The 57,671-nt window shown below is 70.4% G+C and carries 50 protein-coding genes (1 of these 50 running past the window's edge); 22 read left to right on the forward strand and 28 right to left on the reverse strand.

Annotation, left to right across the window (positions count from 1 at the left end):
• The 3 genes from ACSDR0_RS17585 to ACSDR0_RS17595 form a co-directional block, all read right to left on the reverse strand.
• Nucleotides 1–368: hypothetical protein (locus ACSDR0_RS17585; RefSeq protein WP_435289890.1), on the reverse strand; the 368-nt coding region annotated here is incomplete at its 3' end.
• 258 nt (nt 369–626) lie between these two features.
• Nucleotides 627–845 (reverse strand): hypothetical protein, encoded by a 219-nt coding sequence (locus tag ACSDR0_RS17590; protein WP_435289891.1) that lies wholly within the window; start codon nt 843–845, stop codon nt 627–629.
• A 27-nt stretch (nt 846–872) separates the two neighbouring features.
• Complete coding sequence (locus ACSDR0_RS17595; protein WP_435289892.1) at nt 873–1,553, reverse strand: VOC family protein; 681 nt, start codon at nt 1,551–1,553, stop codon at nt 873–875.
• Between the two features lie 229 nt (nt 1,554–1,782).
• Between ACSDR0_RS17595 and ACSDR0_RS17600 the strand changes: the two genes are divergently transcribed.
• Nucleotides 1,783–2,391 (forward strand): TetR/AcrR family transcriptional regulator, encoded by a 609-nt coding sequence (locus tag ACSDR0_RS17600; RefSeq protein ID WP_435289893.1) that lies wholly within the window; start codon nt 1,783–1,785, stop codon nt 2,389–2,391.
• 65 nt (nt 2,392–2,456) lie between these two features.
• Here the strand turns inward: ACSDR0_RS17600 and ACSDR0_RS17605 are convergent, their stop codons facing one another.
• Together ACSDR0_RS17605 and ACSDR0_RS17610 are read right to left on the reverse strand one after the other, a co-directional pair.
• Nucleotides 2,457–2,816, reverse strand: a complete 360-nt coding sequence (locus tag ACSDR0_RS17605) for a DUF1330 domain-containing protein (RefSeq protein WP_435289894.1) — start codon at nt 2,814–2,816, stop codon at nt 2,457–2,459.
• A gap of 290 nt (nt 2,817–3,106) precedes the next feature.
• Nucleotides 3,107–4,180, reverse strand: a complete 1,074-nt coding sequence (locus ACSDR0_RS17610) for a class I SAM-dependent methyltransferase (RefSeq protein WP_435289895.1) — start codon at nt 4,178–4,180, stop codon at nt 3,107–3,109.
• A gap of 602 nt (nt 4,181–4,782) precedes the next feature.
• On the opposite strand from ACSDR0_RS17610, the gene ACSDR0_RS17615 reads away from it, so the two are divergent.
• The 3 genes from ACSDR0_RS17615 to ACSDR0_RS17625 are packed head-to-tail and all read left to right on the forward strand — an operon-like array spanning nt 4,783 to nt 5,937.
• The gene (locus ACSDR0_RS17615; protein ID WP_435289896.1) at nt 4,783–5,553 is read left to right on the forward strand and encodes a trypsin-like serine protease; all 771 of its coding nucleotides are present in this window, start codon (nt 4,783–4,785) and stop codon (nt 5,551–5,553) included.
• A 4-nt stretch (nt 5,554–5,557) separates the two neighbouring features.
• Nucleotides 5,558–5,728 carry a hypothetical protein gene (locus ACSDR0_RS17620; RefSeq protein ID WP_435289897.1) on the forward strand — a complete coding sequence of 57 codons (171 nt, stop codon included), beginning with the start codon at nt 5,558–5,560 and terminating at the stop codon, nt 5,726–5,728.
• Nucleotides 5,725–5,937, forward strand: coding sequence for a hypothetical protein (locus tag ACSDR0_RS17625; protein WP_435289898.1), 213 nt, complete (start codon nt 5,725–5,727; stop codon nt 5,935–5,937). The genes ACSDR0_RS17620 and ACSDR0_RS17625 overlap by 4 nt, the downstream gene beginning before the upstream one ends.
• Before the next feature lie 39 nt (nt 5,938–5,976).
• Here the strand turns inward: ACSDR0_RS17625 and ACSDR0_RS17630 are convergent, their stop codons facing one another.
• A complete protein-coding gene (locus tag ACSDR0_RS17630) occupies nt 5,977–6,579 on the reverse strand; it encodes a TetR/AcrR family transcriptional regulator (RefSeq protein WP_435289899.1) in 603 nt (200 codons plus the stop codon).
• A gap of 71 nt (nt 6,580–6,650) precedes the next feature.
• On the opposite strand from ACSDR0_RS17630, the gene ACSDR0_RS17635 reads away from it, so the two are divergent.
• Together ACSDR0_RS17635 and ACSDR0_RS17640 are read left to right on the forward strand one after the other, a co-directional pair.
• Nucleotides 6,651–7,496: a class I SAM-dependent methyltransferase gene (locus ACSDR0_RS17635; protein WP_435289900.1), complete on the forward strand. Its 846-nt coding sequence runs from the start codon at nt 6,651–6,653 to the stop codon at nt 7,494–7,496.
• 573 nt (nt 7,497–8,069) lie between these two features.
• Nucleotides 8,070–9,506, forward strand: coding sequence for an MFS transporter (locus ACSDR0_RS17640; protein ID WP_435289901.1), 1,437 nt, complete (start codon nt 8,070–8,072; stop codon nt 9,504–9,506).
• Nucleotides 9,507–9,656: 150 nt separating this feature from the next.
• Here the strand turns inward: ACSDR0_RS17640 and ACSDR0_RS17645 are convergent, their stop codons facing one another.
• The 7 genes from ACSDR0_RS17645 to ACSDR0_RS17675 form a co-directional block, all read right to left on the reverse strand.
• On the reverse strand, nt 9,657–10,274 hold the full coding sequence (locus tag ACSDR0_RS17645) for a sarcosine oxidase subunit gamma (RefSeq protein WP_435289902.1): 618 nt from the start codon (nt 10,272–10,274) through the stop codon (nt 9,657–9,659).
• A 64-nt stretch (nt 10,275–10,338) separates the two neighbouring features.
• Nucleotides 10,339–13,422: a 2Fe-2S iron-sulfur cluster-binding protein gene (locus ACSDR0_RS17650; RefSeq protein WP_435289903.1), complete on the reverse strand. Its 3,084-nt coding sequence runs from the start codon at nt 13,420–13,422 to the stop codon at nt 10,339–10,341.
• A gap of 82 nt (nt 13,423–13,504) precedes the next feature.
• Complete coding sequence (locus ACSDR0_RS17655) at nt 13,505–13,783, reverse strand: sarcosine oxidase subunit delta (protein WP_435289904.1); 279 nt, start codon at nt 13,781–13,783, stop codon at nt 13,505–13,507.
• A gap of 13 nt (nt 13,784–13,796) precedes the next feature.
• Complete coding sequence (locus ACSDR0_RS17660) at nt 13,797–15,017, reverse strand: sarcosine oxidase subunit beta family protein (protein WP_435289905.1); 1,221 nt, start codon at nt 15,015–15,017, stop codon at nt 13,797–13,799.
• Between the two features lie 96 nt (nt 15,018–15,113).
• Nucleotides 15,114–17,540, reverse strand: a complete 2,427-nt coding sequence (locus tag ACSDR0_RS17665; RefSeq protein ID WP_435289906.1) for a GcvT family protein — start codon at nt 17,538–17,540, stop codon at nt 15,114–15,116.
• 189 nt (nt 17,541–17,729) lie between these two features.
• Nucleotides 17,730–18,698, reverse strand: a complete 969-nt coding sequence (locus tag ACSDR0_RS17670; RefSeq protein WP_435289907.1) for an NAD-dependent epimerase/dehydratase family protein — start codon at nt 18,696–18,698, stop codon at nt 17,730–17,732.
• Nucleotides 18,691–19,770 carry a substrate-binding domain-containing protein gene (locus ACSDR0_RS17675; protein ID WP_435289908.1) on the reverse strand — a complete coding sequence of 360 codons (1,080 nt, stop codon included), beginning with the start codon at nt 19,768–19,770 and terminating at the stop codon, nt 18,691–18,693. Before ACSDR0_RS17675 ends, ACSDR0_RS17670 begins: the two co-directional genes overlap by 8 nt.
• Nucleotides 19,771–19,887: 117 nt before the next feature.
• Here ACSDR0_RS17675 and ACSDR0_RS17680 point away from each other — a divergent pair, with 117 nt between their 5' ends.
• From ACSDR0_RS17680 to ACSDR0_RS17690, 3 genes are all read left to right on the forward strand, one after another.
• A complete protein-coding gene (locus ACSDR0_RS17680; RefSeq protein WP_435289909.1) occupies nt 19,888–20,628 on the forward strand; it encodes a sugar phosphate isomerase/epimerase family protein in 741 nt (246 codons plus the stop codon).
• On the forward strand, nt 20,625–21,938 hold the full coding sequence (locus ACSDR0_RS17685; protein ID WP_435289910.1) for a Gfo/Idh/MocA family protein: 1,314 nt from the start codon (nt 20,625–20,627) through the stop codon (nt 21,936–21,938). Before ACSDR0_RS17680 ends, ACSDR0_RS17685 begins: the two co-directional genes overlap by 4 nt.
• A gap of 72 nt (nt 21,939–22,010) precedes the next feature.
• Nucleotides 22,011–24,863: a glycoside hydrolase family 9 protein gene (locus ACSDR0_RS17690; protein ID WP_435289911.1), complete on the forward strand. Its 2,853-nt coding sequence runs from the start codon at nt 22,011–22,013 to the stop codon at nt 24,861–24,863.
• Between the two features lie 34 nt (nt 24,864–24,897).
• On the opposite strand, the gene ACSDR0_RS17695 is transcribed toward ACSDR0_RS17690, so the two are convergent.
• Nucleotides 24,898–25,947, reverse strand: coding sequence for a hydroxyacid dehydrogenase (locus ACSDR0_RS17695; protein ID WP_435289912.1), 1,050 nt, complete (start codon nt 25,945–25,947; stop codon nt 24,898–24,900).
• A gap of 163 nt (nt 25,948–26,110) precedes the next feature.
• Here ACSDR0_RS17695 and ACSDR0_RS17700 point away from each other — a divergent pair, with 163 nt between their 5' ends.
• Genes ACSDR0_RS17700 through ACSDR0_RS17720 form a run of 5 tightly spaced genes read left to right on the forward strand, consistent with a single transcriptional unit; the run spans nt 26,111 to nt 32,519 of the window.
• On the forward strand, nt 26,111–27,478 hold the full coding sequence (locus ACSDR0_RS17700; RefSeq protein ID WP_435289913.1) for an ABC transporter substrate-binding protein: 1,368 nt from the start codon (nt 26,111–26,113) through the stop codon (nt 27,476–27,478).
• Nucleotides 27,478–28,422, forward strand: a complete 945-nt coding sequence (locus tag ACSDR0_RS17705; protein ID WP_435289914.1) for a carbohydrate ABC transporter permease — start codon at nt 27,478–27,480, stop codon at nt 28,420–28,422. Before ACSDR0_RS17700 ends, ACSDR0_RS17705 begins: the two co-directional genes overlap by 1 nt.
• Nucleotides 28,419–29,303, forward strand: a complete 885-nt coding sequence (locus ACSDR0_RS17710; protein WP_435289915.1) for a carbohydrate ABC transporter permease — start codon at nt 28,419–28,421, stop codon at nt 29,301–29,303. The genes ACSDR0_RS17705 and ACSDR0_RS17710 overlap by 4 nt, the downstream gene beginning before the upstream one ends.
• 4 nt (nt 29,304–29,307) lie before the next feature.
• Complete coding sequence (locus tag ACSDR0_RS17715; RefSeq protein ID WP_435289916.1) at nt 29,308–31,203, forward strand: heparinase II/III domain-containing protein; 1,896 nt, start codon at nt 29,308–29,310, stop codon at nt 31,201–31,203.
• Entirely contained in the window at nt 31,200–32,519 is a 1,320-nt protein-coding gene (locus ACSDR0_RS17720; protein WP_435289917.1) for an enolase C-terminal domain-like protein, read from the forward strand. Before ACSDR0_RS17715 ends, ACSDR0_RS17720 begins: the two co-directional genes overlap by 4 nt.
• Before the next feature lie 92 nt (nt 32,520–32,611).
• On the opposite strand, the gene ACSDR0_RS17725 is transcribed toward ACSDR0_RS17720, so the two are convergent.
• Both ACSDR0_RS17725 and ACSDR0_RS17730 read right to left on the reverse strand, forming a co-directional pair.
• Nucleotides 32,612–32,929 carry a hypothetical protein gene (locus ACSDR0_RS17725; RefSeq protein WP_435289918.1) on the reverse strand — a complete coding sequence of 106 codons (318 nt, stop codon included), beginning with the start codon at nt 32,927–32,929 and terminating at the stop codon, nt 32,612–32,614.
• 535 nt (nt 32,930–33,464) lie between these two features.
• Nucleotides 33,465–34,139 carry a trypsin-like serine protease gene (locus ACSDR0_RS17730; RefSeq protein ID WP_435289919.1) on the reverse strand — a complete coding sequence of 225 codons (675 nt, stop codon included), beginning with the start codon at nt 34,137–34,139 and terminating at the stop codon, nt 33,465–33,467.
• A gap of 597 nt (nt 34,140–34,736) precedes the next feature.
• Here ACSDR0_RS17730 and ACSDR0_RS17735 point away from each other — a divergent pair.
• Nucleotides 34,737–34,961, forward strand: a complete 225-nt coding sequence (locus ACSDR0_RS17735; protein WP_435289920.1) for a hypothetical protein — start codon at nt 34,737–34,739, stop codon at nt 34,959–34,961.
• A 97-nt stretch (nt 34,962–35,058) separates the two neighbouring features.
• Here the strand turns inward: ACSDR0_RS17735 and ACSDR0_RS17740 are convergent, their stop codons facing one another.
• The 7 genes from ACSDR0_RS17740 to betA form a co-directional block, all read right to left on the reverse strand.
• The gene (locus ACSDR0_RS17740) at nt 35,059–36,054 is read right to left on the reverse strand and encodes an ABC transporter substrate-binding protein (RefSeq protein ID WP_435289921.1); all 996 of its coding nucleotides are present in this window, start codon (nt 36,052–36,054) and stop codon (nt 35,059–35,061) included.
• Nucleotides 36,055–36,153: 99 nt separating this feature from the next.
• Entirely contained in the window at nt 36,154–38,139 is a 1,986-nt protein-coding gene (locus ACSDR0_RS17745; RefSeq protein ID WP_435289922.1) for an ABC transporter permease, read from the reverse strand.
• Nucleotides 38,139–39,353 (reverse strand): quaternary amine ABC transporter ATP-binding protein, encoded by a 1,215-nt coding sequence (locus ACSDR0_RS17750; RefSeq protein ID WP_435289923.1) that lies wholly within the window; start codon nt 39,351–39,353, stop codon nt 38,139–38,141. The genes ACSDR0_RS17745 and ACSDR0_RS17750 overlap by 1 nt, the downstream gene beginning before the upstream one ends.
• A 45-nt stretch (nt 39,354–39,398) precedes the next feature.
• Entirely contained in the window at nt 39,399–40,856 is a 1,458-nt protein-coding gene (locus ACSDR0_RS17755) for an aldehyde dehydrogenase family protein (protein WP_435289924.1), read from the reverse strand.
• An 86-nt stretch (nt 40,857–40,942) separates the two neighbouring features.
• Nucleotides 40,943–41,746, reverse strand: coding sequence for an IclR family transcriptional regulator (locus ACSDR0_RS17760; RefSeq protein ID WP_435289925.1), 804 nt, complete (start codon nt 41,744–41,746; stop codon nt 40,943–40,945).
• A gap of 137 nt (nt 41,747–41,883) precedes the next feature.
• Nucleotides 41,884–42,351 carry a nuclear transport factor 2 family protein gene (locus ACSDR0_RS17765; protein ID WP_435289926.1) on the reverse strand — a complete coding sequence of 156 codons (468 nt, stop codon included), beginning with the start codon at nt 42,349–42,351 and terminating at the stop codon, nt 41,884–41,886.
• Nucleotides 42,352–42,699: 348 nt separating this feature from the next.
• Nucleotides 42,700–44,340, reverse strand: a complete 1,641-nt coding sequence (gene betA / locus ACSDR0_RS17770) for a choline dehydrogenase (RefSeq protein WP_435289927.1) — start codon at nt 44,338–44,340, stop codon at nt 42,700–42,702.
• Between the two features lie 130 nt (nt 44,341–44,470).
• On the opposite strand from betA, the gene ACSDR0_RS17775 reads away from it, so the two are divergent.
• From ACSDR0_RS17775 to sigJ, 5 genes are all read left to right on the forward strand, one after another.
• Nucleotides 44,471–45,271, forward strand: a complete 801-nt coding sequence (locus ACSDR0_RS17775; protein WP_435289928.1) for an IclR family transcriptional regulator — start codon at nt 44,471–44,473, stop codon at nt 45,269–45,271.
• Between the two features lie 274 nt (nt 45,272–45,545).
• Nucleotides 45,546–46,994 (forward strand): sensor histidine kinase, encoded by a 1,449-nt coding sequence (locus ACSDR0_RS17780; protein WP_435289929.1) that lies wholly within the window; start codon nt 45,546–45,548, stop codon nt 46,992–46,994.
• A gap of 266 nt (nt 46,995–47,260) precedes the next feature.
• Nucleotides 47,261–47,683, forward strand: coding sequence for a hypothetical protein (locus tag ACSDR0_RS17785; protein ID WP_435289930.1), 423 nt, complete (start codon nt 47,261–47,263; stop codon nt 47,681–47,683).
• Between the two features lie 34 nt (nt 47,684–47,717).
• Nucleotides 47,718–48,470 (forward strand): SDR family oxidoreductase, encoded by a 753-nt coding sequence (locus ACSDR0_RS17790; RefSeq protein ID WP_435289931.1) that lies wholly within the window; start codon nt 47,718–47,720, stop codon nt 48,468–48,470.
• A gap of 7 nt (nt 48,471–48,477) precedes the next feature.
• A complete protein-coding gene (sigJ, locus tag ACSDR0_RS17795) occupies nt 48,478–49,407 on the forward strand; it encodes an RNA polymerase sigma factor SigJ (protein WP_435289932.1) in 930 nt (309 codons plus the stop codon).
• A gap of 200 nt (nt 49,408–49,607) precedes the next feature.
• Here the strand turns inward: sigJ and ACSDR0_RS17800 are convergent, their stop codons facing one another.
• The 5 genes from ACSDR0_RS17800 to ACSDR0_RS17820 form a co-directional block, all read right to left on the reverse strand.
• The gene (locus ACSDR0_RS17800) at nt 49,608–51,503 is read right to left on the reverse strand and encodes a ricin-type beta-trefoil lectin domain protein (RefSeq protein WP_435289933.1); all 1,896 of its coding nucleotides are present in this window, start codon (nt 51,501–51,503) and stop codon (nt 49,608–49,610) included.
• 309 nt (nt 51,504–51,812) lie between these two features.
• A complete protein-coding gene (locus ACSDR0_RS17805; RefSeq protein ID WP_435289934.1) occupies nt 51,813–52,859 on the reverse strand; it encodes a LacI family DNA-binding transcriptional regulator in 1,047 nt (348 codons plus the stop codon).
• Between the two features lie 80 nt (nt 52,860–52,939).
• Nucleotides 52,940–53,767, reverse strand: coding sequence for an ATP-binding cassette domain-containing protein (locus ACSDR0_RS17810; RefSeq protein WP_435289935.1), 828 nt, complete (start codon nt 53,765–53,767; stop codon nt 52,940–52,942).
• Nucleotides 53,767–54,765, reverse strand: a complete 999-nt coding sequence (locus ACSDR0_RS17815) for an ABC transporter permease (RefSeq protein ID WP_435289936.1) — start codon at nt 54,763–54,765, stop codon at nt 53,767–53,769. The genes ACSDR0_RS17810 and ACSDR0_RS17815 overlap by 1 nt, the downstream gene beginning before the upstream one ends.
• A gap of 5 nt (nt 54,766–54,770) precedes the next feature.
• Complete coding sequence (locus ACSDR0_RS17820) at nt 54,771–55,787, reverse strand: sugar ABC transporter substrate-binding protein (RefSeq protein WP_435289937.1); 1,017 nt, start codon at nt 55,785–55,787, stop codon at nt 54,771–54,773.
• Nucleotides 55,788–55,957: 170 nt separating this feature from the next.
• Between ACSDR0_RS17820 and ACSDR0_RS17825 the strand changes: the two genes are divergently transcribed.
• Both ACSDR0_RS17825 and ACSDR0_RS17830 read left to right on the forward strand, forming a co-directional pair.
• Complete coding sequence (locus ACSDR0_RS17825; RefSeq protein WP_435289938.1) at nt 55,958–56,908, forward strand: carbohydrate kinase family protein; 951 nt, start codon at nt 55,958–55,960, stop codon at nt 56,906–56,908.
• A gap of 313 nt (nt 56,909–57,221) precedes the next feature.
• Nucleotides 57,222–57,671 carry the 5' portion of a HEAT repeat domain-containing protein gene (locus ACSDR0_RS17830; protein WP_435289939.1) on the forward strand. It continues 219 nt past the right edge of the window, so only the first 450 of its 669 coding nucleotides appear in the window; its start codon is at nt 57,222–57,224; its stop codon lies off the right edge, out of view.

Raw genomic sequence — 57,671 nt, forward strand, 5'->3', positions numbered from 1 at the left:
GGCCGTGCAGGTTGGTGATGAATACGACAAAGCACATCAAAATACCCATCGTAAATCGATGTCAAACGCCCACTCAGCGCCCATCCGGCGGTTCCCACGCCCAGGACCAGCAGCGCCCAGAGCACCCGGCCGATGACCGTCGCGCCGAGGGCCGACGCCCTGCGGGTGGCCGTGATCACCACGATCAGGTAGGCCAGGACGAGCAGTGCGCCCAGGAGGGCGACGAGGACGACCCCGCTTTCTCCACCCCCGAACGCCGCGACCGGTAGGAATCGCCACACCAGTGGCAGCGCGATCGCCCCCACTGCCCAGGTCGCACCGAGTTGGGCCGCGATGATCGCCGGCTTCGACGCCCTCAGTTCAAGCACCGCTCAAGAATGCCGCGGCGGCGTCCAGGGCGAGCTGGACGGCCTCGGCGTAGGCGGTCTGATCGGCGAGGAGGGTGCTGGGGGGGCGTCGGTCATGATCCCATCCTCTCGCCTGGCACCGACAATTTCGGGGCGGGGAATGTGGCCCCGAGCTGGGGCGCCCCTCCCGGGCGCGGCCAGAGGCCGCACCGGTGGTCCGTCGCGTCCGTGCCGGGACGGAAAGCGCCGCCGGCACGGTCAGCGGCGGTGGCCGATCGGTCAGGTCGACAGACCGACGATGCGGTAGCCGCTCTCGGCCAAGGTGCGGGTCATGTGCTCGGCGTACCACTGCGGCCATTCCTCGTCGTGCCGTCCGCCGAGGACTTCCGCCTCATGGACACCGTGGGCGACCGCCGCCCGGCTGAGGATGTCGAGGATGATCTCGGTCGTCGTGGGGTCCGGCACGGGACCCGTGGTCGAGTCCGTCGTGGGTTCCATCGTCTGCTCCTTGTCCGTTCGATCGGTTCAGCGGCCGGGGGCGCGGGTGACGACTTCCTGGAGGATCCACTCGTTGCCGTCGGGGTCCTCGAACGAGGCGAAGGAGCCGTAGTCGGCGCGATCGGGGTGCGGTCCGGCGACGCGGTTCGCCGTGCCGGCGTGGTGGAAGACGCCGTCGGCGTCGTGCCAGACCTCGCTGACCTCAGCGCCGCGGGCGAGCAGTTCGGCGCGGGCGGCTTCGACGTCGGTGACGATCAGATGCAGACCCTGCGCCGATCCGGGGGCGGCCGCGGAGACGCCGGTTCCGAAGATGATCGATGCCTCCGACCCGGGCGGGGTGACCTGTACGACCCGGAAGTCGTCGCCGGCGGGGAAGTCGGCGTCCAGGCGGAAACCGAGTTTCTCGTAGAAGGCTTTGGCGCGGTCGACGTCGGAGACGGGAATGACCAGAACTTCGAGTTTCAAATCCATGATGTTGTTCTCCTTGATGCGGTGATCGGGGATGCGGTGAGTCTTGGTGGAGTTGTCGTCCCGGCCGGCGACGCGAGAGGGGTTCCTCGGTGCCGGCGTCCACTGGAGTCGTAGCCGCCGGGATCGACGTCGGCCGGATCCCTCGTCCGATGTGGGCGACAGGTCCGGCAGCAGGACGTCCGCGACCAGCGGTGAGACGACGACGGAGATGGCACCGGGGATGATTCCGGCCGCCAAGAGCGCGATGTTCACATCTCGGCTGTCTCGGCCATCTCGCCGACGAGGCGAGCAAGCATGTCAGGCCGGTTCGTTCAGCGCGCCGTACGGGCATGCGGAATCGCTGTCGGTGACAGCAGTTGCTTCATCCCCTTTTAGGTGCTGTTCGTAATCTAACGAACGTGCATCGAATACGTTAATTAGATGATAAGCGTCATACCATGGCACCACACGGAAGGCGCGATGACACATGGGCAGGGCCTCGCGGGCGGATGCCGCCAAGCACCGGGAAGAGATAGTGGCGGCGACGGCACGGTTGCTCCGCGAGCGCGGTGTCGGCGGCGTGAGCGTGCAGGACGTCATGTCGGCCGCCGGCCTCACGCACGGCGGCTTCTACAAGCACTTCGGCTCGAAGGACGAGCTGATGGGGATCGCGACGGATTCCGCGTTCGACGAGTTGATCTCCTTGCTGCGACAGCTGCACCAGGACCACCCCGACGGCGCGGAGGCGAGGTCGGCACTGATCTCCAGCTATCTGTCATCGCAGCACCGCGATTCACCCGGGACCGGCTGCGCCAACGCCGGCATCGCCGCCGACGCCGCCCGGGCCGAGAGCGGAAGCCCGCTGCGCGCCTCCTACACGACCGGACTGCGAACCACGATCGAGCTCCTGGCGGAGCTTCAGGACCCCCAGGTCACCGACGACGGCACTGCGCGCGAGCGGGCGATCATGTGCCTCACCACGATGGTCGGCGCGATGACGCTCGCCCGCGCGACATCTGATGATCCCGTGTCGAACGAGATACTTCAGGTCGTCCAGGACGCCCTTCTGCGGCGCGGTGGCACCCACCACCGTTGAGGCATCTCGGCCTTGTTGTGCGACCGGCTCCATGACGAGCGAGGGCGATCCGGATCGCCGCCCGGTCAGCCGCTCGCGGCCGCCGCTATCGCCGCGCGGACCTCGCCGGCGAAGCCGGCGACCGTGAAGCCCTCGGGGAGGCTGTCGACGAAGATGAGGTCGGAGATCGAGTTCTTGGTTCGAAGGGGCAGGATCTCCTGGTAGGCGGGAGAGTTGTACCAATCCGTCGCGGCCGCGCGGTCCGGGAACTCGATGAGCACGACGGAGCCGGGCCAGGCGCCTTCGATCACGTCGGCACTGCCCTGGGCGAGCCACTTGCCGCCGAAAGGTTCCACGGTGGCCTCCACCCGCTCCAGGTACGACAGGCCCTGCTCGTTGGGGATGTCGCCCGGGATCCGGAGGTGATTGATGAGGTAGGTGCTCATAGACGATTTTCCTGTTCGTGTTAGATTTTGAATGTAATCTAAGTTATGCCACGGGATTTGCGAGCAATGTGATTGACGTCACTCACCGATCAGGTGCGGACCATGACCGACCCGTGGCGCGCCTTTCACGGGGCGAACCGTCCGGGAAACCAGGGACGGGCCACCCACGGGAGCACCTCGGCGAGCACGACCGTGCCGAGCGTCACGGTCACACGGATCACGACGTCGTCGATCGTCATCACGCCGGAGCGACCGCGGCCGGGCACTGTTGACCTGTCGTTCGACGATGGTCACCGTTTGACGTCGTAGACGCGGTTGGTGATGGTTTCCATGGCAAGCCTCCACCCGCGCAGGCCCGCTTCACCGGCGATCTTCCTCATGATCTCCTCGCCCGCGTGGTTTCCCAGCGCGTACGGACCCTTCTGTGCCGTCGCCGCCGGCAGACAGAGCGTGGCGGAGGTGGACGCGAAGGACCGGCCGATCGGGTTGATGTTGTCCAGCGGATTGGCCGAGGCGTTCGGCTCGACGACCATGCAGCTGCCTTCAGGGGCCAGCGCCTGGCTGACACGGCGAAAAGCGCCGCCGGGGTCGCCGAGGTCGTGCAGGCAGTCGAAGAAGGTGATCAGGTCGTACGCGCCGCCGGGGAAATCCTGAGCGGTCGCGACCGAGAAGCTCACCCGGTCGCCGAGTCCCTGCTCCGCCGCCGCGCGCCGGGCGGCCTCGATCGACGGGCCGTGGAAGTCGAAACCGTGAAACCTGGACTCCGGGAACGCCTGAGCCATGAGCAGCGTGGTGTGGCCGAAGCCGCACCCGACGTCCGCGACCGACCCGCCCCGCTCCAACGTGTCCACGACACCGTCCAGGGCCGGCAGCCACTCCTGCACCAGCGAGGCCGCGTAGCCGGGGCGGAAGAACGCGGCGACCCCTTCGTACAGCTCCGGCCCATGCTCCTGCCAGCCCACGCCCTCACCCGTGCGGTAAGCGTCCACCAGCGCGTCTTCGGTGGCGTAGAGGGAACCGAGCATCGTGAAGGCGCCGACCGCGTACGTGGGCGCCGCCGGGTCCGCGAGGACGGCGGCATGCTCGTCCGGTAGCAGGTAGGTACTCGTTTCGGGCTCATAGAGCACGTACTCACCGGCTACCTGCGCGGCCAGCCACTCCCTCACATAACGCTCGATCAGCCCGGTGCGCTCGGCCAGTTGCCGCGACGTGAGAGGTCCGGCTCCGGCCATCGCCGCGTACAGACCGAGGCGGGCACCGATCGACGTGGCCAGCCCCGCGAACGCGGCACCGCTGTCGACCATCACGCGTCCCAGAAACTCCATGAGCCGGTCCTGATCAAGCTCTTTCTCTGCGTCCGTCACGGTCTTCACCTGTCCTTGGTCATGTCGGCCCTCGCCATCCATCGGCGAGGAGGCCGTTGTCCTGTGATATTTCCGGTTGTTCATGAAAACGTGCGGCCTGAGGTCGGCGGCATCGAAAAGCACGGCGACCACACCGCGCACGACCTCGTCCCCGACCGCGAACCGCCGTCCCAGGTGGAGCGGAGCAGCACGTCCTTGGTGTCTTGAGCGCCGGATCGGGGGTGTCGGGCTGGGCGTCTCACCGGTTGCAGGCACACCTCTCCCCGGAAAGCTTCTTAGGTGATGACCGTAATCTATCCCGTGGACGCGGCAACGGCAATTTAACTGTCGATCATCATCTAAACGCGAAGCGGTGGCGGGAGCGCCACGCGACCGGGAGAGACTCTGGGCCGGCCGTCGGTTCGCCGCTCCACACCGGCACGAGGAACGGCGGCGTCGGCGCCTACGACTTTGGGGGAGCCGGCGCCGCGCGCAGGCGGTCGGCGGCGCAGGGACGGCTCCGGCGGGCGGCTCGGCAAGCAGCGAGTAGATCTTTCTGCGCCCTGTATCAAATATCCCTCTTAGGCGGTTACAGTTCCCGCGTGCGTTTCATCCCTTTTGTCATGATTTCCATTGCGTTCACCGCAACCGCCATATCCCCCGCCTCCCCCGCGCAGGCGATCACCAATGGTCTGCCGGACCTGACCGTTCATCCCCAGGTGGGAGCCATCATCGGTGACAAGCCGAACGATGACGGCACCTGGTCATACTGCACCGGGACACTCATCTCGCCCACCGTCTTCCTCACCGCCGCCCACTGCGCGGAAGCGGGGCAGAAGACCGCCCAGGTCTCGTTCTCCAGCCGCTACCGGCCCGGGGACAAGGTCTACACCGGCCGCTACGTCCTCGACTCGCGATACAAGGACGAGTCCGAGCTCCACGACATGGCCGTCGTCGTCTTCGGCACGGCCATCCCCGGCATCAAGCCGGCCAGACTGCCCACCGAGGGCCTGCTAGACCGTCTCGAAGCCGACAAGAGCCTGAAGACGATGAGGTTCACCCCCGTCGGGTACGGCGCCATGGTCGCGACGAAGACCAAGGGCAAGCACAGGATCCGGCTGACCTACAGCGACACCCGTCACCAGACGTCCATCTCCTTCGAGGACCTCACCCGCAGGTGGCTCAAACTGTCGCTGGACGCCTCCAAAGGCGACGGCAGCACCTGCTTCGGCGACTCGGGCGGCCCGAACTTCCTGGGAGGCATCACCTCGGACCTGCTCGTGGCCACGACGATCAGCGGAGACGACGACGCGTGCAAGACGACCAACTACGACTACCGCCTGGACACCCCTCAGGCCCGGAAGTTCCTCAAGAAGTTCGTCACGCTCCCCTGAACGGGTGATCGCCGCGGCCGGGAGCGTCGACAGGCTCGACGCCGAAGCCGGTGACACGCCCACCTACCGGGTGAGACCGGACGACGCCGGCACCGGCCCCGCGACGGCGATCAGCCCGACCGGCACCCCTCCCGACGACTCGGACCCGGACGGCGCCCTCACCGGGCCGAGGTGAACACCGCGAACCCGCTCCGGTACGGCGAGGCGGAGACCGTACCGACCGAGATCAACGTGGCCCGCGGGCACCGGGCCGGCGCCGACGTCAACGCGGCGCGGAACATCCGGGACACCGCCGCGGGGCATGCGGTGGCCGCGCGGGGAGGCCTGCCGTCGGGCGGGCCCGCGAACCGCGAACCTCAACGCGACCCCCTCCGCGTGGGGTGAACGCCACTGGAATCCCCCGCTTCCAGACGGGGGAGGATGTCAAAGCAGCCGTCTTTGCACGACATCGGCGATGACCGTGGTCACGACCCTGTCGACGGCTCCGGCCTCCGGCGGGATGCCCTCCCGGCCGGCGAACAGCAGGTGCCCGGCCCCGATCAGTGAGAGCGCGAGCGAGCCGGCGTCGGCGTCGACCGCGATGCGGCCCAGCTCGCACTCGTCGGTGAGGTAGGAGGCGATCATGGCCGTGGCCTCCGTCAGGACCGGGACGCCGTGGGCCGGCCCGTTCCGGCGGAGCCGGGCGCGCAGTTCGTCCCGGAAGATGATGAGACTGACGATCGCCACGGCGACCGGGTCGAACAGGTCCGTCAGCGCGCCGGTGAGGTTGCCGGCGACGGTGCCGGTTCCCGCGGAGTCGCGCAGGGCGGCGGCCTGGGCGCCGATCCGGGCGATGCGGTCCCGCACGAGCTCGGCGAGGAAGTCGTCGAAGTCGGCGAAGTGCCGGTGCAGGACGCCCTTGGCGACGTCCGCCTCGATGGTGACCGCACGGCTGGTCAGCGCGTTGGGCCCGTCTCGGAGCAGGACGCGTTCGGCGGCGTCGAGAAGTTGCCGTCGAGCGTCGCGGATGTGCACCCCGGTCGGCACAGCGCGTTCCCCCGTTCCTCGGCGGTCCTCACCCGATTGACGAGTGGGCACGTGCCCACTACGGTGGGCGCATGCCCACTATACCGCGGGAGCAGTCACACCCCTCCGGGAACGAGCCTCACAGGGCCAGGCGGATGGCCGAGTCGTTCGGGGTGGACGCCGAACGCTACGACCGGGCCCGGCCCCGCTACCCCGACGCCCTGGTGGAGCGGATCGTCGCCGCCGGTCCCGGGCCCGACGTCCTCGACGTCGGGTGCGGCACCGGCATCGCGGCCCGGCAGTTCCAGGCGGCCGGGTGCCGGGTGCTCGGGGTCGAGCCCGACGCGCGGATGGCCGGGTTCGCCCGGCGCACCGGAGTCGAGGTCGAGGTGGCGACGTTCGAGGCCTGGGAAAGCGCCGGCCGGGCGTTCGACGTGGTCGTCGCGGGCCAGGCCTGGCACTGGGTGGACCCGGTCGCCGGCGCGGTCAAGGCGGCACAGGTGCTGCGGCCCGGCGGCCGGCTGGCGGTGTTCGCGCACGCGTTCGAGCTTCCGCCCGTCGTAGCGGAGGCCTTCGCCGCGGTCTATCGGCGGGTGGCGCCCGACTCGCCGCTCAACGTCCGGCCGGCGGGGGACGGCCGGCCACCGGAGCGGGCCCTGACCCTCTACCAGGCGATGTTCGCCACGTTCGCCGACGGGATCCGAGAGGCGGGCGGGTTCGGCGAGCCGGAGCGGTGGCGGTTCGACTGGGAACAGGCCTACACCCGCGACGAGTGGCTGGACCTGGCGCCCACCACCGGCGCCCTCACACAGCTCCCGCCGGACAAGCTGGCCGAGGTGCTCGGGGGCGTCGGGGCCGCCATCGACGCGATCGGGGGCGGCTTCACCATGCCCTACGCCACGCTGGCGATCACCGCCGCACGCATCGGCGCCGCCTGACCCGGCCTGACGGGCCATCCGTCATGGGCGAGGCCACGCCCGCCCGGACCACACCAGAACGCCGGTCACGCCGGTCACGCCGCCCAGAACGCCCGCCCGAGGCGCGGTCGTCGCACGAGACCTTTTTTCGCGGGTCACGCCGACGCGGCGCGAGAGCGTTTCCTCTCGGATCACGCCGATGTGTCGCGAGACCATTTCCTCCCGGATCACGCCGACGACGTGGCGCGCCACCCGCCCGGCAGGCGGTTCATGTCGTGACGTCCGGTTGCTGAATTATTCATCCCGGCCGACGTGAAAAATGCACGCGCTTTTGATGATTGACGCTATGGCCGCACTTGATCCACAACCACATAATTGATTCACAGCAGGAACAATTATGTCGGCGTCGAGGGGAGCGAAATCGTCGGCCCGGCCGTGCTCCGCCTGATGTCAGGCGCGTCCACTCGCTCCGCGCCGTCGAGGCCTGGCTGCTCGAACCAGCCGCTCAGGCCGTCGGTGCCCACGAAATCATCCGGGCCGGAATCGACGCCGACAATAACTTAAGCCGTAGCAGGAAACAGGAGAAAGAAAACCGTGGACTCTCAGCTCGAGAAGCGGCCACCACTGCTTCTATTGTGTCTCGCCCAGTTCATGCTCACGCTCGATTTCGCGATCATGAACGTCGCGCTGCCGTGGATCAAGACAGACCTGTCCTTCACCGCCGGCGCCCTGCCCTGGGTCGTCGGCGCGTACGCGCTGTTCTACGGCGGCTTCCTGCTGCTGGGTGGACGCGTGGGCGACATCATCGGCCGCAAGCGCATGTTCGTGTGGGGCCTCGCGATCTTCACGATCGCCTCGCTGGCGGGTGGCTTCGCGACGACCTCCATCGTGCTGATCATCGCCCGCGCCCTGCAGGGCCTCTCGGCCGCGGCGGTGGCTCCGGCCGTGCTGGCGATGATCGGCGCGGGCTTCCCCGAGGGAGAGGCGCGGGCCAAGGCCATGGGCGTGTTCGGCGCCGTGTCCTCGGTGGGCTTCGCTGGCGGCGTGCTCGCCGGCGGCGTGCTGACCGAGATCTTCGGCTGGCGTGCCGTCATGTTCATCAACGTCCCGGTCGGCATCGCGATGGTCGTGCGCGCCGCGATCCGTCTCGACGACGACAGCGTGTCGACCAGGTCCGCGCGCATCGACGTGCCCGGCGCCATCCTGGTGACCGCGAGCATGTGCTCGATCGCCTACGCCCTGACGATCGCGTCCGACGAGGGCTGGGGCACCGCCGGTGTGCTGACCCCGCTGATCGCGGGTTTCGTGCTGCTGGCCGCGTTCCTGTTCGTGCAGACCCGCGTGTCCGCGCCGCTGGTGCCGCTCTCGATCTTCCGTAACCGCGGGGTGACGGGCGGCAACCTGGTCGCGTTCCTGTCGGGTGGCGTCATGTCCATCTCGACGTTCTTCATCACGCTCTACATGCAGCAGGTCCTGGGCTTCTCGGCCATCCTCACCGGGCTCGCGTTCTTCCCGCAGGCACTCGTGGTCGTGCTGGCGTCGCTGCCGGTGGCGAAGACGACCGCGCGGATCGGGGCTCGTCCGGTGCTGATCACCGGCGCCCTGTTCCTGGTGGCAGGCTCGCTGGTGCTGGCGCTCGCGCCCGCCGACGGTTCGTTCCTGGTGAACGTGCTGCCCGGCGGCATACTGCTCGGCGTCGGCGTGACGGTCATGATGATCAGCACCGCGGTGGCGGCCACGTCCGGTGTGGCCGGTGCCCAGATGGGTCTGGCGTCGGGTCTCTACAACTCGAACCGCCAGCTCGGGGTCGGGCTGTGCCTCGGCGTCGCGGTGGCGGTGGCGTCGCTGGCCGCCGGGTCCGGGCCGGGGATCTCCATCGGCGGGATCCAGACGGCGTTCTGGCTCTCCACCGCGCTCTCCGTGGTGATCGTGATCATCTCCGCGACCGTTCTTCCGGCGGTGCGCAGGCCGGCTCCCGCCGCTCCGGTCGCCTCCGTCCCGAAGACCGAGTCCGCCTCCGTGGCCCGGTAGATCTCCGCACGTTCGAGGGCCGGTCCGGCGCGCGCCGGGACCGGCCCCTTCGCCGTGCCCACCGCGGGTTCACCACCCTCGTCGATGGTGACTTCCCCGGGAAGGACGAAACCCGGCGGCGATGCCGCGACGTGTGGTCCGGAGATCACCTCAACCGCCCAGATACTCCCCCGCCGCGTCGAGGAGCCAGGCCGCGAGGTAATCCGCGAAGGACGAGCGTACGAAGATGTGGAACGCGCCGTCCTCGCCGGCGAAGAGGACGACCTGGGCGCGGGCGAGCGTGGTCTGTGCGCAGCGGCCGGGGCCGAACGCGCGCGGGTGCAGGTCGAGGGGGCAGCCGTGGGAGAGCAGGTCACGGGCCTTGGGGCCGGTCACGAGCAGTACGGTCCGCTGGGCGGAGACGTCGGTGACGGCGGCGTGGCCGACTCCGGCGGCGGCTCGCAGGCGGGCCTCCAGGCCGGTGTCCCCCAAAGGCCCGACGACCAGCCACTCGTCGGGACCGAGCCACAGCACGCGGGTGTCGCTCGCGGAGGTACCGGACGACGGCGCGCCGGCGCCGGTGCTCGCGGAGGTACCGGGTTCGGTGGGGAGCGGGACTCCGAGGGCGAGGGCGATGTCGGCGGCGGTACCGCTCCCGGGCTCCACCCGCAGGTCGACCTGGGTGAGGAACGGCAGCTCCGTGATGCCGAGGTCCGGGCTCGACACCGGTTCCAGCCGGGCGAGAGGGCTCAACCGCCCGGACGGCCCCGTTACCGGCGGCCTCGTCACGGGGAGCTCCGTAACGGGCGGCCCCGCCCCGTAGGGCGGGCTCGGTCGTGGCCCGGTCGGTGGCTCAGCCATCACGGCGCGCTCCCTCGGGGTCGTAGAGGACGTGGTGGGTGACGGTGACGGGCAGCAGTTCCCGCCCGACGGGTACGTACAGCCGCTCGCCGACGCGTTCGCGCCCGCCGCTGACGAGGGCGAGGGCGAAGGTCCTGCCGAGCGCGGCGCTGCGGTAGCTGGAGGTGACGTGGCCGAGCATGGGGACCGGCGGCTCGGGAAGCCGGTCGGTGTCCACCAGGTGGGAGCCCTCGGGCAGCAAAACGTCCGGGTCGAGCGGCAGCAGGCCGACCAGGTGCTTGCGGTCGGGCCTGGCGGTGTCGGCGCGGGCGAAGGAACGCTTCCCGATGAAGTCGGCCTTCTTCTTGGACACCACCCACTCCATGCCGAGGTCGGCGGGGGTGACCGTGCCGTCGGTGTCCTGGCCGACGATGGGGTAACCCTTCTCGGCCCGCAGCACGTGCATGGTCTCGGTCCCGTACGGGGTGACCGCGCCGGTGGCCTGGACGGCCTCCCAGAGGGCGAGCCCGTCCCAGGCGTTGACGTTGATCTCGTACGCCAGCTCACCGGAGAAGCTGATCCGGCACACCCTCGCGTCGAGGCCCGCCACCCGGGTGTCGCGCCACGTCATGAACGGGAAGCTCGCGTTGTCCACGGCCAGGCCGGGGGCGAGCCCCGCCAGCACCTCGCGGGAGCGCGGCCCGGCGAGCGCGACCGTCGCCCAGTGCTCGGTGACGGAGGTGCAGTAGACCCGCAGCGAGGGCCACTCGGTCTGCAGCCACTCCTCCATCCAGTCGAGGACGGCGGCGGCGTTGCCGGTGGTGGTGGTCACCAGGAAACGATCCTCGGCCAGGCGGATCACCGTGCCGTCGTCGAAGACCATCCCGTCGGGGCGGCACATCACGCCGTAGCGGATCGAGCCGACCTTGAGGGTGCTCATCATGTTGGTGTAGAGCCGGTCGAGCAGCTCGGCGGCGTCCGGTCCCCGAATGTCGATCTTGCCGAGCGTGGAGGCGTCCATGGCTCCGGCGGCCTCCCGCACGGCTCGGCACTCGCGCAGGACGGCGGCCTCCATGTCCTCGCCCTCGCGGGGGTAGTACCAGGGCCGCTTCCACTGGCCGACGTTCTCGAACGGCGCTCCATACGCCACGTGCCACTCGTGCAGCGCGGTGACCCGGACGGGGTCGTGCAGCGCTCCCCTGTCGCGCCCGGCGAGGGTCGCGAAGGAGACCGGCACGTAGGGTGCGCGGAAGGTGGTGGTGCCGAGCTCCGAGACGTCCACACCGAGGGCGTGGGCGACGACGCCGCTGGTGAGCACGCCGGAGGTCTTGCCCTGGTCGTGCGCGGTCCCGGCGGTGGTGTAGCGCTTGACGTGCTCGACCGAGCGGAGCCCTGCCCCGGTGGCGCGCATGACGTCGGCGACGGTGACGTCTCGCTGCAGGTCGACGAAGTGGGTCCGGTAGTCGTCCGCGGGGACGAGCCACACGTGCTCGCCGGGGGTGAGCCCGGATGTCTCCGCGGCGCGCGAGATCACCTCCGTGCGCCACGCTTCCCCGGCCGGCGGGACCTCCGCGCCCGGAAGCGCCTCCCCCGTTCCCTGGACGGATGCGCGGGGGGTGGTCGAGGGGGTTCGGAAACCGGTCGCCTCGGCGGCCCGCGCCCCGGCCTCGGCGCCGTCCTCCAGGCAGGCGGCCAGGGTGAGAAGCCCTCGGGCGGCCCCGGCGACCTCGACGGCCTGGCGGGTGGTCCCGGGGACGAAGGAGCCGAGCACCTCGTCGTAGCGGAGCGTTCCCCCCGTCTGGCTGAACAGGTGGACGGCGGGGTTCCAGCCGCCCGAGACGAGCAGCAGGTCGGCCTCGATCTCGCGCCCGCCCGAAGCGTCCGTCTCAGAACCATCCGTCTCAGAGGCGGCCTTCCCGGAAGCGGTCCCTCCGGAAGCGGCCGTCCCGGATACAACCGTCCTAGAAACAGCCATCCCGGAAGCAGCCGCCTCAGACGCGGCCCTCTCGGAGACGGCCCTCCCTGAGACGGCCGCCCCGGAAGGCGTGCCGTCCTCGGCGGGTCTTTCCGAGACGGTCACCGAGGTGACACCGTGCTCGCCGTTCACGCGGGTGACGAAGTGACCGGTGAGCACCTCGACACCGTCCAAGCCGCCCGAACCGTCCAGACCGCCCGGGCCAGGACGGTCCGGGTCGGCGGCGGCACGCGTGTCCACGACGGCGGCGATCTCGACGCCCGCGGCGGCCAGGTCGCGGGCCGCCGCGTAGGCGCTGTCCCCGGTGGTGAACACCACCGCGCGGCGGCCGGGCAGGACCCCGTACCGGTTGGCGTACGCGCGTGCCGAACCGGCGAGCATGACACCCGGCAGGTCGTTGCCCGCGAAGGCGATCGAGCGCTCGTGCGCGCCCGTGGCGAGCACGACACGGCGGGCCCGGACGCGCCAGACGCGCTCGCGGGAGGAGGCGTCCTCTCCCCTGCGCTCCACGGCGACCAGGTAGTTGTCGTCGTAGTAGCCGAACACGCTGGTCCGGGTGAGTACCCGCACCTCCGGGTGGACCTCCAGCGCGGCCAGCGCGGTGGCGGCCCACGCCGTGCCCGGGACGCCGTCGACGGTCTCGCCGGTGTCGGGCAGGCTGCCGCCGGGCGAGGGACGGTCGTCGGCGAGGATCACCCGGGCGCCCGACCCGGCCGCCGCGGTCGCCGCCGCCAGGCCCGCCGGGCCCGCGCCGACCACCAGGACGTCGCAGTGCGCGTACACCCCGTCGTAGCGCGCCGGGTCGGGTTCGGTGGCGAGCCTTCCCCTGCCCAGCAGGCCGGTGGCCACCAGCCCGGCGTACAGCTCGACGACCGTGGCCTGGAGCATCGGCTCGGGGAAGGGGTGCTCGATCTGGACGACGGCGTTGGGCTCCTCGGTCCAGGCGGCGAAGATCCCGCGGGGGCGGCCCAGCGCGACGCTCGTCGCGACCGTACGGACGCCGTTGGCGAGCAGCGCGGAGGCGAGCGTGTCGCCCCGGTATCCCTCGTAGTCGCGGCCGTCGAACCGGAACGGCAGTTTCTCCCCGCGGTGGCCCGCCCGGCGGAACGGCTGTTCGCTCATCGGCACACCATCCTCTCCTCAGTGGCAGGAAGGCCCACGCCGTCCGGAGCCGGGAAATCCGCCTCATCGGTCGCCAGAAGGCTCACGTGCCCACCGGCCTTGGCTCGCCCACGTGGTAGACGGCGTGGAACTCGTTGGTGGCGGTGTCACGGACCGCGTTGAACCAGCGGCGGCATCCGGCCGCGTGGTGCCAGCGCTCGGCGAACGGCCCCCTGGGGTTGTCGCGGAAGAACAGGTACCGGGCCCACTCCTCGTCGGAGAGCGCGGCCGGGTCGCCGGGGTAGGGGACGTTGGCCTGCCCGCCGTAGTGGAACTCGGCCTCGTCCCGTGGCCCGCACCACGGACAGGGGATCAGCAGCATCGGTCGGGCTCCTTCAGTGGGCCACGGCGGCGGCGCCGTGCTCGTCCACGAGCGCGCCGGTGGTGAATCGTTCGAGCGTGAAGGCGGCGTTGAGGGGATGCGGCTCGCCGTGGGCGATCGTGTGCGCGTAGCACCACCCGACGCCCGGGGTGGCCTTGAAGCCACCGGTCCCCCATCCGCAGTTGACGTAGAGGCGGTCGACGGGTGTGAGCCCGACGACGGGCGAGGCGTCCGGGGTGACGTCGACCACCCCGCCCCAGGTACGCAGCACGTGAGCCCGCGCGAAGACGGGGAACAGCTCCAGCGCCGCCGCCATCTGCCGCTCGATGATGTGGAACGCACCGCGCTGCCGGTAGGAGTTGTACGCGTCGATGCCCGCCCCCATGACCAGCTCACCCTTGTGGGCCTGGCTGACGTAGACGTGCACCGCGTTGGACATGACCACCGTCGGGTGTACGGGCTCCAGCAGCTCCGAGACCAGGGCCTGCAGCGGGTGGCTCTGCACCGGCAGTTCCACCCCCGCCATCCGGCCGACGACCGAGGAGTGCCCGGCCGCGCACATCGCGACCCTGCCCGCGGCGATGCGGCCCCTGGTGGTGCGCACGGCCTCCACGCGCCCGTCCACGACGTCGATGCCGGTGACCTCGCAGTGCTCGATCAGGTCGACGCCCATCGCCGCGGCGGCGCGGGCGAATCCCCAGGCCACGTAGTCGTGCTTGGCGATTCCCGCGCGCGGCTGGTAGGTGGCGCCGAGGACCGGGTAGCGCGCGTCGGGCGAGACGTTGACGATCGGGCAGACCTCCTTCACCTCCTCGGGGCCGAGCCATTCGGCGTCGACGCCGTTGAGGCGGTTGGCGTTGACCCGGCGGACGCTCTCCCTGACGTCCTGCAGGCTGTGGGCGAGGTTGAGCACGCCGCGCTGGCTGAACAGGATCGGGTAGCCGAGGTCCTCCTCCAGCCCCTCCCACAGCTTGAGCGAGTGCTCGTAGATGCCCGCGCTCTCGTCCCACAGGTAGTTGGACCGGATGATGGTGGTGTTGCGGGCCATGTTGCCGCCCGCCAGCCAGCCCTTCTCCAGCACGGCCACGTTGGTGATCCCGTGGTTCTTGGCCAGGTAGTAGGCGGTGGCCAGGCCGTGGCCGCCGCCACCGACGATCACCACGTCGTAGGAGGCCTTCGGCTCGGGACTGCTCCACAGCCGGTCGGGGTGCTCGGGCAGCTCCTCGGTGCTCATCGTCGTCCTCTCTCGGTCCCGCCGACGGGTCCCGGGGCCGCAGTGGTCACGGGGGTCGCCGGGCGCGTGGGACCGTCCTTCCGCCCTCGCGGCCCGCTAGCCACGCAGGCGCTCCATCGCCGGGTCGTACAGCGGCTCCTCGGCGACGACGGCGGCCACCCGCCGGTCGAAGTAGCCGATGTGCAGTTCCCGTCCCGGCACGGACAGCTCGGCGGGCAGCCAGGCGTAGGCGATGCCCTTGCCTATCGTGTAGCCGTAGGCGGCGCTGGTGACGTATCCGGCGCGGGACGCGCCGTCGTACACCGGCTCCTTGCCCATGACGACGGCGGCGGGGTCGTCGACGGTGAGGCAGGTCAGCCTGCGCCGGGTGGCCGCGCCGCGCTCGGCCAGGGCCTCGCGGCCGATGAAGTCCCCCCTGTCGGCCTTGCGCACGGCGAAGCCGAGGCCCGCCTCGTACGGGTCGTGCTCGTAGGTCATGTCGGTGCCGAAGGAGCGGTAGCCCTTCTCCAGCCGCAGGCTGTTGAAGGCGCCGCGGCCCCCCGCGATGATCCCGTGGTCCTGGCCCGCCTCCCAGAGGGTGTCCCACAGCTTCGCGCCCATGTCGGCCGTCGTGTAGAGCTCCCAGCCCAGCTCCCCGACGTAGGAGAGCCGCAGCGCGGTGACGGGCACGGTGCCGACGTACGCCCGCGCGGCGCGGAAGTAGCGGAAACCGCCGGGGCCGAAGGCGGGACCGGCGAGCGGGGCCACGACCTCGCGGGCCCGGGGACCCCAGACGCCGACACAGCAGGTTCCCGGCGTGATGTCGGTGACGGTGACCGACCCGTCGGCGGGCAGGTGGCGGTGGAACCAGTCGAGGTCGAGGTTGCCGTTGGCACCGACCTGGAACAGGTCCCGGCCCAGCCTGGCCACGGTGATGTCGCTGCGGATGCCGCCGTCGTGGTCGAGCAGCAGGCAGTACGTGACCGAGCCGGCGGACTTGTCGACGTCGCCCGTGGAGATCCGCTGGAGGAAGGCGGCGGCCCCGCGGCCCGCGACCTCGATCCGCTTGAGCGCGCTCATGTCGTAGAGGGCCACGGTCTCGCGCGAGGCCTGGGCCTCGGCGCCGACGATCGGCGACCAGTGGCGGGCGGCCCAGTCGTTGGGACGGGGGATGTCGCGGCCGTCGAGCAGGGACGCGTTGGCGCCGTACCACTGGGGACGCTCCCAGCCGGCGGCCTCCAGGAAGTACGCGTCCAGCTCGCGCTGGCGGGCGTGGAAGGGGCTGGTGCGCAGCGGGCGCAGGTTCTCGGCCGGTTGGAGCGGGTGGATGATGTCGTAGACCTCGACGAAGTTCTGGCAGTCGCGGGTGCGGACGTACTCGGGGGCCAGCTGGTGGGCCTCGAACCGGTTGACGTCGCACTCGTGCAGGTCGAAGGAGGAGCAGTGGCCGTCGGCCAGCCACTCGGCCATGGCCCGGCCCACCCCCGCCGAGTGGGTGACCCAGACGGCCTCGGCGACCCAGAAGCCCCGCACGTCGCGCGACTGCCCGAGCAGCGGCATGTTGTCGGTGGTGAAGGAGAACAGGCCGTTGATCCCCGTTTCGAGCTTGGCCTCCCCGGTGGCGGGCAGCAGCGCCTTCGTCTCGGCCCAGGCGGGGGCGAAGTCGTCGTCGGTGAACGGCAGCACCGACGGCATGACCTCGGCGTCGGCGATCGGGAGGATCTCCTCGGGGGTGATCGGCATCGGGCGGTGGCCGTAGTAGCCGATGCCGAGCCGCTCGAACCGCTCCCGGTAGTACAGGTCGGCGTCCTGGTGGCGCAGGATCGGCCGGACGGCCTCCTCGGCCTGCCCGGCGAGCGCGGGGACGGGGCCGGTCCAGGCGAGCTGGTGGGCGAGGGGGGTGAGCGGCAGTGTCATGCCGACCATGCCCGCGATCTTGGGGCCCCAGATTCCGGCGCAGCAGACCACGAGGTCGGCGGGGATCTCGCCCCGATCGGTGACGACGGCCGCGACCCGGTCGTCCTCGACGCGGATGTCCAGCACCTCGTGCCGGTCGAGGACGCGGACGCCCCGCTCCCGTGCGCGCGCGAGCTGGACCTCGACGGCGCGCACGGCGTTCGCCAGGCCGTCGGTGGGGACGAACAGTCCCCCGAGGACCCGGTCCCGGTCGAGCAGTGAGTGGCGCTCCACGCACTCGTCGGGGGTGAGCAGGCGCGCCTCGATCCCCCAGGAGGTCGCCCAGCCGTGGCGGCGGTGCAGCTCGGCGAGCCGCTCGGGCGTGGTGGCCACCTCCAGCCCGCCCACCTGGAGGAAGCAGTCGAGGCCGACGAGTTTCTCGACGGTGTAGCGGGCCAGCTCCGTCATGGTCTTGGACGGGTTGGTCTGGAAGACCAGGCCCGGCGCGTGGGAGGACGATCCCCCGGTGGCGGGCACGGCGCCCTGGTCGACGACGGTGATGTCGTCCCGGCCCCTGGCCGAGAGCTCGTCGGCCAGGGCCGCCCCGACGACCCCGGCCCCGATGATGACGACGCGCCGGCCAGCCATACCCACCTCCGTCGTTGCGCAGTCCGAAACGAAGTGCGCTTCCCGCAACAGATTGTCCTCCCGTCGATGACGCTGTCAAGGACGGGAGAACGGCCGCTCGCGGGGGGCGTGGCTGCTGGAGACGGTCGGCACCGCGGGCGGGCGGGCCGGTAGCGGCCCGCCGGAGACGTCGGCGTCCCCGGCCGGCGGTCAGTCCTCGGCGGGTACCGGGTGGATGTGCCGCGCCGTGAAACCGAGCAGGGCCGACGCGGGTTCGAGGTCGATCGGCACGGTACGCCCGGGAAAGCGCCGCCGCCGGGGAACCTCCGGGTGGTAGAGGTCGAGGAGGCGCTCGGTGGGCAGGGAGGTGAGGGTCTCCGGCGCGGCGACGTACAGCACGTGGGAGCCGGGGACGGCGACGGACAGCGACAGGAGGAGGGCTCGGGCGGCGTCGCGGATGTCGAGGTAGCTCCACATGTCGGCCGCGCCCACCTCCGGGGTGCGGGCGTACCTGGCCGCCATCGCCGGCAGCCTGTGCGCCGCGTCGCCGACGTAGGGAAGCCGCAGGGCGACCGTGGTCATCCGGTGGCGCAGGGCCATCATCGCCGCGGTGGCCTCGTCCGCCTGTTTGGACAGCGCGTACGGATCGGTGATCCTCAACGGCGTGGCGACGTCGACCGGGAGGTACGGCGGCGACATCGGCCGCACCGCGAACGGCAGCCCGCCGATCGCGTAACTGCTGGCGATCACCGCGTTGCGCACCCCCCGGCGGCCCGCCTCCTCCAGCACGACGAAGGTCGCCCGCGCGTTGCCGGTGAAGACGTCCTCCGGCGTGCCCAGCCGGGGCGAGGGCAGCGCGGCGAGATGGATGACGCCGTCGGCGCCCTTCATGGCCTCGGCCACCGCGGCCGGGTCGCGGGCGTCACCGACCACGACCCGGTCGGCGGGGAGCTCGTCGATGACGTGATCGTCCGGCGGTGCGCCCCCTGTGCCTCCCGTGCCCCCTGCACCCCCTGACGATCCACCGCCCCGCGCTCCGTCCCCCGGAGATCCGGCGCCCGATGCTCCGCCGGGCGGCAGCACGAGGGCGGTCACGGCCACGTTCTCCCGGGCGAGAAGGTCGAGGACCGCGCGCCCGACGTGGCCCGCCGCGCCGGTGACCAGCACCCGGTCAGGCATTGCGGGCCCGCGCGGTGGTCTGGCGGATGTGGAGCCGGGGCTCGATCTGGATGTGCACGGGCGTCTCGCCCAGCCGCCCCTCGATCAGGTCGGACAGCAGCCGTGTCGCGACGACTCCCACCTGTTCCTTGCCGGGGGCGACCGCCGTCAGCGGGGGATCGGCCAGACTGGCCAGCTCGTCGTCGTAGGCCACCAGCGACAGGTCCCCCGGGATCGAGACGCCGTGGGTGCGCGCGTGCTGCAGCAGGACCAGGGCGTCCTCGTCGCCGTGGCACAGCAGGGCGGTCACCCCCGCGGAGGTCAGCTCCTCCAGCACGGCCGCCGGGCCGCCCGTCTCCCAGGCCGGGCCGGTGCCCAGCCTCTCGCCGGTGATGTTGGGCACGTCGGCGTCCATGCCGTATCTGGCGATGGCGTCGATCCAGCCGCGGCGGACGAAGACGGCGCTCTGGGAGTCGCCCCGGCTGATCAGCGCGACCCGCGTGTGCCCGAGTTCGCGCAGGTGGCGCATGGCGCTGGTGACCCCCCGTTCGTGCGCCGACCGCACCGTGGACAGCCGTCCCAGCTCCTCACCGGGCGCGGCGCGCTCGATGAGCACGACGGGGACGGGCACGTCGTCGAGGTACGCCAGGGCGTCGGGGTCGTCCCCGCCCACCGAAGGGGCCAGCAGGAGCCCGGCGCATCCGGTGGCGACCAGCTCGGCCACCAGCTTCGGCTCCTCGGCCTGGTCGTAGTTCGACAACAGGAGGCGGATGTCACCGCCCGTGCCCGCGGTGACCGACCGGATGCCGTCGACCACGCGGCGGAAGTAGTACGCGGCCGGTATCAGCACGCCCAGCGTGCGGTGGGGTGCCGCCACGCCCGCCCCCTGGCCCGGGGGCGCGGACTCGGCGGCGTGCTTGAGCATCGCCCCGCCGCGAACCTTCTCCAGGACGCCGTCGTAGATCAGGGCCTCCAGGTCGCGCCGGACCGTGACGTGCGAGACGCCCAGCTCGCCGACCAGCTGGGAGACGCGGACGGCTCCCTCACGTTGCGCGGACTCCAGAATCCGCGATCTTCGCTCAGCACTCAGCACCTGTGAACCCCCTGTCGCCGAGGCGTGGAATCACTCATCTTGTTTGAAACTATTGACCACTAACGAAAAGTATTCGTAACATAAATGCGCCAAAATGTAAAGTTATAAGGGGTGTTCGTGCCTGTTCCCGCTCTACAGCTTTACTCCCTCCGCGCCGAGATCGCCACGCGGCCGGACACGACCCTGCGGTCGATCGCCGAGATCGGCTTCCGCGCCGTGGAGCCCACCGCGGGCCTCGTCGGCGACGACCCGCACGCGTTCCGCGACGCGCTGGCCGCCGCCGGGCTCACCGCGTCCTCCCTGCACGGCCCGCTGCTCGACGAGCGCAGGGACGCGGTGGCCGCCGCCGCGGAGGTGATCGGCACGGACACCGTCATCATTCCGGCGATCATGCCGGAGGGGTTCGCCGACCGGGCGAGCGTCAAGGAAAGCGCCCGCCGCGTCAACGAGGCGGCGAGCTGGGCGGCCACCGCGGGGCTGAGACTCGGCTACCACAACCACCACTGGGAGCTCACCCAGGTCGTGGCGGGGCGCCCCGCGTTCGAGCTGTTCACGGACCTGCTGGAGGCAGAGGTGCTGCTGGAGGTCGACGTCTACTGGGCCGCCGTGGGCGGGGCCGACGTGCCGGAGCTGCTCGCACGGCTGGGAAAGCGGGTCTCCCACCTGCACGTCAAGGACGGGCCCGGCACGGTCGACGCGCCCATGACCGCGGTCGGCTCGGGCACCCTGCCGATCCCCGCCATCCTGGCGGCCGCGCCCCCGGGGGCGTGGCGGATCGTGGAGCTCGACCGCTGCGACGGCGACATGCTGGACGCGCTGGCACGGTCGCACCGCTACCTCGCCGGACTCGCGGCATGAGCGGCACGAGCGGCACGAGCGGCACGAGCGGCACGAGCGACGCCGGCGGCGTGAACGGCATGAGCAACACCAGTGACACAGGCGACGTCGACAACGCCGGCGGCACAGGCGACATCAGCGACGCCGGCGACACGAGCAGCAAGGACGGCGTGGGCGGCGTGAACGGCGTGAGCGGCACGCCGGGTGAGGGGCCGGTGGGCGTGGCCGTGGTGGGCTGCGGCGTCATCAGCGGGCAGTACCTGCGCAACCTCGCGACCTTCCCCGCCGTGCGCGTGGTGGCGTGCGCCGACCTCGACCCCGCCAGGGCCGAGGCCGCCGCGGCCGAGTACGGTCTCGCGCACGCCTGCGGCCCGCGGGAGGTGCTGGAACTGCCCGGGGTCGAGCTGGTGGTCAACCTGACGATCCCGGCCGCGCACGCCGAGATCGCCGAGGCCGCGGTCGCCGCGGGCCGGCACGTCTACAACGAGAAGCCGCTCACGCTCGACCGCGAGTCCGCGCGGCGGCTGCTGGCGGCGGCCGATCGGGCGGGCGTACGCGTGGGAAGCGCGCCCGACACCTTCCTGGGCGCGGGCCTGCAGGCGATGCTCCGGCTGCTCGCGGAGGGCGGCGCGGGCCGGCCGCTCTCGGCGGTGGCCCTGATGCAGGGGCCGGGGCCGCAGCGCTGGCACCACGATCCGGAGTTCTTCTTCCGTCCGGGGGGCGGGCCGCTGTTCGACATGGGGCCGTACTATCTGACGGCCCTGGTCGCCGCGCTGGGGCCGGTGGCCCGCGTCACGGCGATGTCGGGCAGGTCGCTCGACCGGCGGGTCATCGGCGCGGGGCCGCGCGCGGGCACGAGTTTCCCCGTGGAGGTCGCCACGCACGTGACCGCCCTGCTGGAGTTCGCCTCCGGCGCGATCGCCACCACGATCTTCAGCTTCGACTCGCCGCTCGGCCGTCAGGACTTCCTGGAGTTCACCTGCGCCGAGGCCACCGTCGCCGGGCCGAACCCGAACGGTTTCGGCGGCCCGCTCCGGCTGCGCGGGGCGGGCGAGACCGAGTGGGACACGCTGCCGGTGCCCGAGACGGTCACCGGGCGCGGCGTCGGCGTCGCCGAGATGGCGGTCGCCATCAGGCGGGGCCGCCCGCACCGGGCGAGCGGCGAGCTGGGGCTGCACGTCCTGGACGTCATGATCTCGATCGGCGAGTCCGCCGAGCGCGGCGAGTTCGTCGACGTCGCCTCCACGTGCCCGCGGCCGGACCTGCTCCCGGAGGGGTGGGATCCGCGGGTCGCGACATCGATGGAACAAAAAGCAAAGATGACTATCTAAATATTTCACACTTCTTGCCATCTGGTTTCGTGTGTATGAACATGAGCCAGATGGAAGGAGCGTGAGCCCAAAATGTCCCTCCCCCCACACGCTCGATCACTCCGGCGCCTGGTGCCGATCGCGGTCATCGCCCTGGTGGCCGCCCTTCTGCCCGCCCTCCCGGCCCAGGCCGCCGGGACGGTCGAACAGGTCGCCGTCAGCCAGGCCGGCTACAGTTCCGGCTCCTACAAGGCCGGTTACGTCGTGGCCACCGACAAGCTCTCACCGTGGACCTGCGAGGTCGTGCGCGACGGCGCCGTGGTCCTGCCGGGCTGCGTCCTGGCCGACCACGGCGTCGTGTGGGGCAGGCGGGTCTACAGCGTGGAGCTGACCGCCCTCACCCAGCTCGGCACCGGTTACACCCTCCGGGTCAACGGCGTCTCGTCGCCGCCGTTCAACGTCGCGGACGACGTCTGGGACGGCTACAAGGACGAGATGACGGCGTTCTACCGGATCCAGCGCGCCTCGGTGGCCACCTCCGCGGTCTACCCTCCCGGCTACAGCAGCGTGGCGCCCTCCCCCAAGGTGTTCCACGGGGCCGGGCACCTCGACGACGCGGCCTCCGAGAACGGCACCGGCCACCACGACCTGACCGGCGGGTGGTACGACGCCGGGGACTACGGCAAGTACGGCGGCAACCAGTGGGTCGGCGGCGAGATCGCCCTGGCCTACCTCCGCAACCAGAGCGCGGCGCCGGTACGGTTCGACAACGACGGCAACGGCGTGCCCGACCTGCTGGACGAGGCCAGGTTCGGCGCGGAGTACCTGGTGAGGATGGCCGCCGTCGCCGACGGCGCGATGTACGACGTGCGGGGCAACGGCACCTTCGACCCCCCGGAGACGCAGACCGACAACATATCCGGCACCTCCGACGACCGCAGGATCAGCGGGCTCGGCGTGGGCGGTTCCGCCAAGGCCGCCGGCGCGCTCGCCGCCACCGCGCGGGCCATCAGGGGCGCCCTGGGGACAGGAACCATCGCCGCGGGCAGGGCCGCGGACTTCCAGGCGTTCGCCCAGCTCTGCGAGGAGACGGCCAGGACCTTCCACGACTACGCCGCCGCCCACCCCGACGCCCCGATCGGCTCCTACTCCACGCGCGGCGGGCTGCCCAACTCGATGCTCTTCGCGGAGGTCGAGCTGTTCCTGCTCACCGGGGAGGCGTCGTACGGCCAGGCCGCCACCGCCAAGATCGGCGCGCTCACCTTCGAGGACCTGGCCTCGACCAACTACTGGGACCTGCGGCCGCTGTCGATGGCCGAGTTCCACCCGGTGGCGGACGCGGCGACCAAGCAGAAGATCAAGGATTTGCTGACGAGGCAGGTCGAGTTCTTCCTGTCGATGGCCGACGACACGCCGTACGGCGTGCTCAACCAGTTCAAGAACTTCGGCGTGAACGAGCCGCACGTCTCCTACCTCGGCGACATGATGCGCTACTACGAGCTGTTCGGGGACCAGCGGGTGCTGCGGGCGGTGCTCAAGGGCACGTACTGGGTGTTCGGCGCCAACCCGTGGAACACCAGCTGGGTGTCCGGCGTCGGGGCCAGGCACGTGAAGTTCCTGCACACCAGGCTGGACGCCGAGGCCGACGACCAGACCGGCACCGGCGTGGTGGTCCCGGGGGCGATGGTGAGCGGGCCCAACGCCAGGGATCCGCAGGACCCGAAAAGCGCGAGCCCGTGGTACGAGGACCGGCCGATGTGGCAGGACAGCGCGCAGCAGTGGCGCTACAACGAGTACAGCATCAGCATCCAGGCCGGGCTGCTGTACACGATCATGGGTTTGATCAGGTCGAACGGCGACCCGAGCACCGCCGCGCGGGCCCCCGTCAGGCTGCCCGTCACCTCCCCGGTCATCGGCGACCTCGTCACCGGCGACGTCACGGTTTTCGCCCAGCCGGCCGCCGCGCTGAGCGGCGCGGACCTCGGGCCCGAGCACACGCCCATGCCCCTGGTGAACGGCGTCCACACCGGCACGGTCAACGTCGACGGCGTCACGCCGTACACCAGCCGGCGGGTCGACGTGCGCGGGGTGCAGACGAACGGCTCGCACACCTACTCCTCCACCCACCTCACGGTGGCGCCCCCGCCGCCGACCCCGCAGACGCCGCTGCTCTACGACGACTTCGGCGGCGGAGGGGTCTTCGGCTCGCAGAACATGGCGTGGGTCAACTGGTGGAACAACCAGGCGGGCATCGGGATCTACACCCGGCAGACCATCGACGGGCGCACCGCAGGGCGGTTCTTCCAGAACCCGGCCTCGGCCTCCTCGCAGGCGAAGTTCCAGCCCTGGCACCACAGCGTGGACGCCTCCGGCTACCGCTATCTCACCGTCGTGATGAAGAGCCCGTCGCCGGGGGCGCGGATGTGGGTCGCGCTCAACGACGGCACGAGGGGCTACCGGGTCTCGGGCGCGGCGGCGCTGACCGTGCCGAGCACCTGGACGACCTACGACTTCGACCTGAACGCGTTCCCGCTGCTGGACAAGTCCAAGGTCAAGATGGAGATCTGGCTGCAGCAGACCGCCGACGCCGACGGAGAGGTGCACGTCGACGGCGTCTCCTTCACCGGCAAGCCCGAGGGCACCGCGCCGGTCCTGAGCGGCGTGGCCCTCAGCCCCGCGACGGGCACGGCCACGACGGCGTTCACCTTCACCGCCACCTACACCGACGCCGACGGCAGGCCGCCGTTCTCCGTCGACCTGGTCCTCGACGGCGTCGTCCGCAGGATGACCGAGATCACCCCGTCCGACACCACCTACACCGACGGCAAGGCCTATCGCCTGAAGGTCTGGCTGCCCAAGGGGGCGCACTCCCACCACGTCCGGACCACCGACACGACCTCGCCGCTGGTGAGGACGGCCACGCAGGCCGGCCCCACCGTGAACTGACCCGCCGCCCGGCGGGTCACCGCCCGCCGGGCGCTCAGGCGATCTTCGGCAGGTCGGCGCCGTCCACCGCGTGCAGCGGCGCCCTGCCCTCCGCGAAGCACGCCAGCTCGTCCAGCGCCGCGTCGGCCAGCCGGTACGTCTCAGAGCCCAGCGCCCCGGCGATGTGCGGGGTGAGCACGACGTTGGGCAGCGTGTAGAGCGGCGAGCCCGCGGGAAGCGGCTCGGGGTCGGTGACGTCCAGGACGGCGTCCAGCCGCCCCGCGGCGCACTCCTCGGTGAGGGCCGCGGTGTCCACCAGACCGCCCCTGGCGGTGTTGATCACGACGGCGCCGTCGCGCAGCAGGGCGAGCCGCCGCCGGTCCAGCAGGTGCCGCGTCTCCGGGAGCTGCGGCGCGTGCAGGGTCACCGTGTCGCTGCGGCGGAGCAGGGTGTCGAGGTCCACCAGCGACACGCCGAGCGCGGCGGCGCCGGCGGCGGAGGCGTGCGGATCGGCCCCGAGCACGGTGACGTCGAAGGGGCGCAGCAGCGCGGCCACCCTGCGGCCCACGTTGGACAGGCCGACGACGCCGACCGTACGCCGGTAGTTGGAGGGATCGGGCACGGCGTCGCGCCAGGGCTCCCAGGTCCCCGGGCTGCGGCGGTAGGCGGCCGCGAACCGGTGCGCCCGCTTGCCTGCCATCAGGATCGCGGCCAGCGTGTACTCCGCGACGGGGATCGCGTTGGCCCTGGCCGCCGACGTCACGACGAGCCCGCGCTCCCAGCAGGCGCCGGTGATGTGCTCCTTCACGGTGCCGGCCGCGTGGAAGACCGCTCTCAGCCGCGGAGCGCCGGCCAGCACCTCGGCCGTCAGCGGGGGGCACCCCCATCCGGTGATGAGAACCTCCACCTCGGCCAGCCGCTCCCGCACGGCCGCCGACCTCAGCTCCGTCGCCCACAGCGGCGTGCCCGCCCTGGCCAGGCGCGCGAGGCGCTCGCGGCGCGCGTCGTCGAACAACTGCCGATAGGTCTCCGGCGCCATGACGATGAGCGCTTCGGGCCGCTGGGTCACTGCGATGGGCTCCTGCCAGGTCAAGGAACTGAGCACTTGCGACACAAAATATACAACTTAGAAACTTATGTTTCATAGGTCTTGTCTTTTGTGTGATGCGCGACCAATATTGCCAGGACGTAACCGGATGGGCACCCCGGCGTCACACCGATGTCATCGTCGGTCCCGGGCGGCGCGCTTCCGCTCATGGAGGTACAGGATGAAATCCCAGTTCCGCAGGTTGAACGCCGGCGCTCTCCTACTCGCTCTCGCGGTGAGCACGGCGGGCTGCGCCCAGGACGACGCCCCCCAGGCGGGCGGCGCGACCGCCATCACCGTCATGGGGATGCCGGCCGCGACCAACGCCAAGGCGCTCAAGCTCTTCAAGGACCAGGTGGCGGCCTTCGAGAAGGCCAACCCGGACATCAAGATCACGGGCTCCGACCTGCCCTGGGACGTCAAGACGTTCGCCCCCATGCTCGCCGCGGGGAGCGCGCCGACCGTGCTGCGCGTCCCGCTCACCGAGCCGGCCGGGCTGATCGAGCGACGGCAGGTCGCCGACATCACGAAGGAGGCCACGGCCCTCGCCGAGTTCGGCGCGCTGAATCCCGACATCATGTCCTACCTGACCAGGGACGGCGTCACGTACGGCCTGCCGGAGAAGGCGTACGCCCTCGGCCTGGCCTACAACCGCTCCCTGTTCACCAAGGCCGGGCTGGACCCGGACAAGCCCCCGGCGACCTGGGACGAGGTGCGCGCGTACGCCAAGCAGATCTCCCAGAAGACGGGTGCGGTGGGCTTCGGGGAGATCACCACCAACAACAGCGGCGGGTGGCACCTGACGGCCTACACCTACAGCGAGGGCGGATCGATGATCAAGGAGGCGCAGCCAGGGAAGTGGGCGGCCTCCTTCAACGACACCGCGGCCCGCCAGGTCCTCGACCGCTGGCGGGCGATGCGCTGGGAGGACGACTCGATGGGCGGCAACGTGCTGGGCAAGCAGGAGGACCTGATCGCCCAGTTCTCGGCGGGCAAGGTGGGGATGTGGGTCACCTCCCCCTCCGACATCTATCCCACCTACGTCACCAACGGCGGCAGGCCCGAGGACTTCGGCGGCGGTCCCATGCCCCAGGGCGCGGGGTCGGCCACGCTGGTGGGCGGCACGATCCACCTGGTCAACGCCAAGGCCACGCCCGAGCAGCGGGCCGCGGCCGTCAAGTGGATCCGGTTCCGCTACCTGCGGCCGAACTTCGACACCGAGGCCGCGGTCACCAACGCCAAGGCCGCCGCCGCCGACGGCACCCCGGTCGGCGTCCCGGTCCTGCCGATCTTCGACCAGGCCACCGCGGACAAGGTCAGGGAGGCGATCACCCCGCACGCCAACGTGCCGGCGGAGAACTTCGCCGGTTACGTCAAGTCGCTGAGCGCCTTCACGTTCACCCCCGAGCCGCAGGTCGCCAGCCAGGAGATATACGCGGCCCTCGACCCGGTCGCCCAGGCGGTCCTCACCCGCCAGGACGCCGACCCGGCCAAGCTCCTGGCCGACGCCGAGGCGCGGGTGAACGCCATCCTCCAGAAGCAGCAGTGATGCCCGTCCTCACCACCGCGTCGCCCCCCGCCGGCGCCGTGCCCGCCGAGGCGACCGGCGGCCGGGCCGGCCGCTCCGACCGCAACCGGCGCGCCCTGGCCGGGCTGGTGTTCCTGCTCCCCGGGCTGCTGTGCTTCGCCTTCTTCGCCTGGTGGCCGATCGGCCGCAGCGTGGTGCTCTCCCTGCAGCAGACCAACCTGGTCGACCCGCCGGTCTGGGTGGGATTGCACAACTTCGAGGTCCTGTTCGCCGACCCGTTGCTGCCGACCGCGCTGCTGAACACCCTGTGGTTCACGGTGCTGTCGCTGCTGATCGGGCTGCCCGCGCCGCTGGTGCTGGCCGTGCTCATCTCCGAGCTGCGGCGCTTCGGGGCACTGGCGCGGGTCCTGGTCTACCTGCCGGTCATCGTGCCGCCCGTGGTGTCGGTCCTGCTGTGGAAGCTGTTCTACGATCCGGACTCCGGCCTGGTCAACGGCGTCCTGGGACTGGTCGGCCTCGGCCCCTACCCGTGGCTGCAGTCGTCCGACTGGGCGATGCCGAGCCTGGTGATCGAGGCGACCTGGGCGGGCGCGGGCGGGGCCGTGCTGATCTACCTGGCCGCGCTGGCCGGGGTTCCCCGGGAGCTGTACGAGGCCGCCGAGACCGATGGCGCCTCGGTCGCCCGGCGCGTCGTGCACATCACGCTGCCGCAGCTTCGCGGCGTGATCCTGGTACTGCTCCTGCTGCAGATCATCGGCTGCCTGCAGGTCTTCACCGAGCCGTACGTCATGACGGACGGCGGGCCGGAGAACGCGACCGTCACCGTGCTGCTGATGATCTACCGTTACGCGTTCCTGTTCGGCGACTACGGCACCGCGACCGCGCTGAGCGTCCTGCTCGCCTGCGTGCTCGCCGGCGTCTCGGCGATCTATCTGCGACTGACGAGAGGATGGGGTTCCCGATGACACCCTCCCCCGGCCGCGGCCTGCTCTCACAGGCCGACTGGCGCAAGCCGGCCACCGGGACGGGATGGCGGGCCACCCACGTGCTGCTCCTGGCGGTCCTGCTGCTCGGCGGCCTCGGCCCCCTGCTGTGGACCTTCAAGGCGGCCGTGTCCTCGACCGCCGACCTCCTGGGCGACCCCCTGACCCTGTGGCCGTCCCAGGCCCGGTGGGAGAACTTCACCGAGGCCTGGACCACCCTGGAGATCAGGCACTACCTGTTCAACACGGTCGTGCTGGTGGCGGGGTCGTGGCTGACCCAGCTCGTCGTCGCCACCACCGCCGGATACGCGCTGTCGGTGGTACGGCCGTGGTACGGCAGGTTCGTCTACGGCGCGTTCCTCGTCACGCTGTTCGTGCCCGCCACGGTCACGCTCGTCGCGCTCTATCTGACCATCCTCGACCTGCCCGGCCTGAACGTGTCCATCGCCAACACCCCGCTCGCGGTGTGGCTTCCCGCCGGGGCGCACGCCTTCAACATCCTGCTCGCCAAGCAGTTCTTCGACGCGATCCCGCGCGAGCTCTTCGAGGCCGCCCGGGTGGACGGGGCCGGCTCCTGGACGGTCTTCCGCAGGATCGTGCTGCCCATGTCCGCGCCGATCCTGGCCGTCATCTCGCTGTTCGCCGTGATGAACGCCTGGAAGGACTTCCTGTGGCCGCTGATCGCGATCACGGATCCGCGGGCCCAGCCCATCGCGGTGGCACTGCCCCGCCTGGCACAGGCCGCGGACCCGGCCCTGCTCGTGGCGGGACTCCTCATCGCGACGGTCCCGCCGCTCCTGATCTTCCTGATCTTCCAGAGGCACATCGTGCGCGGGATCGGCTTCACCGGGCTGAAGGGGTGATCGCGTGGCTTTCACCGAAGCCGGCCGCCCGCTGGCAACAGTCCTGTCGCCCCAGAGGCTGGCCGCCCACCTGCCGGACCCCGGTACGTGGCGTCCCGTCCCCTCCCTGGGAGACCCCGCCTGGGGGAACGTCGAGCCGGCCGTCCGGCGGAGCCTGACCGAGCAGGCCCGGCGCGCGGCCGCCGTCCCCTGGCCCACCCTGCCCGCGAGCCTGTTCGCCGGCTACGCCAGGACGGGTGACCGCCTCGGCTTCGAGCGGCCCTACTTCGAACGCCGGCGCAGGCTCGCGACCGCGGTGCTGGCCGCCGGGGTGACAGGGGACGAGCGGTGGGTTGACGAGGTGCGGGACGGCATCTGGCTGCTGTGCGAGGAGAGCACCTGGTGCCTGCCCGCGCACGAGGAGTTCGCCCGCGAGGACGGGGGCGAGCTGCCCGACCCGCGCCGGCCCTTCGTCGACCTGTTCGCCGCCGAGAGCGCGACCCTGCTCGCCTGGGCCGACCTGGTGGCGGGCGCCGCGCTGGACGGGCCCTCCGCCGCGGTGCGCCGGCGGCTTCGCGAGGAGGTGCGCCACCGGCTCCTGACCCCCTACCTCGCCCGTCACTGGCACTGGTACGACGACGAGATCAGGCCGGTCAACAACTGGAACCCGTGGATCCACTCCAACATCCTCATCTGCGCGCTCCTCCTCTCCGAGAGCCGGTCGGCGATGCTGGAGGCGGTCGTCAAGGCGGTCCGCGGGCTGGACGTCTTCGTCGCCGCGTACGGACCCGACGGCGGCTGCGAGGAGGGCGTGGCGTACTGGTGGCGTGCCGGTGCGTGCCTGGCCGAGAGCCTGGAGACCCTGCGCTCGGCGAGCGGCGGCCTGCTCGACGCGTTCGCCGTCCCCGTCGTCCGCGAGATCGTCGCCTACCTGCACCGGATGCACATCGGCGACGACTGGTACGTCAACTTCGCCGACGGCGGGGCGCACCTGCCCGGCCGGACGGCGCTGGACATCCCGCACCGCGCCGGCCTGCTGACCGGCGACGGCGACACCGTCGCGCACGCCCGCGCGAGGCGCGGGACCGGGCCGCCGGTCGTCCACCAGGAGGTCGGCCTCGGCCGGACGCTGGCCGGCCTGTTCGACGCCGGGTGGCGTGACGCGGCCCCGGCCGCGGCGCCCCACGTCGAGCACGCCTGGCTGCCGTCGGTGCAGGTGATGGTCGCGAGGGAGCGGCGGGGATCACCCGGCGGGTTGTTCCTCGCCGCCAAGGGCGGCCACAACGCGGAAAGCCACAACCACAACGACGTCGGGTCGTTCATCGTCGCGCTGGACGGCCGGCCGGTGCTGGTCGACGTGGGGGTGGGCGAGTACACCGCGCGGACCTTCGGTCCCGACCGGTACGACATCTGGACCATGCAGAGCTCCTACCACAACCTCCCCGAGATCGACGGCGTCATGCAGGCGGCGGGCCCGCGGCACCGCGCCCGCGACGTCTCCTGCGCGCTGACCGGCGACCAGGCCGGGCTGTCCCTCGACCTGGCCCCCGCCTGGCCCGAGCATGCCGGCGTCCGCGAGTGGCGCCGCACGCTGCGGCTCCGGCGGGGCGACGACCCGGCGGTGATCGTCGAGGACCGCTGGGAGCTGCGCGGGCCCCCGTCGAGACTGGCGCTGTGCCTCATGGCACACGGTGAGGTCGGCACCTCGCCCGGCCTGCTGTCCGTCGCGGGACGGCTGCGCCCGCTGCTCGTCCGCTACGACCCGGCCGCGTTCACCGCCGACGTCGAGCGCCTGCCGCTCGACGACTCCGAACTGTCCGGCGTGTGGGGCGATCATCTGCACCGGATCGTCCTGCGCGCCACGACGCCCCGCGCGTCGGGAACCGCCCGCCTGGTCATGAAACCCGGAGCCGCCCCGTGACCTCCGTCCCGAACACCCCGAGCCTCCCGAACAGCCCGAACACCCCGAACACCCCGAGCGTCCCGATGCCCGAGACGCAGAGTCCCTGGCCCGCCCGCGACGGCCTGCGCATCACCGCGGTGCGGCCCGTCGTCACCGCCCCCGGCGGCGTGCCGCTCGTGGTGGTGCGCGTGGACACCTCGGAACCGGGGCTGTCCGGGCTGGGCTGCGCGACGTTCACCCAGCGTTTCCACGCGGTGGCGAGCACCGTCGAACACCACCTCGCTCCCCTGCTGATCGGGCGGCATCCGGCGGATATCACCGACATCTTTCGCATGCTGCACTTCTCCTCGTACTGGCGGGACGGGCCGGTCGGCAACAACGCCATCTCCGGCGTGGACATGGCGCTGTGGGACATCGCGGGCAAGCGCGCGGGCATGCCGGTGTACGAGCTGCTCGGGGGGCGGGTCCGCACGGCCGCCCCGGTGTACCTGCACGCGGGGGGCGCCACGATCCCGGAGACCCTCGACCAGGCCCGGGCCATCATGGAGACGGGTGTCACGCATGTGCGGCTACAGACGGCACAGCCCGGGTTCGGCTCCTACGGCACGCCCCGCGCGGGGGGCGGGTACCCCGCCGCGCCCCATCCCGACGGGTGGGACGTCCAGCACTACCTGCGCACCACCCCGGAGCTGTTCCGCCGGGCCAGGCAGGAGCTGGGCGAGGAGGTGGAGCTGCTGCACGACGCCCACTCCCGGCTCACGCCCAAGCAGGCCGTGACGCTGGCGCGGGCGCTGGAGCCGTACCGGCTGTTCTTCCTGGAGGACGTCGTCGCGCCCGAGTTCTTCGACCGGCTGCCGGAGATCCGCGCCGCGTCCCCGGTGCCCATCGCGGCCGGCGAACTGCTGACCTCGGCCACCGAGGCCGCGCGGCTGATCCTCGGCGGCGGGGTGGACCTGCTGCGGCTGCACCTGTCGGCGATCGGCGGGCTCACCCCGGCGAGCAGGCTGGTGGCCCTGTGCGAGTTCGCCGCGGTGCGCACCGCCTGGCACTCCCCCGCCGACGTCTCCCCCGTCGGCATGGCGGCCAACATCGCGCTCGACGTGACCACCCCGGCCTTCGGGATCCAGGAGGGCCACGTGTACGGCGACGCCGTCCACGAGGTGTTCCCCGGAACACCCGTGATCCGGCGGGGCCACCTCTATCCCGCGGACGCGCCGGGATGGGGGATCGAGCTCGACGAGGTCCAGGCCGCGAGATATCCGCCCTCGACGCACATGCACGAGCGGTGGTCCGCCCGGGTGCGCAGGCCCGACGGGGGACTCGAAGCCCCCTGACCCGCCGTATGGCGGCTGTGACATAGGGCTTGATTCGCGCGACGACGGGAGTTCGTGATACTCATCAACGCAAATCAAACCCATTTAGATAGTCATCCAGAATTAGCGCTCTCCACGGGCTTGTGCGGCTCTTCCGCCCAGACGTCTCGCCCATTGCTCCACAGCTCTGAAGCGTGGTAGCCGAACCGGTCGAACAGCTCGTCATCCTGGTAACGGCGCAGGTGCATCATGGGTGAGTCGTGGCCGACGAGCTTGGCCAGGTGCGGCGTCACGAGCATCTCGGAGTCGAAGCGGAAGACGCTCATCGCGATGTGCTCGTCTCCGAACCTCGCCTCGATGCCGGGTACGTTCCGAACCTGCTCGATCTCCGAGAGGGTGATCCGGTGTTCTTGATCGGCTGGCTTCGACAACCGTCGATCATCAGGGGTCGCGTTTGTCATCTCTCCATCGGGGTGTCCTCACCTGTCCACCCGGCCCAGGGGCGTGACCGTCTCACCAACCGAGAACGCATCAGCCTTGCACGCCGACTGCCCCGGCCCGGGGCGCGTCACTGGACACGCGGTTAGGCACGTCCCCGAACCACTACTGCCTGGACCCGGTGAAGTACGGGCATGTGTTCGCCAAGACCGGTGCCATCAGCCCTCCCGAACCGGTCGTTTTCGCCTCCCGCTGCGCAACAGGTCAAGTCGAATGCGGACTGCAAGATCGCGGTTGAGGGGAAAGACGGGGTCGCCGCTGGCACGGTTTGGCGGCAGGAGCTGCGGCATTCGGTCACCGCCCCCCACCTTTCTTCACCGGCCGCTCGTGAAAAACATGTTGCTGAACACTCCGCCGAGCCGCGCGAAGCTCGCCACATCGACCGCGCAAGAGCGACCCGAAACCGGATGGGGCCCGGTCGGCCGAGGCCGGCCAGGCTCCAAGGCTTGAGGGAAAGGCCTTTGGGCCTCAGGAGGGACTGATACCGGTGGTGGACTGGATCCAGGGGGCGATATTGTGGGTCAGCACCCCAGTTCCTGTGGATATTCCATCGCCGGTGCAGTGGACCGCGAATATGCGACCGGCGATGTAAACTCCGCCGCCCGAGTCTCCTGCGGCGGTTACTCCGGATCCGTTATAAACATAGCTAATGGCAGTATTTCCCGATCCTATGATCGGATCGTGGTACCAGAACCGGTTGACTCGCATGCTGGCGATCTGAAGCTCAAGCGCCGAATCCTCGGACCCCAAAGTGGTCACCCCCCAGCCGCTGATCGCCACGTTGACAGTCAGTCCCGGAGATCCCAGGCCGTAACCGACGACAACGTTCTCGTAGTTGGGGACGTTCTGCCACAGGTTCAGCAGGGCAGCGTCCTGGGTGGCATGTTTGTAGATGCCGGCGATGGTCATTCGATGGCCCTCGCCCAAGTGGCGGCTTCCCGCATAGATCGAGCTGTTGTGGATAGTGGCTCCATATTTGGTGATGCAATGTTTGGCGGTGAGGACCCAGTTGCCGCCAATCAGAGTGCCACTGCACATCTGCTCTCCGTCGATCCAGAACTGCACCTGGCCCCTGAGGTGACTGGCAGTCGAGCCGCCGATGATGGCGTTCGCATTCGGGGCTGTCGTAGTGCTGCTGACCATGAGTGCCGTGAGCAGGCACGTTAGTACTTTCAAGCGACGTAACATTATTGTCCTCTTGGACACGGGGATGGGGTGTTGATCCGGCGCGATCGGGCGGAGTCGGTGAGCCGTTACCGGACAGCCAGGTAGACCCAGGCGGGCCATCACGCAGCTGCGGCGGGCCGCGGTGGCAATCAAGGCAGGACGTGACCACGAACGCATCTGGGAGACCTTCCTGGTCTTGCATGGAGTGCCTCAACCAGCAGGGGACGGCTCAGTCGCGCCTCCCGCTTTCAGGCGTTCTGATCAAAGATCAGCGAGGTGTCCACTTCCTAGGCCACGTTCTGTCCAGGTTGATCTCAGGGCTGTGACTTCTGGGGGGGGCGAACACTCGATAGCGTCATGCTGGGGCGGGGATGAGGCCGGCGCCTGTGCGGCAGCCTGCGATCATGTCACTGCGGTATGAGGTCAAGGCTGATGCGTTCTCGGTTGGTGAGACGGTCACGCCCCTGGGCCGGGTGGACAGGTGAGGACACCCCGATGGAGAGATGACAAACGCGACCCCTGATGATCGACGGTTGTCGAAGCCAGCCGATCAAGAACAGGTGTCGCGTTCGCGTGCCATCATCCCCTGTCGACGTGCTCACCCACCACCGGGAGCACGCCACCTTCACCGACCTCATCATCTGCACGGCCCGTCCCGACTCGGGCGTCCCGATCGAGGACATCTCACGACTCGTCAGCCATCGGAACACGGTGGTCACCGAGACGGTCTATCGGAAGCAGATCCGGCCGGTGCTCATACAGGGCGCAAAGGCCATGGACGACATCTTCGGGAGTTAGTCACTCACGCCCCGTCCTGAAGATCAGGAACGGGGCGTTTTGGGTGGTGGGCACTACTGGGTTCGAACCAGTGACATCTGGCTTGTGAGGCGGGCGCTCAGGAGGTGGGAAGCCAGGCCTTCACCTTGTCGGGGTTGTCGCCGACCCACTTCTCCGCGGCCTCCTCGGCCGTCATCTTGTCCTCGGAGATGTACTTGGCCACGAGGTTCTGGTCCTCGTTCGTCCAGGTGAAGTTCTTGACCAGGTCGTACGCCGGGCTGCCCGAGTCGGCGAACTTCTTGCTCACGATCTTGTCGAGGTCGTAGAGGGGGTAGTCGCAGGCCACCTTCTCGGCGTCGGCGTCGCAGCCCTCGGTGTACTCGGGCAGGTTGACCTTGACGAGCTTGACCTCCGACAGGAACCACTGCGGCTCGTAGAAGTAGCCGAGCATCGGGGTCTTCTGCTTCTCGGCCTGCCTGAACCCGGTGATGAGCGCCGCCTCGCTGCCCGCGTAGACGACCTTGTAGTCCAGCTTCAGGTTCTTCACCAGGGCTGCGTCGTTGGTCACGAAGGAGGGGTCGCCGTCGAGCAGCTGGCCCTTGCCCCCCGACTCGGAGGTCTTGAACAGGTCGGCGTACTTGTTGAGGTTCTTCCAGTCGGTGATGTCGGGGTACTTCTCGGCCATCCACGGCGGTACGTACCAGCCGATGACGCCCTTGTTGCCCGTCGGGCCCGCCAGGACGGCGACCTTCTGGTCCTCGATGTACTTCTTCTTCAGGTCGTCGTGGGCCCAGTTCTCCACGATCGCGTCGACCTCGCCGGTGGCGAAGCCCTGCCAGGCGACCTCCTCCTTGAGGTCCTTCTTGGTGACCGAGCAGCCGAGCTCCTTCTCCGCCACGTGGGCGATGACCGCCGCGGTCGCCTCGTACCCGACCCACGGGTTGATGGCGATGTTGACCGCGCCGCAGGCCTTCTTGCCGTCCGCGCCGGAGGACGCCGGGGCGGCCCCGCTGTCACTCTCGCCGACCTTCGCCCCGCCGCACGCGGAGACGAGGAGGCCGGTCGCGACCAGGAGCGCCACCGCCCGTGGTCGCCCGATCCTCGAAACTGTCACCAGGTCCTCCTCCATACGAGTCCATATGAGTCCATACGAGGCCGCCGGTGGCGGCCGTCTGCCCGTCGCCGGCGGTGACGGGATCTCTGTCCGTCGTGTTCAGTCGTGCCCGGACTCCGCCCGCCGTGCCGCCGTCCTGGTGATGCGCTCCAGCATGATCCCGAGCACGACGATCGCCACGCCCGCGGTGAGCCCCTTACCCCGCAGTTGCAGCTGGGAGAAGCCCGCCACCACGTCGTAGCCGAGCGCGCCCGCGCCGACCAGGCCGCCGACGACGACCATGGCGAGCACGTAGATGAGTCCCTGGCTCGCGGCGAGGGTCAGCGCGCCGCGCGCCATCGGCAGCTGCACCTTGGTGATGAGCTGCCAGGTGCTGGAACCCGCGGCCGTGGCGGCCTCCACCGCGCTCGGGGCCACGCCGCGGATGCCGTCCGCGGTGAGCTTGACCGCCACCGGGGCGGCGTAGACGACCGCGGCGATGATCGCGGTGATCCGGGTGGCGCCGAACAGTCCGAGGATCGGCACCAGGTAGACGAACGGCGGCATGGTCTGCCCGGCGTCGAGAACGGGCCGCACCAGCTGGTCGACACGGTCGCTGCGCCCCATCCAGACCCCGAGCACCACCCCGAGGATCATCACCAGGACGGTGGCCACGAGCGTCGAGGCCAGCGTCACCATGCTGTCCTGCCACAGGCCGAGCGCGACGAGCAGCGCGACGCAGACCGCGGTGACGAGCACGACCCTGGCATTCGCCAGGATCGCGGCGAACGCGATCAGCACGGCGCCGACCAGCCACCACGGCGAGTCGGTGAGCAGCGCCTCGAACGGGTTGAGCAGGCCGTAGGAGACGGCGTTCCTGAACGCGCCGGTGTAGACCGCGAGGTTGTCCTGCACCCACAGGGTCGCCGCGTCGACCCCCTGGCGGACGTACCGCCCCAGGTTCGCCTCGCTCGGGAACTCCGCGGCCCACACGTAGACGTGGGAGAGGTAGACCAGTACGCCGGTGACCGCCAGGACCGCGCCGATCTCCGCGCGGCGGCGGCCGGGTCCGCGCGAGAGCCCGGCCCGGTGCCGGGTCTCGACGCGGCGCCCCGCGGCGGAGGTGACCCGGTCGAGCACGATGGCCATGACGACGATGGCCAGGCCCGCGTTGAAGGCGTTGCCGACGTCGAGGGTCTCCAGCGCCTTGACGACGGTCTTACCCAGGCCGGGGGCGTCGATCAGCGCGGCGATGGTGACCATGCACAGCGCGGCCATGATGGTCTGGTTGACGCCGACGACGATGGTCCGCTTGGCCAGCGGGAGCCGTACCTTCCTCAGCGACTGCCAGGCGGTCGCGCCGAGGGAGGTGCTGGCCTCCAGGGTCGCGGGCCGCACCTCGCGTATGCCGTGCGCGGTGATGCGGATCGCGGGCGGGACGGCGTAGATGACGGTCGCCACGGTGGCGCTCGCGGGGCCGATGAGGAAGAACAGGGTGAGCGGCGCGAGGTAGACGAACGTCGGCATCGTCTGCATGAAGTCGAGCAGCGGGGTGACCAGGCGGTTGAACCGGTCGTTCACCCCGGCCCAGACGCCGAGCGGGATGCCGATCAGCAGCGAGAGCACGACGGCGGCCAGGGTGAGGGCGAGGGTGTCCATGCTCTCCTCCCACAGGCCCAGCAGGCCGAAGGAGGCGAAGCCGATCGCGGTCAGCAGGGCGACCCGCAGGTTGCCCCACAGCAGCGCGATCGCCGTGGCGACGGCGACCACGCCCAGCCAGCCGACGACCGGCAGCGGGCGCCCGAAGGACGGCTGGCTGATCAGCGCCTGGACGAACGTGACGGACTCGTCGAGGAAGAGCCGGATGTAGTTGATGAAGTACAGGAAGAACGGGTTGTCGTTCCTGCTGTTGTCGATGACCTCGCCGGCCTCGTTGATCCGTACGTGCAGCGGGGTCAGTTCCGCGCCGCCGAGCTGGAAGGTGTCCCGGCCCTGGACGAACACCCAGATCAGCACCCATGCCGCGACGACGGCGGCCAGCAGGTAGCGGCGGGGCCAGGCCGGCAGGCGCCGCAGGCCACCGGCCGGGGTGGCCTGGGTGGCCATCACCCCTGCTCCCCGGCTCTGACGGGTCCGGCGGGCTCGGCAGAGGATCTGCCCGAAGACGGCCCGGCGGGACCGGCGGAGGGACTGCCCAAAGACGGCTCGGCGGACTTGGCGGACCCGGCGAGCCCGCCGGAGAGGCTGTCCGAAGACGGCTCGGCGAGCACGCCGAGGACCTCCTCGGCGGTGACGACCCCCAGCAGCTCGCCGCCCTCGACGACCTTGACCGGGCGCGTCGCGCGCAGGACCGTGTGCACGACGTCGCGTACGACGACGTCCGGCCCGACCTCCGGGCCGTCCAGCGGTTCGTCCGGCCGGGGCGGGCGCATGATCCAGCGGGTGGTGAGCACGTTCGAGCGGGGCACGTCCTTGACGAACTCGCGCACGTAGTCGTCCACGGGCGCCCCGACGACCTCGTCCGGCGTGCCCATCTGGACGAGCTCGCCGTCGCGCATGATGAGGATGCGGTCGCCGAGCTTGAGCGCCTCGCTCAGGTCGTGCGTGATGAAGATCATCGTCTTGCCGACCTCGCGGTGCAGGCGGATGACCTCGTTCTGCATGTCCCGCCTGATCAGCGGGTCGAGCGCGGAGAACGGCTCGTCGAAGAAGAGCACGTCCGGGTCCACCGCGAGGGCCCTGGCCAGCCCGACGCGCTGCTGCATGCCGCCTGACAGCTGGTCGGGGTAGGAGTCCTCGGAGCCCGACAGGCCGACGAGCTCGACCATCTCCCTGGCCCGCTCGTAGCGGGCCTGCTTGCCCGTGCCGCGGATCTCCAGCCCGTAGGCCACGTTGTCCAGGACCCGCCGGTGCGGCAGCAGGCCGAAGTTCTGGAAGACCATGGCGAAGCGGTGGCGGCGCAGCTCGCGCAGCTGCCTGTCGCCCGCCTTGCGGATGTCCTCGCCGTCGAACAGCACCTCTCCGGCCGTCGGCTCGACGAGCCGCGTCAGGCAGCGTACGAGGGTGGACTTGCCGGAGCCCGACAGGCCCATGACGACGAAGACCTCCTGGGGCCGCACGGTGAAGGAGACGTCGCGGACGGCGGTCACGCAGCCCGTTCTCGCCCTCAGCTCGCTCCGCGAGAGCTCCGCGAGGGGAGTCCCGACGATCCGGTCCGGACGCGGGCCGAAGACCTTCCAGAGACCTCGCACGTCGAGGACGGCCCGGTCCTCGCTCCGCGCGGCGGCTTCCGGCCGCACCTGCTGGGTCGGTGACGTCATGGTCGTGACCACCTCACGGGTCGTCTGGGGACGGGGGTTGGTCCGTCAGCTGCGAAACCACCGCTGCGGGCGGGGGCGGACGTTCTGCCACACGTGCTTGGTCTCTCGGTACTCGGCCAGGCCCGCCGGGCCCAGCTCGCGGCCGATCCCCGACTGCTTGAAACCGCCCCACTCCGCCTGGGGGACGTAGGGGTGGTAGTCGTTGATCCAGACGGTGCCGTGCCGGAGCCTCCCGGCGACCCGCTGGGCCTTTCCCGCGTCCTGCGTCCACACCGCCCCGGCCAGGCCGTAGTCGGTGTCGTTGCCGAGGCGGACCGCCTCGTCCTCGTCGCCGAAGCGCTCGACGGTCAGGACGGGCCCGAAGGACTCCTCGCGGACCACACGCATGCCCCGGTGGCACTCGTCGAGGACGGTCGGCGGGTAGAAGTGGCCCTCGCCAAAAAGCCGCTCCCCTCCGCAGCGCAGCACCGCGCCCTCCGCGACGCCGGACGCGACGTACGCCTCGACCTTGGCCAGGTGCGCGGCGGAGATGAGCGGGCCGGTCTCGGCCTCGGGGTCGAAGGGTCCGCCGAGGCGGATGCGGGAGGCGCGGCGTACGAGTTCGTCGACGAAGGTGTCGTGCAGGGAGTCCTCGACCAGCAGGCGGGCACCGGCCGAGCAGACCTGTCCGGAGTGGAGGAACACCGCGGTGAGGGCGAAGTCGAGGGCGGTCTCGACGTCGGCGTCGGCGAAGACGATGTTGGGGTTCTTGCCGCCGAGCTCCAGCGCGACCCTCTTCACCGTCGCCGCCGCGGACGCCATGATCGTACGGCCGGTCGCCAGGCCGCCGGTGAACGACACCATGTCCACGCCGGGGTGTTCGGCCAGCGGGGCGCCGGCCTCGGCGCCCGCCCCGAGCACGAGGTTGCCGACGCCCGGGGGCAGCCCGGCCTCCTCCAGCAGGCGCATGAACATGATCGCGGTGGACGGGGTGAACTCGCTGGGCTTGAGGACGAAGGTGTTCCCCGCCACCAGCGCGGGGGCGACCTTCCAGGAGGCCTGCAGCAGCGGGTAGTTCCACGGGGTGATGAGGCCGCACACCCCGACCGGTTCGTGGACGACGCGGCTGATCGCGTCGTCACGGCCGGTGTCGATGACGCGGCCCGCGTCGGTTCCGGCGATGCCGCCGAAGTAGCGCAGGCAGGCCACCACGTCGGCGACGTCGTACTCGCTCTCGACGAGCCGCTTGCCGGTGTCGAGCGACTCGGCCCTGGCCACGTTCTTGACGTCGCGTTCGAGCAGGTCGGCCACCCTCAGCAGCAGCGCGCCGCGCTCGCGTTCGGGGGTGGACGCCCAGGTGCCCTCGTCGAAGGCCGCGCGAGCCTCGGCGATCGCGATCTCGGTGTCGGCCCGGGTGGCCTCCGAGACGGTCGCGACGAGGCCGCCGTCGGCCGGTGAGCGGATCTCCCGGTGGCCGCCCGCGACGGGATCCCTCCAGGTGCCACCGAGGTAGAGATCTGCCACGAACGGCCGTCCTTCCGGCTACCGCATGATCCGTTGCGTATGACGCATCGGAATGCTTAACGAGGAACAGAATCGACCCTTTTTGTTCATGTAGTCAAGGCTTTGCGGTCTTCATTACCGTGCCAGCCCAATCGTGAGGAGACCTCACCTGCGGCCGCCATCACCTGCTCGGCCACCCTGGGGAGTCGCTCGGACGGTAGCCGGAAGGTCGGCCCGGACACGCTCATCGAGGCGACGACCACGCCCTCGACGTTGAAGATCGGCGCCGCCACCGCGGTCAGGCCGACCTCCAGCTCGTCGGCGGCGGTGGCGTACCCGCGCGTCCTGACCGCGTCGAGCTCCTCGCGCAACAGCGCGGCGTCGGTGACGGTCAGGCCGGTGAACGGGCGCAGCGGCCCGGCGGCCAGCTGCTCGAACCGCTCCGCCGAGGCGTGGGCGAGCAGCACCTTGCCGTTGGACGTGGCGTGCAGCGCCACCCGCCGCCCCGCCCAGTTGTAGGCCTGCAGGGCCGAGGGGCCCGCCATCTGGTCGACGTACAGGGCCTCGTCGCGATCGAGGATGGCCACGTTGACGGTCTCGCCGACCGCCGCCGCGAGCCGCTCGCCGGTGGCGCGGCTCTCCCGGACGACGTCGAGCCTGACGGTCGCGGCCCCGGCGAGCCGGACGATCCCCACCCCCAGCCGGTACTTCCCCCGGTCGGCGGTCTGCTCGACGAGCTCGTGCAGCTCCAGCGTCACGACGAGGCGGAACGCCGTGGAGCGGTGGACCCCCAGCTCCACGGCGATCTCGCTGACGCCCAGGTCGCCGTGACGGGCGAGCAGCCGCAGGACGGACAGCGCGCGGTCGACGGACTGCACCGCAGCGCCATCTCTCTCCAGCTCGTTGCTCATGGCACAACTTTAAGCGGGTTACGCACGAACCCGGCCGCCAAGGCACCCTCTTACCTGGAACGTCACCGGCCTTGTCCAGATACATCCATTGATGAGTCGCAGCGCCCGTCGCCGCCGTGACCGGTCGCCCTCACCGGTCAGGCGCTCGGCGCGGTCTCCTTCCAGGCGTCGGCCCACCCTCCCTGCACCATGGTCTGGAAGACCCACCGGCCGCCCGACTTCACCAGCAGGTCCGCGTAACGCATGCCGTACGCCTCACCGCCGGCCGTCACCGTCGCGTCGGTGATCACGACGACCAGGTTCGCGGTCAGGAAGTGGGGCGTGCGGACCGACTCCATCGCGAGGTCGCCCGGCTCCCCGCCGCCCATCACCTCGGCCATCGTGCGCGTGAACCGCTCCCTCGTCCACCGGTCGGCCAGGCCGTCGCCGCCGGGACCGTCGGTCACCACGTTGAGCGGGAACATCGCCATGTCCGCCATGCGCTCGACGTCGACCTTCGCGCTGTGGGCGTCGTACTCGGCGAACCACGCCTCGACACTCTCCCGGTCTTCGGCCGTCGGCGTGAAGGCACCGGCACCGAACGGGGATTCCTGGACTTCCGACACTGTTCCGCTCCTTCGTCGACGACGCGTCTCACCGGCCCCTCGCCCGTCACCGTGACGGCACAGGGCGTCGCCCGGCGGCACGCTATGAACCGTACGTGATACCGTACACCGTACGGAACGGCTGTCAAGCGAGGGACGTCACGGGGGGCGTGCGGCGTGCGGAACCGCCGGCGAGTGATGCGGCATCACGAGGTGGCGTGCCGCGCGCGCCCTCGTCCCGGCGAAGGCGCGACCGCCGCCTCCGGGCAGGCCGTCAGAGTCGCCGGGACGGCCGCTTCCGGGCAGGCCCCGGCGAAGGCGTGACGGACACGTGCCGCGCCTCGCGGGCGGCGAGGGGCGGAGGCCCGGTCAGCGCGGAGAGCCGTCGCGGTGCCGGTAGAAGTCGGCGTGCTCGGCGGCGAGCGGGGTGTTGCCCAGGATCAGGTCGGCCGCCTTCTCCGCCACCATCATGACCGGCGCGTAGATGTTGCCGTTGGTCACGTAGGGCATCACCGAGGCGTCCACCACGCGCAGCCCCTCCAGGCCGTGGACCCGCATGGACAGCGGGTCGACCACGGACATGGGGTCGACGCCCATCCTGGCGGTGCACGAGGGGTGCAGCGCGGTCTCGCCGTCCCTGGCCACCCAGTCGAGGATCTCCTCGTCGGTCTCGACCCCGGGGCCCGGCGACAGCTCCCCCGCGTTGAACGCGTCCATGGCGGGCTGGTTCAGGATGTCGCGGGCGACCCGGACGGCCTCCACCCACTCGCGCCGGTCCTGGTCGGTGGACAGGTAGTTGAAGCGCAGCGCCGGGTGGACCCCGGGATCGGTGCTCTTGATCTTCACCGAGCCGCGCGAGTCGGAGTACATCGGCCCGATGTGCACCTGGTAGCCGTGCCCGCCCGCGGGCGCGGAGCCGTCGTAGCGGACCGCGATGGGCAGGAAGTGGAACATCAGGTTGGGGTAGTCGACGTCGTCGTTGCTCCGGGTGAAGCCGCCCGCCTCGAAGTGGTTGGTCGCGCCGGGGCCGCTGCGCAGGAACAGCCACCGCGCGCCGATCAGCGGCCGGTTGCGCCACTTCATCGCGGGCTGCACCGAGACCGGTTGCTTGCAGCCGTACTGGATGTAGACCTCCAGGTGGTCCTGGAGGTTCTCGCCGACGCCCGGCAGGTCGTGCACGACCTCGACACCGAGTTCGTCCAGCTCGGCGGCGTTGCCCACCCCGGAGAGCTGGAGCAGCTGCGGGGAGTTGATCGCGCCGCCGCAGAGGATCACCTCACCCGCGCGGACCGTCCGGCCGTCGTACGCGACGCCGACGGCCCGCCTGCCCTCGAAGAGGATGGCGGTGACGTGCGCCCGCGTCCTGACCTCCAGGTTGGGGCGGTTCATGACCGGGTGCAGGTAGGCGCGGGCGGCCGACATCCGGCGCCCCCTGCTGATGTTGCGGTCGAAGCGGGCGAAGCCCTCCTGGCGATAGCCGTTGACGTCGTCGGTCAGCGGGTATCCGGCCTGCTGCACCGCCTCGAAGAAGGCGCCGAACAGCGGGTTGCGCACCGGCCCGCGCTCCAGCACCAGGGGGCCGCCCCGCCCGCGCCAGGGATCGGCGGGGTCGGCGGCCAGGCAGTTCTCCATGCGTTTGAAATAGGGCAGGCAGTGGGCGAAGTCCCAGGTCTTCATGCCCTCGTCGGCGCCCCAGCGCTCGTAGTCCATCGGGTTGCCGCGCTGGAAGATCATCCCGTTGATGCTGCTGGAGCCGCCCAGCACCTTGCCCCTGGCGTGGTAGATCCGGCGGCCGTTCATGTGCGGCTCGGGCTCGGACTCGTACTTCCAGTCGTAGAAACGGCTCCCGATGGGGAAGGGCAGCGCCGCGGGCATGTGGATGAAGACGTCCCACGGGTAGTCCGGGCGGCCCGCCTCCAGCACCAGAACCCGGTTGGCGGGATCGGCGGACAGCCGGTTCGCGAGGGCGCTGCCGGCCGAACCGCCCCCGACGATGACGAAGTCGTACATGTCTGCCTCGCCTCGTTCAGCAGGTGGTAATGGCCGAGATTGTAGCGAATAGCGCAATAAGCTGCACCATTCGCAACGATGATTGTTGGCCGCGATGGCATTCGTTGCTCCCAGCGCTTACAGTCCCGCTATGGGCAACGATCCCCTCGGCAGCCGTGCCGCCGACAGCAGTGGCGGAGTCCAGTCCGTCGACCGGGCCATCACCATCCTGGAGATCCTCTCCGAGCGCCGCGAGGCCGGGGTGAGCGAGATAGCCCAGGAGATATCGGTCCACAAGTCGACGGCGTTCCGGCTGCTGGGCGCGCTGGAGTCGCGCGGCCTGGTCGAGCAGGCCGAGGATCGGGGAAAGTACCGCCTCAGCTTCGGGATCATCCGCCTCGCGGGTGGGGTGGCCTCCCGGCTCGACCTCACCCAGCAGAGCCGTCCCGTCTGCCGCCGCCTCGCCGAGGAGATCGGCGAGACGGTCAACATCGCCGTCCTGCGCTCCCACTACGCGGTCAACCTCGACCAGGTACGCGGCCCGGCGGCGGTCACCACCCACAACTGGGTCGGTGAGCTCACCCCGCTGCACGCGACCTCGAGCGGCAAGGTCCTGCTGGCCCACCTCGACGACCTGCACCGGACCCGGCTGGTCACGGCGGGCGGCCTGGAAGCGTACACCCCCAACACGATCACCTCCGCCGACGCGTTGGAGAAGCAGCTCCTGCGGGCCCGCGAGCGGGGCTACGCCGTCACCGTCGAGGAGTACGAGATCGGCCTCAACGCCGTCGCCGCCCCCATCCGCTCCCACGACGGTGAGATCGTCGCCGCCGTCAGCGCCTCCGGCCCGGCCTACCGCTTCAGCGAGGAGCGGCTGCACGAGCTGGCGCCGGTCATGATCGCCGGAGCCCTGGACATCAGCCACCGCCTGGGCCACACCGAACGAACCTGATCCGTCAGGCCGGCCGCCGTTCCCGAGGAAACAACGGCCGCCGTTCCCCAGGAGACACCGGCCACCGTCCCAGAGGACACCACGAACCTGACCGGCGACACGCCGGAACCGCGCCGCCCGCGTGAAGGATCGCGACGAAAAGTGCCGTTTAGCAGTGGTAATGCAATGGTCTGCTTTTAGTACTGATGTGGACTGTTTGTTCCATGGCTGCTCACCCGGCGGCTACCTTCGATGATGACCCGACCTCGGCTTTCACAAGGAAGGGAGGGCCGCCATGGGAGGCACATGCAGATCCTTTCGTCCATACTCGCTTCGCGCACGCACCACGCTGGGTGTCGCCGGCCTGGCTCTGATCTTCCTTACCGCGATCGGCGCCGGCGTCGACTTCCTGGTTCTCAACCGGGTCCAGGCCCAGATCTTCGACGAGGCGGAGCGGGTCGCCGTCAACTGGGGCGGGTCCCTCCAGCCCGGTAGCACGCCGCAACCGGTTCCGAAGACGGGCATCGACCTCCTCCAGCTCGTCGACTCCCACGGCCGGGTCGTGACGGCCAGCGCCGCGGCGGCGGGCAGGCAGGCCCTCAGCACGGCGAGGCCCCCCGCCGACGACCGGATCCAAGATCGCACGGAGTGCTCCGACCGGGGCGAGTGCGTCATGCTGACCGCCTTCAGGGTCCCTCAGCTGGAGACCTCCGAGCTCCGGCCGGTCGAGCCCCGCTTCGTCTACGCCGGGATGGCGCAGCCGCCCATCCTGGCCGGCCACCGCCTGCAGTACCTCACCGCCGCCGGAGTCCTGCTGGGCGTGGCCCTCGCGGCGTGGGTGAACTGGTGGGCGGCGGGCCGGAGCCTGCGCCCGGTGGAGGCGATCCGCAAGCACCTGTCCGACATCACGGTGAGTGACCTGAGCCTTCGCGTGCCTCAGCCGGCCGGTTGCAACGAGCATGCGCGGCTCGTCTGCACCGTCAACCAGACTCTGGCCCGGCTGGAGGAGGCGGTGAAGCTGCAACGCCGGTTCGCCGCCACCACCTCCCACGAGCTCAGGACCCCGCTCACCGGCCTGCGTCTCCGACTGGAGGAGGCGGTGCTCTACTCCGACGTCGACCCCCGCGAAACCATCCGGGAGGCGCTGTCGATCACCGGGCGGCTGGAGGCGATCGTCGACGACCTGCTGGTACTGGCCCGCCTCCGCGCCGGCACCCCGGCCGCGCACGAGCCGATCGACCTCGGCGCGCTGGTCGCCCAGGAGGCGGCGGCCCAGGCGGGAGGCGTGCCGGTGCACGTCCACATCGGCCACGATGTGCACGTCCGGGGCAACCGGATCCAGCTGATCCGGGTCCTGAACAACCTCCTGGCCAACGCCCGGCGGCACGCCGGCACCGTGGTCGAGGTCACCGCCGAGCGCGTGGGCGGCCAGGCCGTCGTCACGGTGACCGACGACGGGGACGGCATCGCGCCGCAGGACCGTGAACGTGTCTTCGAGCGCTTCGTCCGCCTGGACGACGGGCGGCGCCGTGAACCCGGGGGCAGTGGGCTGGGCCTGGCCATTTCCCGTGACATCGTCCAGGCCCACCACGGAACCCTGCTCGTCGAGGACAGCCCGAGAGGCGCGCGGTTCGCCCTTCGCCTGCCGCTTCAGCGGGAGGCGACCGCACGAGCCGACCCGCCGCGGGACCTCCGCGACATCGGCCACCACCTGGACCACCTGGACCACGCCGAACAGAGCTGAGCGCCACGGTCTTTCCCGGTCGCCGTGTACGGTTCCGACGCCGCGCACGGTTCCAAGGACACCGGCGGCCCCGAGCTCCTCCTCACCGTGGCGGCCGGGCGCGCGTACGCCAAGCTCCTTTTCACCGTGGCGGCCGGGCGTGCGCACGGCGGCCGGTCCGCTCGGCCGAAATCGTGCCGGGAGGCTCAACCGAGCGGTTCACGGGCGATCACGGTCGCGGCACGACCTCACATCGGCGGGCGCTATCTCGTCATAGGGGTATGAACGTGACAAAACTTCGGTATGCCAGCCTCGGCCTCCTGGCCGCGACCGCGCTGTACACCGGTATATGGGCCTATTTCTCTCCGGAGAGCTGGCATGCGAATTTCCCCGGCTTCGGACTGAGCTGGCTGCCTCAGCTGGGCCCCTACAACCAGCACCTCGCGAAGGACGCCGGGGCGATGTTCCTGGCGATGGCCGCGTTGACGATCATCACCTTGCGCTACGTGCGCGACAACCGGGCCGCGCAGACGGCGGGTGCGATGTGGCTGGTCTTCAACGTGCTGCACCTGATCTACCACATGCAGCATCTCCACATGTACGAGACGCGCGACCAGATACTCAACGTCGTCTCCTTGTCCTCGCTGGTGGTGCTGTCGATCCCCCTTCTGGTGACGTCGCTCCCCGGACGGCGAGACGACACACGATGACGAACAGGAGCACGGGGGCGGAGGGGGGCGCGGCATGCGTGTAGCGGTGGCAGGCGGGACCGGGCTGGTCGGACGGTACGTGGTCGATGAGCTGGCCGCGGCAGGACAGGAGCCGGTGGTGCTGGCCAGATCACGGGGCGTGGATCTCGTGACGGGTGCGGGGCTCGACGCGGCCATGGCGGGCGTGGAGGCGGTCGTCGACGTGAGCAACGTGACGACCACGAGCGGCAGGAAGGCGCTGTCGTTCTTCGACAGCGTCGGCCGCAACCTCCTGAACGCCGGTGAGCGCACCGGGGTGAAGCACCATGTGGCGCTGTCGATCGTCGGCGTCGACCGGGTCGGATCCGGCTACTACCAGGGGAAAATCCATCAGGAGGAAGTGGTGAGGGGCGGCCGGACGCCGTGGACGGTGCTGCGGGCCACGCAGTTCCACGAGTTCGCGCAGCAGGTCCTCGACCGGGTTCCGAAACCTCTCGCGGTGGTGCCCCGGATGCGCACCCAGCCGATCGCGGCCCGCGAGGTGGCCCGGCACCTCGCGGGACTTGTCCTGTCCCCGGCGCAGGGCATGGCACCGGAACTCGCCGGACCGCGCGTCGAGCAGCTCGCCGACATGGTGCGCCGGCTGCTGCGGGCCCGGCACCAGCGCCGGCTGCTACTGCCGGTGAAACTCCCCGGCGCCACGGGTGTGGCCATGACGGGCGACGGCCAGCTGCCGACCGGACCGGGCCCCCGAGGCAGCCAGACCTTCGACGAATGGCTCGCCCGGAACGCCGCGCAGGGAGGATGACGAAGCCGTGTCCACGCCACCCGGGCCCACCCAGGACCCCACCCTCGGCTCCCTCATGGCCGAACGCCGCAGACTGCTCAATCTCGGCTACCGCATGCTCGGATCGATGCAGGACGCCGAAGACGTCGTTCAGGAGACGTACGCCCGCTGGTACGCCCTGCCCGAGGAGGGTCAGCGGGAGATCGAGGCGCCACTGGCGTGGCTGACCCGGGTCGCTTCGCGGATCTGCCTCGACCACCTCGCCTCAGCGCGGGTCCGCCGCGAGCGCTACATCGGTGAATGGCTGCCCGAGCCGGTCCGAGGCGCCACGTGGACCAGCGTGGGCGAAGAGGGCGGGGTGGATCCCGCCGACCGGATCACGCTCGACGAATCGGTCAGCATGGGAATGCTCGTGGTCCTGGACTCGATCACTCCCGCGGAACGCGTCGCCTTCGTCCTGCACGACATCTTCGGCATGCCGTTCACCGAGATCGCCGAGACGGTGGGCCGTACCTCCGCGGCCTGCCGCCAGCTCGCCGCCTCCGCCCGCAGACGCCTCGCCCGCCAACGGCCCGGCAGCAGTACGGCGCGGGAGCATCGGCAGGTCGTCTCCGCGTTCCGCGAGGCGTGCGAGACCGGTGACCTCGTCGCCCTCGTCGCCCTGCTCGATCCCGACGTCGAGTCGCGCAGCGACGGAGGCGGCAAGGTGCGGGCGGCCCTGCGCCCGGTCGCCGGTCGGGACAAGGTCGCCCGCCTCTTCCTTGGCCTCATGCGCAAGGAACCCGAGGTGGAGCTCATCGAGGAAGACGTCAACGGCACCCCCGGCCTGACGGTCCGCATCGCCGGCGCCACCATCGCCGTCCTCGCCATGGACGTGCGCGACGGTCTGATCACCGACGTGTGGCTGGTGGTCAACCCGGACAAACTCCGCGCGTGGACCGGCTCCGGCACCCCCTGAAGAACCAGGCCGTACGGTGTCCCGCGCCGTCCCTTCCGCGGGCGGCGTTCCGCCCGGTGCACCGAGCGTTCTCACGATCACGACGCGAACACCGCTTGACCGTTGGACCATCCTTCGAGTTCCACGAACCACGGGACATTCTCGGGGTGTGCCGCCGCCCCGGCACGGGAGCACCCGTGCCGGGGTGACGCGAAGTTCGTCTATATCGGATAGCCCCACGACTGGTTCGGACCGCCGACGCAGTCCCACACCTGAAGTCGGCGGCCGTTGGCGCTGTCACCGTACGACAGGTCCAAACAGCGACCGGACCACGTGTTGCGATACGCGCTCCCGACCCGGGTCCAGCGTTGCTGGGGTGACCCGTTACACGCCCACACCTGCAGCGGGGCGCCGTTGCCGATGACTTCCGCGGGCTGGTCGAGACACATCCCCCCGATACCGAGTGATCCGTTCTCGTTGTGCCTCCACTGCTGGTTCGGCCCGTTCCAGCAGTCCCAGATGCGAACGGCGGCGGCGTTGGTGGCCGCCGGGTCCATGTCGACGCACTTGTTCGTCCCGTTCCAGCGCATCTCACCCGTTCCACCCGAGGCGGGGGCCCATGCCTTGTTGAGGCGGTGGAAGGTCAGCGAGACCAGTGTGACGTTGCCGCCGGCCGCGTAGGCGGAGATCCCCAAGCTGTCGGCCGCCGAGTTGAAGTTCGTGTTCTCCGTGTACGAAAGCCTCCCGTCGTTGCCGAACGCCTCGACCTGGCCACGGTCCACCAGCACCCGCATCTTGATCCGGTTGTTGACCGGGGCGAGCGGCTTCCATTCCATCTGTTGCAGAGCGCGGTTGTAGGCGATGGTCCGGTCGCTGGACCCGTTCGCGCGCTGGTGCAGCCGGAACCCGAACTCGGAGGCCGTGGCGCCGGTGAGGTCCCACTCCGAGATCAGTTCGTAGGTGTCCGCGTTGATGCCGTTCAACGGATCCGTGCCGTCGCTCGTCGTGATCGTCCGCGTGCCCCACGTCTGGGCAGGCTGACGGATCGTCGAGATCTCACTGACGGGAAGCCGGGTCACCCGCAGACCTTCCGGGAAGCCGCGCAGTGACAGCTGCGCGGGAAAGGACGCGTTGCCGGTCCATGTCGAGCCGCGATTGCCGGGCTGCCAGAACATCTGGACAACACGGTTCGCCGGGAGGTTCGTGAAGGTGAGGCCCGCGTAGACCGAACCGTCGAACCCGGCGCGTCCCTGGTCCAGGCGCTGTGGCGCCGGGAAGCCGGCGTCCGGGACGAACACTCCGTTGCTGTTGAGACCGCCGACCGCATACTCACCCTGGGCGTCGTTCAGGACCCACCTTTGATCGCCCGTGTCGCCGTCGACGGGTAGCTGGTAGATGTCCGGGCACTCGAACGCCCAGTCGGCCCGATACTCACCGCGATAGGTCCACGCGAGCAGGTTCGTCGAGCTGAAGAACTTCAGGGTGTTGCCGCCCTCGTTGCCCCACAGCACCATGCCCCAGCGGTTGCGGGCGGCGTCCCAGAAGACCTTGGGGTCACGGCTCTCGTACGGCGTCGAGATGACCTTCGCTCCACCGTTGTACATCTGGAAGCGGTCGCCGCCGTCCGTGCTGTAGGCGATGGAGACACCGTCGGTGTTGGTGAACAGCAGGATCGGGTCGTGGTCGCCGTTCTTCAGGCCGGTCACGTTGCGCGTGTCGACCCAGCCGCCGCCCGAGAAGAGCGTGGCGTTGTGCACCCCCGGCTCCAGGGCGATCGGCCTTTGCGTCCAGTGCACGAGGTCGGGGCTGGTCGCGTGCCCCCAGTGCATGGTGTCCCAGTTCAGGCCGTGCGGGTTGTGCTGGTAGAACAGGTGATACGTACCGCGGTAGTACAGCGGCGCGTTCACGTCGTTCATCCAGCCGCTCTGCGAGCTGAAGTGAAACTGGCCGCGGAACGGTTCGTCGTAGGCGGTGGGGGCGTAGGGATACTCGGGATAGTCGGCGGGCACTCCTGCCTGCGCCGTACCGGCGGGGATCGCGATGAGGCCGAATGCGGCTGTCGCGGCGCAGAGAATCACAGAAACGACGCGACGGCCTAATAGCGCGAGTTTGGACATCGAGCTGCACACCTTTTGTCAAGGACGGGCGGGGGGTCGGGGCGGGGCCTGTCATTGCTCGGGTGGTGGCGGCGATCCGGTCATGAGCGCCGCCGGTTCGGGCATGGAGTCGAAGGAGAGGTGATCACGGTGGCGCACCCGCTCAGCTGACGCATGCGGATGCGGCCTCCCGCTTCGAGCGCGTGCGGCGTGCTCGTACCTTTCAACCGATCGAGGGCGGTATGCCCTGGCCTGGCCTGCGGGTGCGGGCACGTATCCTGGTGATCTTCACGGACATTCTGACCACAGAGATCATCAACCCGTCGCGGTTCAAGGCCGGTCGGTCGCCCGGGGCTTTCTCGGGGCGCCGGGCGGTAGTTCTCCGGAGCCGCGGACGATCAGCCGGGTCGGGATCTCGACCGTGCGGGCCTTGGAGCGGTCGCCGTCCAGGCGGGCCATCAGCAGTTCGGCGGCGGCTTTCCCGATCGCGGCGGAGTCCTGGGCGACCACGGTCAGGGCGGGCTCGAGCACCTCGGCGAGCGGGAGGTCGTCGAATCCGACGAGGGCCACGTCCCGTCGGCGAAGCCTGGCCAGTCCGAGGACGACCCCGGTCGCGGCGAAGTTGTTGGCCGCGAAGACGGCCGTCACCGGGTCTTTCCCGGCGAGCAGGCGGGCGACGGCCGCCGCCGCGGCCTCCTGGTCGTGCCCGGTCTCCACCAGCGCGCGGTCGAGGGGGATGCCCGCCTTGGCCAGGGCCTCCCGGTATCCCTGGAACCGCTCCCGCCTCGTGTACAACGTCGAGAGGTCGCCGATGAACGCGATCCGGCGGTGGCCATGCGTGATCAGGTGGGCGACGCCGGACCGGGCCCCCTCCCGGTTGGCGCTGACCACGCAGTCCGCGGTGAGCCCGCTCGGGGGCCGGTCCAGGAAGACGATCGGCAGACCCGCCGCCCGCTCGGCCCGCAGGGGGTGGTGATCGCTGCTGGCCGAGGGCACCACGAGCAGCGCGGTGACCCTGCGCGCCAGAAAGGCGGAGATCAGCGAGCGCTCGCCTTCCGCGGTCTCCTCCGAGGAGCCGACGATCAGGGTGAGGCCGCGGTGCCGGACCGCGCCCTCGATCCCCCCCGCGACGGTGCCGAAGAACGGGTTGCCCATGTCCGGGATGACCAGCCCGATTGTGGAGTCTCGCGCGCCGACCCGCATGTTCCGCGCCATCAGGTTGGGCTGGAATCCCAGCCTGTCCATGGCTGCCAGGACGCGGGCGCGGGTCTCGGCGGACACCGGGTCTTCGCCGTTGACCACCCGGGAGACGGTCTTGGCGGTGACGCCGACCTCGCGGGCCACATCGCTCATGGTCGCGCGGCGTACCTTGGACATGGGCAACCGTTCTTCTTCGTCGTGACCACTGCGTCGAGGACAGGCTAGAGGGTGGTCGAGCACCTTTGGTCCGGCGGCCATCAGGAGAGCCCGGAGGTGCGGATCGCCTTCCGGTCGGCGACGGGCTCGCCTTCGTCCGCCTCCAGCTGCAGCGCGCCCGTCATGATCGAGACGACCTCGGCCATGTCGTGGTCGCCCGGCCTGATCAGGCCGACCCTGCGGCCGAGCCGCTGGATGTGGATGCGGTCGGCGATCTCGAAGACCTGCGGCATGTTGTGGCTGATCAGGATCACCGGCAGGCCGCGGTCGCGAACTCGGCGGATCATGTCGAGGACCTGCCCGGACTCCTTGACACCCAGGGCGGCGGTGGGCTCGTCCATGACCACGACGTGCCGGGCCCAGGCGACCGCGCGAGCCACGGCCACGCCCTGCCGCTGGCCGCCGGAGAGCGTCTCCACCGGCTGGGTGAGCGACCGGAGACCGATCTTGAGGTCGGTCATGTGCCGGGCCGATTCCTCCCGCATCCGCTTGTGGTCGAGCATCCGGAACACCTTCCCCAGCAGGCCGGGTCTGCGGACCTCGCGGCCGAGGAACATGTTGCTGGCGATGTCGAGAGAGGCCGCGACGGCCAGGTCCTGGTAGACGGTCTCGATGCCGTGTCGGCGCGCGTCCAGGGGGTCGCGGAACCGGACCGGTTTCCCGTCGAGCAGGATCTCGCCCTCGTCCGGCTGGAGTGCGCCGGTCAGCGCCTTGATCAAGCTTGACTTGCCGGCGCCGTTGTCGCCGATGACGGCGAGCACCTCACCGGGCATCAGGTTGAAGTCCACGCCGTCGAGCGCGGTCACGTGGCCGTAGCGCTTGACCAGGCCGCGTGCCTGCAGGACCGGGACCGGCGGGGTGTCGGTCATCAGATCCTCCTGCGGGAGAGCTGGTCCACGGTGACCGCCAGGATGACGAGCACACCGGTGATCAGGGTCTGGTAGATGGAGGGCACGCCCATGAGCTGCAGGCCGTTGCGGAAGACGCCGACGATCAGGGCGCCGATCAGGGTGCCGATGACCAGGCCCCTGCCGCCGAACAGGCTGGTGCCGCCGAGCACCACGGCGGTGATGCTGTCGAGGTTGTCGGTCTGCCCCGCCTGCGGGTCGCCGACCCCGGTCCGGGAGACCAGCAACAGCGCGGCGATGCCGTACACGAGGCCGGCGACGGTGTAGACGCCGACGGTGAGGCGGGCGGTACGGATGCCGGTGAGCCGCGCGACCTCGGGACTGTTGCCGAGGGCGTAGACGTGCCGTCCCCAGGCGGTCTGGCCGAGCAGGTAGGCGAAGAGCAGGAACAGCAGGATCGTCAGCAGCGAGCCGTACGTCACCTGGGTGTCGCCGATGGCGAAGGTCTCGCCCAGCGCGGTCAGCGGGGCGGGCAGGTCCACCACCGTCTGGTCCTGTGAGTAGATGTGGGTGAGGGCGAAGGCCACGTTGAGCATGCCCAGCGTGACGATGAACGGCGGCAGCGGGATCGCGGTGACCAGCAGCCCGTTGGCCGCGCCGAAGGCCGCGCACACCAGCAACCCGAGCGCGATCGCGACCAGCGGCGGCACGGTGCCGTCCGCGGCGAGCTTGGCCATCAGGACACCGCCGAAGGCCATGATCGCGCCGTTGGACAGGTCGATCCCGGCGGTGAGGATGATCAGGGTCTGGCCGATGGCCAACGTGCCGACCACCATCACCTGCTGGATGACCAGTGAGAAGTTCCCGCCGCTGAGGAACTGCTCACTGTTGAAGGAGAAGAAGACGCAGGCGAGCAGCAGGGCCGCCAGTGGCCCCACGGTCGGCGTGGTCAGCAGTCTGCGCACCGCCGACGGCTCGGCGGCCGTCGGCGGCTTCGAGGGCGTGAGCGTCGTGGTCATCGTCTTCAGCCCCAGCAGTTCTGCAGGCCGAACGCGGTGTCCTTGGCGTCGACGCCGTCGGCGCTCTTGTCGGTGATCAGGGTGACGCCGGTGTCGGTGTAGCCGGAGGCCTTGGTGCCGCTCTTTCCGTAGGTGACGACGGCCTTGACGCCCTGCTCGGCCATCTTCAGCGGGTACTGCTGCGAGGTGGCCGCGATCTGACCGCTCTGCACCGCCTTGGTGCCCGCGCAACCACCGTCGACCGAGACGATGAGCACGTCCTTCTCCCGGCCCTTGGCCTTCAGCGCGGTGTAGGCGCCCAGGGCGGCGGGCTCGTTGATGGTGTAGACGACATTGACGTCGGGGGCCTTCTGCAGGCAGTTCTCCATGGCGGTCTGGCCCTTGGCCTGGTCGCCGCCGGTGTCCTGGGAGCAGACGACCGACGGGTCGCCTTCGGCGATGCCGAAGCCCTTGAGGAAGCCGTCGTGGCGGAGCCGCCCGACCGCGACGCCCGGCGCGAGGTCCAGGGTGGCGATCTTGGCGGGCTTGCCGGCCATCACCGCTTTGGCGTACCGGCCGATGAGCTCGCCGGCCTTGAAATTGTCGGTGGCGAACAGCGCGTCGGTGGCGTCCTGCGGCTCGGTCGGGCTGTCCAGCGCTACGACCATCACCCCCGCCGACCGGGCCTTCTTCACGGCGGGGATGATCGCCTTGGAGTCGCTCGGCGTGATGAGGATGCCCTTCACCCCGGCGGCGACCATGTTCTCGATCGCGGTGATCTGGCCGGCGTTGTCGCCGTCGAACTTGCCCGCGGCGGTCATCAGCTCCGCGCCCTCGGCCTTCGCGGCGGCCTCGGCACCCTCCTTCATCTTGACGAAGAAGGGATTGGTCTCGGTCTTGGTGATGAGGCCGACCTTGACCGAGCCGGAACCCTCCTTCGCCTGAGAGGCTCCGGTGTCACTCCCCCCGCAGCCCGACAGGCCGATAGTGGCCACGGCCGCGCAGGCGGCGAGCGCACCGGTGGTTCGAATGCTACGAGGCATGGGGTACTCCCTGTTCCTGTGGGGGCATTGGGTGTCAACGTTGACATTTGTCAACGTTGACACCCGTTGCCAAGTGATGATGAACTCCGCAGGACGAAACGTCAATGCCCTCCCCTCGTAACAAGTCGGCAACTTCGACGGAAGCTTGCCCGCCCCCAGAAAGGCAGGCCATGTCCCTCACCCAGGTCACCGTGCTCGGCGAATGCGTCGCGGACGCCTTCCCCGCCGGGAGCCCCGAGCCAGGCGGGCTGACCCTGCGCGTGCTGCCGGGCGGCGGGCCGGCGAACACCGCGGTGGCACTCGCGCGGCTTGGCACCCGCACCCGCTTCCTCGGACGGATCTCCCACGATGCCTTCGGCTCCCTGTTCCGCGCCCACTTCGACGCGTCGGGGGTGGACCTGGTCACCTGCGTCGACGCGGCCGAACCCAGCACGCTGGCGGTGACCACCCTGGACGACGCGGGCCGAGCCGGATACTCCTTCCACGCCGAAGGCAGCGCCGACTGGCAGTGGAGCGCGACCGAATTGACCGCCGACCGGATCGGGGACGCGGCGTGCCTGCACACCGGCTCCCTGGCCCTGGTCCGCGGCCCCGGCGCCGAACACGTCGAGAAACTGCTGGCGGCCCTGCCGGAGACGGTGACCGTCTCGATCGATCCCAACGTGCGCGCCGCGCTGGTCGACCCCGCCGTCTACCGGGCGCGGATGCCCCACTGGTGCGCGCTGGCCGACATCGTCAAGCTGAGCGACGACGATCTGGAGTACATCCACCCCGGCGAGCCCGCGGAGCGGGTCTGCGACGCATGGCACGCCGCGGGCGTCCGGCTGGTCGTGGTCACCCGCGGCCCCCTCGGCGCGCTCGTCTCGGTGGACGGTGTGCGGGCCCAGATTCCCGTGCTCGCGGCCGAGGTCGTGGACACGGTCGGTGCGGGCGACTCCTTCACCGCCGGCCTGCTGCACCGGCTGGGCAGCGAGGGATTGCTCGGCGGGCGGCTCAAGGCCCTCAGCCTGGAGCGGGCCGTCGAGGCCGCGGCTTTCGCCTCGCGAGTCGCCGCACTCACCTGCTCGGTCGCCGGGGCCAACCCGCCCTGGGCAAGGGACCTGGCCGCGTTCAATCCGTAGGTTCCGTGTTCAGGTCCCAGGCTCCCTACCGCCCCGACCCGCGGGTCCTCACCCGGGAGAGCCGGCGATCACGACCTGGGACATGCCCGGGAGAGCCGGCGGTCACGACCTGGGACATGCCCGGGTTGTGCGCCGTCTTCGGCTGCGCGGGTCAGGGCGATCACAGATGAGCAGTGGGAGTCACCTGCGCCGCGCAGAGGCCCTTCACCCGGGTCCGCGCCACCAGGGGCGAAGCAGCTCTGTGTGACGGCGCGACTTCACTTGACCTTGACACGGTGACAAGGTCTTCACTGTTGCCGAGGAGGTGGTCCCGATGACCATGCGGGAACAGGACACGGATACGATTCGAGCTTTCCAGGGGCTGGAGGACAGCCGCCCGTCGGTGCGGCTGCGGGCGGCGATGGCGGTCGGCACGACCCCTGACCCGCGGTTCATCGGCAAGCTCGTCGAACGATGCGCGATCGAGCCGGAATTCCATGTGCGCGACATGCTGACCTGGGCACTCACCCGCCACCCGGCGTCCGTGACGGTTCCGGAGCTTCTCAGGGAACTCCGCTCGGAGCGCGCGCAGGCACGAAGCCAGGCGCTGCACACGCTGTCCAAGATCGGGGATCGGCGGGCGTGGCCGGCGATCACACGGGCGCTTCTGTCCGACGCCGACGACGAGGTGGCGCGGAGCGCCTGGCGGGCGGCGGTCGTGCTCGTGCCCGACGGTGAAAAGCCCGAGCTGGCCGCGGTGTTGTCGAGACAGCTCGGGCGCGGC

This window comes from Streptosporangium sp. G11 (assembly GCF_051192615.1).
In the GTDB taxonomy this organism is placed as follows: Bacteria; Actinomycetota; Actinomycetes; order Streptosporangiales; family Streptosporangiaceae; genus Streptosporangium.

Coding starts and splice junctions, on each gene's coding strand:
- ACSDR0_RS17730 (WP_435289919.1), bottom strand. CDS start 34,139: ATGGTCAGCAGCACTACGACAGCCCCGAATGCGAACGCCATCATCGGC.
- ACSDR0_RS17705 (WP_435289914.1), top strand. CDS start 27,478: ATGCCCGTCCTCACCACCGCGTCGCCCCCCGCCGGCGCCGTGCCCGCC.
- betA (WP_435289927.1), bottom strand. CDS start 44,340: ATGTACGACTTCGTCATCGTCGGGGGCGGTTCGGCCGGCAGCGCCCTC.
- ACSDR0_RS17615 (WP_435289896.1), top strand. CDS start 4,783: ATGATTTCCATTGCGTTCACCGCAACCGCCATATCCCCCGCCTCCCCC.
- ACSDR0_RS17775 (WP_435289928.1), top strand. CDS start 44,471: ATGGGCAACGATCCCCTCGGCAGCCGTGCCGCCGACAGCAGTGGCGGA.
- ACSDR0_RS17810 (WP_435289935.1), bottom strand. CDS start 53,767: ATGACCGACACCCCGCCGGTCCCGGTCCTGCAGGCACGCGGCCTGGTC.
- ACSDR0_RS17605 (WP_435289894.1), bottom strand. CDS start 2,816: ATGAGCACCTACCTCATCAATCACCTCCGGATCCCGGGCGACATCCCC.
- ACSDR0_RS17650 (WP_435289903.1), bottom strand. CDS start 13,422: ATGAGCGAACAGCCGTTCCGCCGGGCGGGCCACCGCGGGGAGAAACTG.
- ACSDR0_RS17590 (WP_435289891.1), bottom strand. CDS start 845: ATGGAACCCACGACGGACTCGACCACGGGTCCCGTGCCGGACCCCACG.
- ACSDR0_RS17745 (WP_435289922.1), bottom strand. CDS start 38,139: ATGGCCACCCAGGCCACCCCGGCCGGTGGCCTGCGGCGCCTGCCGGCC.
- ACSDR0_RS17700 (WP_435289913.1), top strand. CDS start 26,111: ATGAAATCCCAGTTCCGCAGGTTGAACGCCGGCGCTCTCCTACTCGCT.
- ACSDR0_RS17750 (WP_435289923.1), bottom strand. CDS start 39,353: ATGACGTCACCGACCCAGCAGGTGCGGCCGGAAGCCGCCGCGCGGAGC.
- ACSDR0_RS17600 (WP_435289893.1), top strand. CDS start 1,783: ATGGGCAGGGCCTCGCGGGCGGATGCCGCCAAGCACCGGGAAGAGATA.
- ACSDR0_RS17665 (WP_435289906.1), bottom strand. CDS start 17,540: ATGGCTGGCCGGCGCGTCGTCATCATCGGGGCCGGGGTCGTCGGGGCG.
- ACSDR0_RS17790 (WP_435289931.1), top strand. CDS start 47,718: ATGCGTGTAGCGGTGGCAGGCGGGACCGGGCTGGTCGGACGGTACGTG.
- ACSDR0_RS17710 (WP_435289915.1), top strand. CDS start 28,419: ATGACACCCTCCCCCGGCCGCGGCCTGCTCTCACAGGCCGACTGGCGC.
- ACSDR0_RS17685 (WP_435289910.1), top strand. CDS start 20,625: ATGAGCGGCACGAGCGGCACGAGCGGCACGAGCGGCACGAGCGACGCC.
- ACSDR0_RS17815 (WP_435289936.1), bottom strand. CDS start 54,765: ATGACCACGACGCTCACGCCCTCGAAGCCGCCGACGGCCGCCGAGCCG.
- ACSDR0_RS17660 (WP_435289905.1), bottom strand. CDS start 15,017: ATGAGCACCGAGGAGCTGCCCGAGCACCCCGACCGGCTGTGGAGCAGT.
- ACSDR0_RS17825 (WP_435289938.1), top strand. CDS start 55,958: ATGTCCCTCACCCAGGTCACCGTGCTCGGCGAATGCGTCGCGGACGCC.
- ACSDR0_RS17635 (WP_435289900.1), top strand. CDS start 6,651: ATGCCCACTATACCGCGGGAGCAGTCACACCCCTCCGGGAACGAGCCT.
- ACSDR0_RS17690 (WP_435289911.1), top strand. CDS start 22,011: ATGTCCCTCCCCCCACACGCTCGATCACTCCGGCGCCTGGTGCCGATC.
- ACSDR0_RS17670 (WP_435289907.1), bottom strand. CDS start 18,698: ATGCCTGACCGGGTGCTGGTCACCGGCGCGGCGGGCCACGTCGGGCGC.
- ACSDR0_RS17760 (WP_435289925.1), bottom strand. CDS start 41,746: ATGAGCAACGAGCTGGAGAGAGATGGCGCTGCGGTGCAGTCCGTCGAC.
- ACSDR0_RS17800 (WP_435289933.1), bottom strand. CDS start 51,503: ATGTCCAAACTCGCGCTATTAGGCCGTCGCGTCGTTTCTGTGATTCTC.
- ACSDR0_RS17820 (WP_435289937.1), bottom strand. CDS start 55,787: ATGCCTCGTAGCATTCGAACCACCGGTGCGCTCGCCGCCTGCGCGGCC.
- ACSDR0_RS17780 (WP_435289929.1), top strand. CDS start 45,546: ATGGGAGGCACATGCAGATCCTTTCGTCCATACTCGCTTCGCGCACGC.
- ACSDR0_RS17655 (WP_435289904.1), bottom strand. CDS start 13,783: ATGCTGCTGATCCCCTGTCCGTGGTGCGGGCCACGGGACGAGGCCGAG.
- ACSDR0_RS17805 (WP_435289934.1), bottom strand. CDS start 52,859: ATGTCCAAGGTACGCCGCGCGACCATGAGCGATGTGGCCCGCGAGGTC.